A 55,813-nucleotide genomic window follows, 5' to 3' on the forward strand; every position below is an offset into this window, starting at 1 on the left:
TCAAGTAAAAACCCGGCAACCCCCCGGCACCGGCTTTTCGGGCCCCCTGTTCTCCTCAAAACGGCCGCCCCCCCGCCCCAACCCCCACACCCCGCCCCGCGCCCGGCTCGGCGCGGCGCGGCCCGCGGCAATGATTGCCGCGCTCGATACTGCCGCTAACCCGTCATCGGTCCATGCGGAAGGTCGTGCCGCACGGCGGCTGATCGAGAATGCAAGGCGCGATGTGGCGGCCCTGGTCAACGCCAGCGCCCAGCATGTTGTGTTCACCTCTGGTGCGACGGAAGCCGCCTCGACGCTGCTCACGCCGGATTGGCAGATGGGGCGCGGCACTGTCCGCATGAGCCGGCTCTATGTCTGCGAAGCCGATCATACTTGTTTGTTGAATGGCGGGCGTTTTCCGGCAGCCCAGGTGACGCACTTCGGCATCGACGCCGACGGCGTCGTCAGGCTGGACGCGTTGGCGGCGGCACTCGCCGCCCATGACAAGGCAGACGGCCTGCCGCTGGTGGCGATCCATGCCGCCAACAACGAGACCGGCGTCATCCAGCCGGTTGGGCGCGTCGCCGAAATCGTCAAAGCGGTGGGCGGCATCCTGGTCGTCGACGCCGTGCAGGCAGCCGGTCGCATTCCGCTCGATATGTCAGCGGGTTATGCCGATTACTTGATTCTGTCTTCGCACAAGATCGGCGGTCCCAAGGGCGTTGGCGCCATTATCGCCGCCTCGGACCTGATGATGCCCAGGCCCTTGATCGCCGGCGGTGGCCAGGAAAAGGGTCATCGTGGCGGCACCGAAAATCTGGCCGCGATCGCCGGTTTTGGCGCGGCGGCCCGGGAGGCCCTGATCGGATTGAAGAGTATCGATGCGATCGGTAGCCGCCGCGACGAGATCGAGGCCATCGTGAAAACGCTGGTGCCGGATGCGGAAATCTTCGGAACCGGGGCGCCGAGGCTTGCCAATACGACATTCTTCGCTATTGCGGGCATCAAGGCCGTGACGGCGCAGATCGCCTTCGATCTGGCGGGCGTAGCGCTGTCGGCCGGTTCCGCCTGTTCATCAGGTAAGGTCGGCCCGAGCCATGTGCTGAAAGCCATGGGTTACAATGACAGCCTTGGCGCTTTGCGCGTGTCCATCGGCCACGCAACGAGCGCCGAGGACATCGAACTGTTCCGCACTGCGCTGGCGGGTATTGCCTCACGCCGCGCCGGCAGGGAAGAAGCCGCCTGAGCGCGGCAAACAAACGCAGGCCTTCTGGCCTGGTAGAGCCGTGCGTTTCATGGTGGCCGGGTGAATTTCCGGCAGGGACGCACTATATGGAACTTACGCCGCCTAGGTTGCCTCACGGGCACTCGTTTCGCGGTGCCATAGTTTGAAAACTGCCGGGCCTTGACCCCGGCGTGGATGGAGAACGCTAATGCCTGCTGTGCAGGACACGATCGATCGGGTTCGAAAGATCGACGTCGACCAATACAAATACGGATTCCAGACCGAAATCGCGATGGACAAGGCCCCAAAGGGCCTGAGCGAAGACATTATCCGCTTCATTTCAGCGAAGAAGGACGAGCCGTCCTGGATGCTGGAATGGCGTCTGGAAGCCTATCGACGCTGGGTGACGCTGGAGGAGCCGAAGTGGGCGCGCGTCCATTATCCGAAGATCGATTTCCAGGACCTCTACTATTACGCGGCGCCCAAGAGCACGCCGGGACCGACATCGCTGAGCGACGTCGATCCCGAACTGTTGAGGGTCTACGAAAAGCTCGGTATCCCGCTGAGGGAACAGGAAATCCTCGCCGGCGTGCAGAAGACCGATGCGTCGGAACTCGAGGAACCCAGCGACAATGTCTATAAGTCGGGCCGCGTCGCCGTCGACGCGGTGTTCGATTCCGTGTCCGTCGTCACCACCTTCAAGAAGGAGCTGGCGCAGGCCGGCGTCATCTTCTGCTCGATCTCGGAAGCCATCCGCGAGCATCCGGAACTGGTGAAGAAATATCTCGGTTCGGTCGTGCCGACCTCCGACAATTTTTACGCCACCCTGAATTCCGCGGTGTTCACCGACGGTTCCTTCGTCTTTGTGCCCAAGGGCGTGCGCTGCCCGATGGAACTGTCGACCTATTTCCGCATGAACGAGAAGAACACCGGCCAGTTCGAGCGCACGCTGATCATCGCCGAGGAAGGGGCTTACGTCTCCTATCTCGAAGGCTGCACGGCGCCGCAGCGCGACGAGAACCAGCTTCACGCCGCGGTGGTCGAGCTGATCGCGCTCGACGATGCCGAGATCAAATACTCGACGGTGCAGAACTGGTACCCCGGCGACGCCGAGGGCAAAGGCGGTATCTACAATTTCGTCACCAAGCGCGGCGACTGCCGCGGCGACCGCTCGAAGATTTCGTGGACGCAGGTCGAGACCGGTTCGGCGATCACCTGGAAATATCCGAGCTGCATCCTGCGCGGCGATGATTCCAGCGGCGAGTTCTATTCGATCGCCGTGTCGAACGGCTATCAGCAGGTCGATAGCGGTACCAAGATGATCCATCTCGGCAAGAACACGTCGAGCCGCATCATCTCCAAGGGTATTGCCGCCGGCTTCTCGCAGAACACCTATCGCGGCCAGGTCTCGGCGCACCGCAAGGCAACCAACGCCCGCAACTTCACCAACTGTGACTCGCTGCTGATTGGCGACCAGTGCGGCGCGCACACCGTGCCCTACATGGAAGCCAAGAACGCAACGGCACAGTTCGAGCACGAGGCGACGACGTCGAAAATCTCCGAGGACCAGAAATTCTACGTTATGCAGCGCGGCATTCCGGAAGAAGAGGCGATCGCGCTGATCGTCAACGGCTTCGTCAAGGACGTCATCCAGCAGTTGCCGATGGAATTCGCGGTCGAGGCGCAGAAGCTGATCGGTATTTCGCTGGAAGGCTCGGTGGGCTGATTAGATGGAACGGCGCTCCTGGAAATTCTTCGAGCGAATCGAGAGCTTGATATTCATCGTTCTGATGCTCTTGCTGACGCTGGCTGTTGGAGGTGCCGCGATGGCTCTGATAGGCGCAATGCTTGGCCTGAGTTCGGTAAAGACTATTGGTGGTTCGATTGCGGGCCTAGGCGCGGTTGGGTTTTTTGGCTGGATGTTGGTTACTGGCGATCTTGCGGGCGCGCTTTTAGGGCATCCCGTCAAGGTCCGAGCGTCGAGAACACTAAGAACACGAAAGTAGAAAATGATGCTTGAGATTAAGAACCTGCATGCCCGTATCGTCGATGACGGCACCGAAATCATCCGTGGCCTGAACCTGACGGTGAAAGCCGGCGAGGTCGCGGCCATCATGGGTCCGAATGGCTCGGGCAAGTCGACGCTGTCCTATATCCTCGCCGGGCGCGAGGATTATGAGGTGACCGAGGGCGATATCCTCTACAACGGCCAGTCGATCCTCGAAATGGATCCGGCCGAGCGTGCCACCGCAGGCATCTTCCTCGCCTTCCAGTATCCGATGGAAATACCGGGCGTGGCGACGATGGAATTCCTGAAGGTGGCGATGAACGAGCAGCGCAAGGCGCGCGGCGAGGAGCCGCTGAAGATCCCGGAATTTCTGAAGCGCGTTAAGGAGGCGGCGGCCTCGCTCAACATGGACATGGCGATGCTGAAGCGGCCACTCAATGTCGGCTTTTCCGGTGGCGAGAAAAAGCGCGCCGAGATCCTGCAGATGAAGCTTCTGGAGCCAAAGCTCTGCGTCCTTGACGAGACCGATTCAGGGCTCGACATCGACGCGTTGAAGATTGTCTCGGACGGCGTCAACGCGCTGCGCTCGCCGGACCGCGCCATCGTTATCATCACCCACTACCAGCGCCTGCTCCAACACATCGAGCCTGATAGCGTGCACGTGCTGTACAGAGGCCAGGTGATCAAATCGGGCGACAAGTCGCTGGCGCTCGACCTCGAAGCCAATGGCTATGCCGGCGTGATCGGCCAAGCCGCGTGACATGCCAGAAGGCCCAGAAGGCAAGCCAAGCAAGGCGAGACTGATGAATATACACACGACACCCCAGCGAACGCCGGCCGAAACGGCGCTGATCGACGCCTTCAGCGACCGGCTGTCGCTGTTGCCCGGCGACGGCACAGTGATGCTGAAGCGCGACGACGCCATCGAGGCGATCAAGAGCGGCCTGCCGACGCGGCGCATCGAATCCTGGCACTACACAGACCTGCGCCGCCTGCTGACTTCGGTTCCGGATTTCGATCCCGCAGCCGTCGCGAAAGCCATTGCGCCTGTTGTCGAAGGGTCAGCCGTTCTGCCGGTGCTGAACGGCGTGTCGAGCGCGAAAATGCCCGATATCGAAGGCGTTGCCGTGCAGCGCCTGTCGGAGAAACTGACTGACGGCAGCATCGCGCCGGGCCTCGATCCCTATGGCGCCGACGATGCTATCGGCGCGCTGAACACCGCTTTCGTTGCCGACGGCTATTTTGTCGACATCGTCGACGGCACCGAACTGGACAAGCCGATCGAACTGCAGAACCTCCAATCCGGCGGCCAGACGCATGTGCGCCTGGCCGTCCGCGTCGGCGCCGGCGCCAAGGCTGTTATCGTCGAGCGCCAGGCGGGCGAGGGCGCCGCACTCGTCAGCTCGGTCAGCCAGCTTCTGCTCGACGAGGGCGCCGACGTGACGTGGCTGATCGTGCAGGAGCAGCCGGATACGGCGACGCATCTTGCCCAGTTCAAGGCGCATCTCGGCAAGGATTCCAAACTGACGCTGTTCGTCATGAATGCCGGCGGCAAGCTGGTGCGCCAGGAGGTCGTGGTCAGAACGACAGGCGAGGGCGCCGATTTCACGCTGCGTGGCATCAACCTGCTTGCCGGCGACACCCATACGGACGTGACCATGGTGCTCGACCATGCCGTGCCGCACACGGCCTCGACCGAGGTGATCCGCAACGTGGTGACGGGAAGAGCGCGCGGCGTCTTCCAGGGGCGCATCAACGTCCACCAATATGCGCAGAAGACCAACGCCAAGATGGCCTGTAACACGCTGCTTCTGTCGGATGACGGCGAGTTCTCGACCAAGCCTGAGCTCGAAATCTTCGCCGACGACGTCGTCTGCGGCCATGGCGCGACCGTCACCGAGATCGACCACAGCCATCTGTTCTACCTGATGGCGCGCGGCATCGACGAGAAAACCGCGCGCGGGCTGTTGGTCAAGGCGTTCGTCGCCGAGGTGATCGAGGAACTGGACGACGAGGCGATCGTCGAGGCGCTGGAAACGAGGCTCGACGGCTGGTTCCTCGCACACGGGTGACGCGCCCAACCTTCTCCTCTTGTGGGAGAAGGTGGCCGAGCGAAGCTCGGTCGGATGAGGGGTGTTGGACGGAATGAGGCGATGCCTCGAGAGAGCTTATGATGGACCAGAAAGTCGAAAACATCCCCTACGACGTCGAGGCGATCCGCCGCGACTTTCCGATCCTGTCGCGGGAAGTCTACGGCAAACCGCTGGTCTATCTCGACAACGGCGCCTCGGCTCAGAAGCCGCAGGCCGTGCTCGACGCCATCCAGCACGCTTATTCCCAGGAATACGCCAATGTCCATCGCGGGCTGCATTTCCTGTCTAACGCCGCGACCGACGCCTATGAGAAGGCGCGCGAGACGGTTCGCCGTTTCCTCAACGCGCCAAGCACCGACAACATCGTCTTCACCTCGAACACGACCGCGGCGATCAACACCGTCGCCTATGGCTTCGGCATGCCCAATATCGGCGAGGGCGATGAAATAGTCCTGTCGATCATGGAGCACCATTCCAACATCGTGCCGTGGCATTTCATCCGCGAGCGGCAGGGCGCGAAACTGGTCTGGGTGCCGGTCGACGATCTCGGCGTCTTTTACATCCAGGAGTTCGAGAAACGGCTGACCGACCGCACAAAGCTGGTTGCCATCACGCACATGTCGAACGCGCTGGGCACGGTGACGCCGATCAAGGAGATCGTCCGCATCGCGCATGCGCGCGGCATTCCGGTGCTGGTCGACGGCAGCCAGAGCGCCGTGCATATGCCCATCGACGTGCAGGACCTCGACTGCGATTTCTTCGTTTTCACCGGCCATAAGGTCTACGGTCCCTCGGGCATCGGCGTGCTCTACGGCAAGAAGGACATGCTGGAGCGCATGCGCCCGTTCATGGGCGGCGGCGAAATGATCGAGGAGGTGACGCAAGACATCGTCACCTACAACGACCCGCCGCACCGCTTCGAGGCCGGCACACCGCCGATCGTCCAGGCGATCGGGCTCGGCGCTGCGCTCGAATACATGGAAAAGATCGGCCGCGAGCGCATCGCCGCCCACGAGGCCGATCTGAAGGACTATGCGCATCAGCGGCTGCGGGCCATCAATTCGCTGCGCATCTTCGGCGACGCGCCTGGTAAGGGCGCCATCATCTCCTTCGAACTGCAGGGCATTCATGCTCATGACGTGTCGATGGTGATCGATAGGCAAGGCGTTGCTGTCCGCGCCGGTACCCATTGCGCCCAGCCGCTGTTGAAACGCTTCGGCGTAACCTCCACATGCAGGGCATCGTTCGGTATGTATAATACCAGGGCCGAAGTCGATGCTTTGGCCGAGGCGCTCGAAAAAGCGCGAAAGTTCTTCGGATGACGATCATGGATGATGCCAGCCACACCGCTGAGACCACTTCGGAAACGACTGCCAACGGTCTGGTTTCCGCCTCGGCTATTCCCGCCGACGAACTGGCGCGGCTGACCGACGACATCGTCTCGGCGCTGAAGACGGTTTACGACCCGGAAATCCCGGCCGACATCTACGAGCTTGGCCTGATCTACAAGATCGACATCGAGGACGACCGTTCGGTCAAGATCGACATGACGCTGACCGCGCCGGGCTGCCCGGTGGCCGGCGAAATGCCGGGCTGGGTGGAAAATGCCGTCGGCGCCGTCGAAGGCGTGTCCGGCGTCGAGGTCAACATGACCTTCGATCCGCCCTGGTCGCCCGACCGCATGTCGGAAGAGGCGCAGGTGGCTGTGGGCTGGTACTAGCACCGGATATGACAAAGATTGGCGCACTTGCGCCAAGCAGAAAATTTCACCATTTTAGGTGAGGAATCATTCGGCAGGCCTTGAACCTGCACGCAATGGAGAAAGAAAAGATGGGACGCTTTGCCGTCATCACGATGACCGAAAAGGCTGCCGACCGGGTTCGCGAAATCGTTGCGACTCGTGAGAATGCGCATGGCATTCGCCTTGGCATCAAGAAGGGCGGCTGCGCCGGCATGGAATATACGGTCGATCTGGTGACCGAACCCAACACCAAGGATGATCATATCGAGCGCGACGGCGCCCATGTCTATGTCGCGCCTGAGGCAGCGCTTTTCCTGTTCGGCACCGAGATGGATTTTGAGCAGACGACGCTGCGCACCGGTTTCACCTTCCGCAACCCGAACCAGAGCTCGGCCTGCGGCTGCGGCGAATCGGTTGAGCTCAAGCCGGCCGATCTGAAGGCCCTGGCCGAGGCGCGCGCATCGGCCTGATCTTCCCTTCTCCCCGTTTACGGGGAGAAGGTGGCCCGAACGGCCGGATGAGGGGCAGAGCCGGCCTCTGTGATTTTTGCGCCGCCCTCATCTGCCTGCCGGCATCTTCTCCCCGTAAACGGAGAGAAGGACCTAATCCACCCACATTCCCGTCCGCTTGTGCCAGTCTGCGATCGATTCCTCAGGATAGACGTCGAAGGTCTTGTCGCCCTTGCCGATCTCGGGCTCGACCCAGTTCGCCTTGTATTTCAGCATGAGGTGCACCTTTTCAGGCGGTTTCGGCAGGTCTGTGTCGATCGCCGAGGCGAAGGGATGGACCAGCTCCGGCCAGGTCGGATCGTAAAGCCACAGTGCCGATCCGCATTTCCTGCAGAAATTCCGCTCGCCTGACGAGATTTCGCATTGCGGATGCTCGTCGTCCTCGATCTCGGCTTGGTAGACGCCAAGATTGCGCTTGCCCTCGATTTTCAGCGTCTCGAAATCGGCGCCGAGATTGATGGCGAAGCCGCCGCCGCCCTGCTGCTTGCGACAGATCGAGCAGTAGCAGAGCATGAACGGCACCGGCGTGTGGCTTTCCACCTCGAAGCGGACGGCATTGCACCGGCAGTTCCCTTTGAGCAGAAGCGGCATGATGAGGACTCCGAAGAATTTGGCTCTCAACTTGTTAGCATGGTTTTGGTTGCGGCGATGACAAGGGGAAGTCCGGGTGACATGATCGCGGCATGGACAATGAACGCATCGCCGAACTTTTCGAAGGGCTCGGCCCGGTCAGCATTCGCAAGATGTTCGGCGGCAAGGGCATCTACTTCGACGGCGTCATCATCGCCATCGTTATCCGTGGCGAATTGATGCTGAAGGCCGACGCGGAAAGCGCGCCGGAATTCGAAGCTGCCGGCTGCCGGCAATGGACCTACACCGGCTCACGGCACGGCAAGCTGGTGTCCATGCCGTACTGGAGCGTTCCCGACAGTGCTTTCGACGATCCGGATGAGATGGCGGTCTGGGCACGCCGGGCCTATGAAGCGGGACTGCGCGCATAGCTGCTGGTCATTACCTCATGCCAATTTCCTGCGCCTCGGGCACAAGGGCCAGCGCCTCGGCAAGGGTCGCCGCCGTAAAAGCCGGCACAAGTTCGGCACCTTCGATCGCAAGCATTGCCGCGGCAACGCCTTCGCGCAGCGCCGCGCGCAACGTCAGGCCGCGCAGCAGAGCGGCGACCGTTGCGCCCGCCAGCGCATCGGCGGCGCCGTCCGCGACCTTTCGTGGCGGCAGGATCGAGAAGGCGCCGGCCGCGTTGAAACCCAGCACCGGACCGTCATCCGCCGTCACCACGCCGCCTTTAAGGCCCGCTCGCCTCAGGCCGTCGGCGATATCTTGCTCCCCAGCATCGATACCGACATCGGCGAGTGCGATGGCCTCGCATCGGTTCATGAAGACCAGCGCCAGACTGCCGAGCACCGGCGCGAGCCGCACCGCCTTGGCCGGTGAGGCGGCGAGGGCGAAGACCGGCTTGCCGGCGGCAAGCGCCACCAGCCGCTCCAGCGCCGTCGACGGCAGGTTGGCGTCGCAAAGGACCGCATCGGCATTGCTGATCGCCTCGCGCACCTTGGCACGACGGATTTGCTTGGGAAGCGCCAGATCATAGAGCGCCATGTCGGCAAGGCTGACGATCAGCCCGCCGTCGCCGTCGAATATCGTGGTGTTGCTCGGCGTCGTGCGATCGAGGAACACCACGGACAGATCGGTAATGCCGGCCGCAGCGATGGCGCGCGAGACCGTATCGGCCAGAACATCGCCGCCGCGCACCGAAAGCAGCGAACCGGAGACGCCGCACCGCACGGCGCTGCGCAGCGCATTGAAGACGGCACCGCCGACAGCCTCGCGCATCGTGCCGGGATTTGACGCCGCTGGCACGAAGGCGCCCGAAACCTGGCCGCGCCGATCTATATAGGCGCCGCCAACGGCCAGAATTGTCGGCGACTTCATCATGCCGGCGAGACGACCTTTGCTGTTGCCGGGTGGAGACTAGGTTGTCCCGCGGAACCCGGCAACCGGAGGCGCGATTCGGAAGATGCCAGCACGATCCTGCGGAGGAAGCCGGATACATCCTGGGGTGAAAGCGCGAAACAAAAAAAGAACAAATCCGGATATTGTTTGTTTTTCAATCCTTTGTCTCCCCTTGCCAGACGAGAACAAAAAAGGTACAAATTAACAAGGATTACGGATTGTCCGGCCTTCATTGACGACCAAGGGGTGATGTATCATGGCTCAGAATTCTTTGCGGCTTGTAGAGGACAAAGCAGTGGATAAATCAAAGGCTCTGGACGCGGCGCTGTCGCAAATCGAGCGTGCCTTCGGCAAGGGCTCGATCATGCGGCTCGGCGCAAACGAGCAGGTCGTCGAGATCGAAACGGTGCCGACCGGTTCGCTTGGCCTCGACATCGCGCTTGGCGTCGGCGGCCTGCCGCGCGGCCGCATCGTCGAGATCTACGGGCCGGAAAGCTCGGGCAAGACGACGCTGGCGCTGCACACGGTGGCCGAGGCCCAGAAGAAGGGCGGCATCTGCGCCTTCGTCGATGCTGAGCACGCGCTCGACCCGGTCTATGCCCGCAAGCTCGGCGTCGATCTCGAAAACCTGCTGATTTCGCAGCCCGACACCGGCGAGCAGGCGCTGGAGATCTGCGACACGCTGGTACGTTCGGGCGCCATTGACGTGCTGGTGGTCGATTCGGTCGCGGCGCTGACACCGCGGGCCGAAATCGAGGGCGAAATGGGCGATTCGCTGCCCGGCCTGCAGGCCCGCCTGATGAGCCAGGCGCTGCGCAAGCTGACCGCCTCGATCTCGCGCTCCAACACCATGGTCATCTTCATCAACCAGATCCGCATGAAGATCGGGGTCATGTTCGGTTCGCCCGAGACCACGACCGGCGGCAACGCGCTGAAATTCTACGCTTCGGTGCGCCTCGACATTCGCCGCATCGGCTCGGTCAAGGACCGCGACGAGGTCGTCGGCAACCAGACCCGCGTCAAGGTGGTCAAGAACAAGCTGGCACCGCCCTTCAAGGTGGTCGAATTCGACATCATGTATGGCGAGGGCGTGTCCAAGACCGGCGAGTTGGTCGACTTGGGTGTCAAGGCCGGCGTGGTCGAAAAGTCGGGCGCCTGGTTCTCCTACAATTCGCAGCGCCTCGGCCAGGGCCGCGAGAACGCAAAACTGTTCCTGCGCGATAATCCCGACACTGCGCGCGAGATCGAGCTGGCGCTGAGGCAGAATGCCGGGCTGATCGCCGAGAAATTCCTCGAAAATGGTGGTTCCGAAGGCGGAAACGATGGTTTCGAGGACGAAGCGGGCGCCATGTAGACTTTGGCTGTAATCGAGTTCTGTATTGTTGCGTTTCGAACCGCCGGCCTACGCCGGCGGTTTGCGTTTCGGCGGGGGCGCCGAGATGACCCGGCAAGCCCCGCAAATTGGCCCAATTCCGTGTTTCTGGACAGGGTGCAACGCGGCGGCTAAAAGGCCATGTCCATTTGCCGTCGGCCGGGCCGACGGCTCTCTCTAAAAGCTAAAAGGCAGTATTATTCATGAGTGGCGTGAACGAGATCCGGTCGACATTCCTCGACTATTTCCGCAAGGAAGGTCACGAGGTCGTCGCGTCGAGCCCGCTGGTGCCGCGCAACGACCCGACGCTGATGTTCACCAACGCCGGCATGGTGCAGTTCAAGAACGTCTTCACCGGCCTGGAAAAGCGGCCCTATTCGCGTGCCACGACCGCTCAGAAGAGTGTCCGCGCCGGCGGCAAGCACAACGACCTCGACAATGTCGGCTACACCGCGCGCCACCTGACCTTCTTCGAGATGCTCGGCAATTTCTCGTTCGGCGACTATTTCAAGGAGCGCGCTATCGAACTTGCCTGGAACCTGATCACCAAGGAGTTTGGGCTGAAGAAGGACAAGCTGCTGGTCACCGTCTATCACACCGACCACGAGGCGGCCGGCTACTGGAAGAAGATCGCCGGCTTTTCCGACGATCGCATCATCCGCATTCCGACCTCGGACAATTTCTGGGCAATGGGCGACACCGGACCTTGCGGGCCGTGCTCGGAGATATTCATCGACCGTGGTGAGCACATCTGGGGCGGCCCTCCCGGCAGCCCCGAGGAAGATGGCGACCGTTTCCTCGAATTCTGGAACCTGGTGTTCATGCAGTACGAACAGGTGACGAAGGACGAGCGTATCGACCTGCCGCGCCCGTCGATCGATACTGGCATGGGCCTGGAGCGCATGGCCTCCATTCTGCAAGGGGTGGAGAGCGTCTTCGAGACCGACCTGTTCCGTCACCTGGTCGACGTTGCGTCATCCGCGCTCGGCCGCGGTCCGGATGGGGGCACCGTCGCATCGTTCCGCGTCATCGCCGACCATTTGCGTTCGTCCTGCTTTTTGGTGGCCGACGGCGTGCTGCCGTCCAACGAAGGCCGCGGCTACGTGCTGCGTCGCATCATGCGCCGCGCCATGCGTCATGCGCAGCTTTTGGGCGCCCGTGATCCACTGATGTGGCGGCTGGTGCCGGCGCTGGTGCGCGAGATGGGCCAGGCCTACCCCGAACTGGTGCGCGGCGAACAGATGATCACCGAGACGCTGAAGCTTGAGGAAACCCGTTTCCGCAAGACCCTGGTGCGCGGCTTGGGCCTGCTTTCGGAGGCGACGGAAAAGCTGGGCGCCGGCGACATGCTGGATGGCGAGACAGCCTTCAAGCTCTACGACACCTATGGCTTTCCGCTCGATCTGACGCAGGACGCACTGCGCCAGCGCAGCATCTCGGTTGATCTTGCCGGCTTCACCAATGCGATGGAGCAGCAGAAGGCCGAGGCGCGCAAGACCTGGGCTGGTTCCGGCGAGCCCGCGACCGAAACGGTGTGGTTCCCGGTGCGCGAGAAGAACGGCGCCACCGAATTCCTCGGCTACGAGACCGAGCAGGCGGAAGGCCTCATCCAGGCGCTGGTCAGGGACGGCAAGATCGTCGACAGCGCCGCCAAGGGCGACGCCGTTGCCGTGGTCGTCAACCAGACGCCGTTCTATGGCGAGTCCGGCGGCCAGATGGGCGATACCGGCGTCATTTCGGGCGAAGGGTTCTCGATCGAGATCTCCGACACGCAGAAGAAGGCCGATGGGCTATTCGTGCACCTCGGCAAGGTGGTCAACGGCACGGTCAACACGGGCGCGACTGTCGAGCTGAAGGTCGACCATGCGCGCCGCTCCAGGCTGCGCGCGAACCATTCCGCGACGCATCTGATCCACGAAGCGCTGCGCGAGGTGCTGGGCATCCATGTCGCGCAGAAGGGCTCCCTAGTCGCGCCCGAGCGTCTGCGCTTCGACATTTCGCACAACAAGCCGATCTCGCCCGACGAGCTCGAAGAGGTCGAGCGGATGGCGAACGAGATCGTCGTCCAGAACAGCCCGGTCACCACGCGGCTGATGTCGGTTGACGATGCCATTGCCGAAGGCGCCATGGCGCTGTTTGGCGAGAAGTATGGCGATGAAGTGCGCGTCGTTTCGATGGGCACGGGCTTGCATGGCGCCAAGGCCAACCGGCCCTATTCGGTCGAGCTCTGCGGCGGCACGCATGTCAGGGCGACCGGCGATATCGGTCTGGTGCGCGTGGTGTCGGACAGTGCGGTGGCCGCTGGGGTGCGCCGCATCGAGGCGCTGACCGGAGAGGCGGCCAGAAAGCATCTCGACGAGCAGGACAAGCGGCTGAAGGCGGTCGCGGCCGCGCTGAAGATTTCGCCAGCCGACGTGCCGGCCCGCGTCGAGGCGCTGCTCGACGAGCGCAAGAAGCTAGAGAAGGAGCTGACCGAAGCGCGCAAGAAGCTGGCGCTGGGCGACCGCTCGCCAGCCGGCGTGCCTGCCGAGAACGAGATTATTGCCGGTGTCGGCTTCCTCGGCAAGGCGGTATCGGGCGTCTCGCCAAAGGATTTGAAACCGTTGGCCGATGCCGGCAAGAAGTCGCTCGGCTCCGGCGTCGTCGTCTTCGTTGGCGCCGGCGAGGACAACAAGGCCAGCGTCGTGGTCGGCGTCACCGACGACCTGACCAGCCGCTTCAGCGCGGTCGATCTGGTCCGCGTGGCGTCCGCGGCATTGGGTGGGCAGGGCGGCGGCGGTCGGCCTGACATGGCCCAGGCCGGCGGCCCGGATGCCTCGAAAGCCGAGAATGCAATCGCTGCGGTGAAGGCGGCACTGGAGGCCGCATAGCCCCCGTCAGGCATGCTTTGCTGCCTTAAGGGCGCGCGTCGTTCGGGTGGAATCCCCCCCGGTGGACAGCCAGATCAGGCAGTCGGTGGTGGCGGAGATCGCTGCGTGCAGGAGGTTCAGCAACGGTCCGGGCGATTTCAGCTGCTCTTCGGCGTGTCGGAGATGGGCTAGCTCTTCTTCGCGGATGGACAGGATGATGCCGTGCAACTCGCGATCGCGTCCGGAAAGAAAGAATAGCTGATCGTCGAGATGGCGGTGCACCGCCGCTTCGACCGCTGCGGTGCAGGCCCAGATGCCTTGCGGGCCGAGCAGGGCAGTGAGGAAACCCAGCAGCCAACCGCCCCAGCTCCAGAATTGCATCACGCGGCACGGACGCGAATGTCGCGACGGCATGGCTGCACGGAAAGCAGCGCAATGACTGCGCTCATGCCCAAGCATCTCTGACAAAGACGGCACGCAACGCGGCCAGAAACGCTTCGAGACAAGAATCTGCGCCGAATAGATTCTGATCGCGCCGAACTCGCCAGCGTGGTTGACCCTGACTATTCTGGCCACCGTTAGCGCGTCCTGGTGAGAGTGTTCAACCATGGAGGCCCCCGGGTGCTAGGTCAGATTGTTGGCAACGCTCGCACGCCCTGGATGCGCGTCCACCAATCCTGAATGTCGGCAAACTCCGCCAGCAGGTTTTGCCCCTCAATGACCTTGACGAAATAGCTGACGATTGGTGCTGCATGAAGGTCGGCCAGCGTCAGTTCCGCTCCCAACAGCCATGGCCCTTCGGCTTTCAGCGATGAGAGCGCCTGTAGTGTCGTTCTCGCCTGCCGAAGCCCGCTGCCGATCAATGCCTCGTCGGGCGGCTCTTTCTCCAACCGCTCGACGGCGACATCCCACACCATCGCCCGATAGGCATAGGCGTCGAGCACGCCGATGATCTGGTTCATGGTTGCCCGGGATCGAGCATCAGCCGGTTGCATCGCCGGCCCGTCGAAAGCCTCGTCGACATAGCGGGTGATCGCACTCGCCTCGTAGAGGCGAAAGCCGTCGTGCTCGAAGGCAGGAATCCGGCCGAACGGGTGATGGTCGAGATACCAGCCTGGAATGCCATCCGCCGCAAAGATGTCGACCGGCACCAGATCGTAGTCGATGCCTTTTTCCTCGAGCACGAGGCGGACGATGCGCACATAGACGCTGTAGTCCGCCCCATAGACGATGGGTTTGCTCATGACGTTCGTCTGGTCAGGCCATCGCCTTCTGCAGATTCTCGTCGATCTTGTCGAGGAAGCCGGTGGTCGAAAGCCATGGCTGGTCGGGACCGATCAGCAGCGACAGATCCTTGGTCATGAAGCCGGCCTCGACGGTCTGGATGCAGACTTTTTCCAACGTCTCGGCAAAGCGCTTCAGTTCGGCATTGTCATCGAGCTTGGCGCGATGGGTGAGGCCGCGCGTCCAGGCGAAGATCGAGGCGATCGAATTGGTCGAGGTTTCCTCGCCCTTCTGGTGCTGCCGATAATGGCGGGTGACGGTGCCATGTGCTGCCTCCGCCTCCACCGTCTTGCCGTCCGGCGTCATCAGCACCGAGGTCATCAGGCCGAGCGACCCAAAACCTTGCGCTACCGTATCGGACTGCACATCGCCATCATAGTTCTTGCAGGCCCAGATATAGCCGCCCGACCATTTCAGGCTGGAGGCGACCATGTCGTCGATCAGCCGGTGCTCGTACCAGAGCTTTTTCGCTTTGAATTCGGCTTCGAACTCAGCCTCGTAGACCTCCTGGAAAATGTCCTTGAAGCGGCCGTCATAGGCCTTGAGGATGGTGTTCTTGGTCGAGAGGTAGACCGGGTAATTGCGCAGCAGGCCGTAATTCAGCGAGGCGCGGGCGAATTCCCGGATCGAGTCGTCGAGATTGTACATTGCCATGGCGACGCCGGCGGCCGGCGCATCGAACACCTCATGCTCGATCACCTTGCCGTCCTCGCCGACGAACTTGATCGTCAGCTTGCCCTTGCCGGGAAAGCGGAAGTCGGTGGCGCGGTACTGATCGCCGAAAGCGTGACGGCCGACGATGATCGGCTTGGTCCAGCCGGGAACCAGCCGCGGCACGTTCTTCATGATGATCGGCTCGCGAAAGATGGTGCCGCCGAGAATGTTGCGGATGGTGCCGTTCGGCGACTTCCACATCTTCTTCAGCCCGAATTCCTCGACGCGCTGCTCGTCGGGCGTGATCGTCGCGCATTTCACGCCGACACCATGTTTCTTGATGGCATTGGCCGAATCGATGGTCACCTGGTCGTTGGTGGCATCGCGGTGCTCGACGCTGAGGTCGTAATATTCAAGCTTGAGGTCAAGATAGGGGTGGATCAGCTTGTCCTTGATGAACTGCCAGATGATGCGGGTCATCTCGTCGCCGTCGAGTTCGACGACCGGGTTCGCCACCTTGATCTTCGCCATGGAAAGAATGCCTCATTGTTGGGATCGTAACGGCCTTGCCCGCATGGCTTTGGCCGGGGATACGGCCCGTATATCAAAGCATTTTTGGCCGCGCAAACGGCGATCGGCGCTAGCGGGCTCGACCATCGCCATCGGACACTCTCCGCGAAAGCTTCATTTTCGCGGCTGGATGTGGCACGGGACGCTGAAATGCCGCAAACAGCAGTTCATTGACATCATGCAAGCCAGCAACGACATCCCTCCTGCCGCAGGCCCGGCGATCATCCTGGTTGAGCCTCAGCTCGGCGAGAACATCGGCATGGTCGCGCGCGCCATGGCGAATTTCGGTCTGTCCGAACTGCGCCTCGTCAATCCGCGCGACGGCTGGCCGAGCGAAAAAGCGCGCGCTGCCGCGAGCCGCGCCGACCATGTCATCGCTGCCGTCACGCTCTTTGACGATCTGGCCTCGGCGGTTGCCGACCTGAATTTCGTCTTCGCCACCACGGCGCGCGCGCGCGATAATTTCAAGCCGGTGCGCGGGCCGGTCGAGGCGGGCAGGGCGCTGAGGGCGCGCCAGCGATCCGGACAGCGCACCGGCATCCTGTTCGGCCGCGAGCGGTTCGGGCTCTACAATGACGAGGTCGGCCTGGCCGACGAGATCGTCACTTTCCCGGTCGATCCCGCCTTCTCTTCGCTCAACATCGCCCAGGCCGCCCTGCTGATGTCCTATGAATGGATGAAGTCGGGCTTGGAAGATGAGACGGATACCAATTTTTCCAGCCCCGACATGATGCCGGCGAGCAAGGAACAATTGCACGGCCTGTTCGCGTATCTGGAAGGCGCGCTCGAAGCGCGCGGCTATTTCCGCCCGGCGCCGAAGAAGCCGAAGATGGTCGACAATCTGCGCGCGGTGCTGACGCGCGCCGGCTTTGCCGAGCCGGAACTCAAGGTGCTGCGCGGCATAATATCATCGCTGGACCGGTTTTCGCCGGCCATGCCACGCGGCGACGGATCGCCGGGCGATGATCCAAGGCGGCTTCCGGCGGCTGCGGCACGGGCCCGCAAGGCGAAAGGCAAAGACTAGGACCGATCGTCGTGAGAACGGCTGCGTCACCAGTAACTGAATGTTATTTGGTGTGATCCATTGTCTTGAAAACGATGGATCCTTGGACGCTTACCTCAAATATCGGTCGTCTTCGCTTCTTCTTCTATTCCGCGGCCATGCTGGTGGCGGAAGTCGTGGCAATTGTGTTGTCCATCGCATGGACCATCGGCTTCGAGGGGTTGGCCAATTCGAAACCTGGTCCTTCCAGGGAAGGGCTGGCGGCGGCCGTTCTCGTCGCTTCGCTAGTGATCGTGCTGTTCCGCGCGAATTTCGCCTGGCGTCGAAGCCGCGACGCGCAAGGATCCAAATGGATCCTTTGGTCGTACATTGTGTTCTCGACCCTGTTTGCGATTCTGCAGGCCGGCACCCTTCTTGTCGTGAAATTGGACGGCGAAGATTCGCATTCCGGCCTTAACCTGCTGGGACTCGCTCTCGTCGGCCTCTGGGCGGCCATCTTGACCGCCAAGCCGGCGGGTGGCAGCTCTGCGGATATGGCGTCTTCCCTGAGTTTCGATGATATCGACCCTCCCAGGCCGTTGCGCGGCGGCCGGGCGCCCCATTCAGAGTCGGCCGCCCGCGTGACGGCCCAGGCCCCGGCCTACGCCATGCGCGCCGCACCGGCGCCGTCGAACCGCCCTACATCTCAACCTGTGTCTCTGCCAAACGGCCGGCCGCGGCCCGGCGGCTTCGGTAAGCGGGGCCTTGTGTGATCATCTCGCCGCATCAAGGCCATGATGGTTGCAGATAGAACCGTACGAGATAAACACATCATTGGCCTAAGCACGGGCCAGCCGTCTCTCCCCAGCTCTCTTTCATAACCGATGACAATGACCGATCCCTCAAGCGCCCGCCCGATCCTGATGTTCGATTCCGGCATCGGCGGCCTGACGGTGCTGCGCGAAGCGCGCGTGCTGATGCCCGACCGCCGCTTTGTCTATGTCGCCGATGACGCGGCTTTCCCTTACGGCGCTTGGGAGGAACCGGCACTGAGGGCGCACATACTGGAGCTGTTCGGCAAGCTGCTCGACCGTTTTTCGCCGGCCATTTCGGTCATCGCCTGCAATACCGCTTCGACGCTTGTTATCGATGCGTTGCGTGAAAGATTTCCCGGCCATCCTTTCGTCGGCACGGTGCCGGCGATCAAGCCGGCGGCGGAACGCACGCGCTCCGGGCTGGTTTCGGTGCTGGCGACGCCCGGCACCGTCAAGCGCCAGTATACGCGCGACCTGATCGGCAAATGGGCGCAGAAATGCCATGTCCGTCTGGTTGGCAGCGACAATCTGGCGGGACTGGCCGAGGTCTATATGCGCGAAGGCTTTGTCGATGAAGAGGCTGTGCGTGCCGAGATCGCGCCGTGCTTCGTCGAACATGATGAGCTGCGGACCGACATCGTCGTGCTTGCCTGCACCCATTATCCCTTTCTGGCCAACCGCATGCGCAAGACGGCACCTTGGCCGGTCGATTGGCTGGATCCCGCCGAGGCGATCGCACGGCGGGCGATCTCGCTGCTCGCGGACACCGAGGCCAGGAATGGCGGCGAGGCGTTGCCGGAAGGCGCCGATCTTGCTGTCTTCACCTCAAAGCGGGTTGATTTCCCGACTCGCCGCCTGATGCAGGGGTTTGGGCTGGCGATTTCCTGATATCTGGGAACATCACCCGGACCGGTGCGTTTTTCCCTCATTGCAAGACGGGAGAAACGATCATGCCAGCCACTTCAAAAGCCCAGCAAAAAGCCGCAGGAGCGGCACTGTCCGCCAAGCGCGGCGAGACCAAGAAGAGCGAACTCAAAGGCGCTTCAAAGGGAATGTACAAATCGATGAGCGAAAAGCAGCTAGAGGAGTTCGCTGAGACCAAGCGTAAGGGCCTGCCCGAGAAAAAATCGAAGCACTAGCCGCGCGTCCGACTGGAAGCACCCGCAGGGCGGTCGCCTGCGGATCCAGTTGACCAACCAACGGTCAAGCTACCAGGCCCAGTGGCGGCGCCGTACCTTGTAGCGGATGACCTTGCGATGACCAGGATGCAGCATTCAACGTCGAGGACCGCCTGCCTCACCAACGCCAGCCCGCAAGCTTGACACCGGTTAAATCTCCGTTTAATCAGCCCACCAACACCGGGCCGCAACGTCCGGTGGTTTCTTTATGTGCGCAAGACGTTTGGGAAGCGCTCTAATCTTCCTCAGCTCTTGTCTAGAATGACGTGTCCCGTGGGTTTTCCGCCGCGTTGCGTGGGAAAACCCTGTCAGGTCTCGAAAACGGGGGCCAGAGGAGGGCGCGTTTCCTTCACCCGGACCATGAGGTTCCGGGTGTATTGTTTTGAAAGGGAATGCGATGAGCAAGCGCGAATCCGCGAAATACAAGATCGACCGCCGTCTCGGCGAAAACATCTGGGGCCGCCCGAAATCCCCGGTCAACAAGCGCGAATACGGTCCCGGCCAGCACGGCCAGCGCCGCAAGGGCAAGCTTTCCGATTTCGGCCTGCAGCTTCGTGCCAAGCAGAAGCTCAAGGGTCACTACGGCGACGTTTCGGAAAAGCAGTTCCGCAAGGTCTATGAAGAGGCGGATCGCCGCAAGGGCGACACTTCGGAGAACCTGATCGGCCTGCTCGAGTCGCGTCTCGACGCGGTCGTCTACCGCGCCAAGTTCGTGCCAACCATTTTTGCAGCTCGCCAGTTCGTCAATCACGGCCACATCAATGTCAACGGCAAGCGCGTCAACATCGGCTCATACCGCTGCAAGCCGGGCGACGTCATCGAAGTGCGCGAAAAGTCGAAGCAGCTGGTGATCGTCCTGGAATCAGTGGGCTTGGCCGAGCGCGATGTGCCTGACTACATCGAGGTCGACCACAATAAGATGACCGCGACTTTCGGGCGCATCCCCGGTCTGTCGGATGTTCCCTTCGCCGTGCAGATGGAACCGAACCTGGTCGTCGAATTCTATTCGCGCTGATCGAACGCGCCGTCTGCGACAGCATCGAAGGCCGCCCATCGAGGCGGCCTTTTCTTTGTCTGCCGTGCTCTGGTTCTTATTTGCGCATCGTGGTTTTCGAAAATCGATTTCGATTTTCGGGCCGATGCGCTACTCCGGGCAGCAACAAGGACCTTTGGGGCCGACGCGCCATGAACATGCTGCCAGACGCCAAGACACTCGAACCGATCGCCGATGCCGCAGGCGGCTTTCATCCGCTGTTTGCCGATGTGCCGTCCTCGGTCGAATTCAACAAGCTGCGCAAGCGGCTGCTGCGTCTCGCCCGTCAGGCGATCGACGATTTTTCGATGGTGAGGCCTGGCGATCGCTGGCTCGTTGCCTTATCGGGCGGCAAGGATTCCTACGGCCTGCTCGCTCTGCTGCTCGATCTCAAATGGCGCGGGCTGCTGCCGATCGACCTGTTGGCCTGCAATCTCGACCAGGGCCAGCCGAACTTTCCAAAACACATTCTGCCCGATTATCTCAACACATACGCCATTCCGTACCGCATTGAATATCAGGACACCTATTCGGTGGTGACCGACAAGCTTCCCGAGGGCAGCACCTACTGTTCGCTGTGCTCGCGGCTCAGGCGCGGGCATCTCTACCGCATCGCGCGGGAGGAGGGCTGCTCGGCTTTGGTGCTCGGCCACCACCGCGAAGACATTCTCGAAACCTTTTTCATGAACCTGTTCCATGGCGGGCGCCTTGCCGCCATGCCGCCCAAGCTTCTCAACGACGACGGCGACGTCATGGTGCTGCGGCCGCTCGCCTATTGCGCCGAGGCCGACCTCGAAAAATTCGCCAGCGCCATGAAGTTCCCGATCATCCCGTGCGATCTGTGCGGCAGCCAGGACGGCTTGCAGCGCAATGCGATGAAGGCGATGCTCGACGACTTGGAAAAGCGCATGCCCGGCCGCAAGGACACGATGATCCACGCCATGACCAATGTGCGGCCCTCGCATCTGCTCGACAGAAAGCTATTCGATTTCGCCGCCCTCAACGGGACCCTCACCACAAGGCAAGACGTTCCCGATGACATTTGACGATACCGCGATCGACTGGCTCGCCAAGATTCTGTCCGACGCCGCCGTTGCCGAGATCATGCCGCGCTTTCGCCGGCTGGATGAGGGCGAGGTCCGCCAGAAGACCTCGGCAGCCGACCTGGTGACGGAGGCCGACGTTAATGCCGAGCGGCTCATCACCGTCAGGCTGCGTGAGCGTTACCCTCAGGCGATGATCGTCGGCGAGGAAGCCTGTTCCGACGATCCGGCGCTGCTCCAGGGCCTCGGCGAAGCCGATGTCGCCTTCGTCATCGATCCGGTTGACGGCACCTTCAACTTCGCCTCCGGCGTGCCGCTGTTCGGCGTCATGCTCGGCGTCGTCGTGAGGGGCGAGACCGTCGCCGGCATCGTTCACGATCCCGTTGGCAAGGACTGGCTGATCGGCGCCAAAGGTGCTGGCAGCCACATACGGCATGCGCATGGCACTCTGGAGAAGGTGCATGTCGCCGAGCCTGCACCGATCTCGCAAATGACCGGCGCGGTTTCCTGGCAATACATGCCCGAGCCGGAACGGTCGCGGCTGGCGCGCAACCAGACGAAATCCCTGTCGCAATTCGGCTATCGCTGCGCGGCCCACGAATACCGCCTGCTGGCGAGCGGCCACGCCCACTTCGTGGTCTACAACAAGCTGATGCCGTGGGATCACCTGGCCGGTGTGCTGATCCATGCCGAGGCAGGTGGTTACGCGGCGCGTTTCGACGGCAGCGCCTATCTGCCTTCACATGTCGGAGGTGGCCTTCTTGTCGCACCGAACAAGGAAAGCTGGCGCGAACTGCGCCGCGAACTCTGGGCGGAATAGGCTGGTCGGGGGGTCATGGGCTAGGCGGAGCTGACGCCCAGGTTTCCGCGATGGCGACTATAGCGGCATTGATCGGTCCGCTCGGGATCGTCGGCATCACCGACGCGTCGACGATGAAGACGTTGTCGAAGCCGTTCAGGCGCAAATCCGGGTCGACAACTGCGTCGGCATCCCCGCCCATCCTGCACGTGCCGGCAGGATGATGGTGTGTGGAAGCGGCGCTCGCGATGAAAGCGTCAAGATCGGCGTCCGACCGCACCGGCAATCCCGGCAGGACTTCCACGTCGCGCCACTCGTCGAGCGCTGCATGATGACCAACCACGCGCGCCGTCTTCAGGGCCGTCCGGAAAACCGCCCGGTCGTGTTCGGTTTCGAGATAATGCGGATCGATGATGGGTACATCGTTTCGGCCCGGTCCGCTCGGTGCGATGTGTCCACGGCTGGTCGGATGGGTGACGCCGCATAGAATCGTGAAAGCCGAGCCATAGGGCGGGGCACTCAGGCCCTCTGCGGCTGATGGAGCAACGACGCAGGCGAGCGCAATATCGGGGCTTCCCGTCGAACGGGTCGGATCAATACCGTGCAGGTACATCAACGATTCCGAGTGCTGCAGGCGCGACGGCGGCAGCGGTTTTTTCGTGCTGTAGACATTTCCAAGGGCCAGCAGATGGTCCTGCAAATTGCGGCCGACAGCGCGTCGGTCGGCAAGGCAGCGTATCCCCGCCTGCTTTAGCGTATCGGCATCGCCGATGCCCGACCGCATGACGATGAGCGGCGACGACACCGCGCCGGCACAAAGAACGATCCTGTCGGCGGAAACCGTCGTGGTCTCTCCGTCGCGCACGACAGCCACACCCGTGGCCCGCTGGCCCTCCAGCACGAGGTGCTCGACCTCGTGGGCGGTCAGCAGAGCGAGGTTCGGTCGCGCCATGACCTCCGGCGGCAGATAGGCGTCTGCGACGCTCAGGCGCTTGCCGGCGCGGATGTTTAGCGAATTGGGGCTCGTGCCGGCGAGCTCGCCGCTGTTGTGGTCGGTCAGGATGGGGACCCCCATGGCCTGTCCAGCGGCCATATAAGCGCGGACGACGGGGCTGACCTCCGCATCCGGCAGATAGACATCCAGCGGTCCGCTGCGGCCGCGCGACGGCGCGTCAAAGGCGGTGAAAGCTTCGCTGCGGACGAAGCCCGGCAACAAGCCCGAATACGACCAGCGTTCGCCGCCGGCCACTGCCCAGGGTTGGAAATCGTCGGGATGACCACGCACATGGGCCATGGCATGCAGGCAGCTCGAACCGCCGACTATCTTTCCGCGCGGCCATTCATGGACGCGGTTTGCGGTAAAGGGTTGCGGCACCGTCCGATAGGCCCAGTCATAGGCGCGGCCTTGCAACATCGTCCACTTCAGCGGGTCGGCGATATCGGGATCGAACGGCATGGTCCCGGCTTCGATCAGGCCGACCTGGCACGAGCTGTCCTCGCTTAGCCGACTAGCTATAACCGAGCCAGCACATCCCGCGCCGACGACCAGCACGTCGAAATGACGCATCAATTTGAAACTCGCCGCGAGCAGGCTGGCTGGCTAGAACGCAAGACGCTCATGCCGCAAAGGCGCCGGCATTCGACCGTTCCGTGATTCGTCTTTGCACGGATAGCAAATGCGCGCGCATCGCCGCTTCGGCTGCTTCCGGGTCGCGTTTCGAGATCGCATCGGCAATCAGACGATGTTCGCCGTCGCGCTCGGCGATCCGCTTAGGGCAGGTGGGTGCTGCGGTACGTGCGATCTTCACCCGCGCATCGACCCCGACCTGGCGCAGCATCTTATAGAATTCGGCGGCCAGATGGTTGCGTGCGGCAGCGACGATGGCGGAATGAAAAGCGAAATCGACCGCGCCCGACGAGGCATTCTCCGGCGTGGTTGCCGCATCGATGATCCGGGCCGTCTCGAACGAGGAGGCGCGCAGCGATGCCAGCCGGGCGAGGCCCGGCTCCATGAGCAGGCGCAACTCCAGAACCTCGATGGGGTTGGTTACCCGGACAAGTTCTTCGCCATATCGGGGCAGGGCGGTTGGCGCACGCCTGGCGCGCGCCGGTTTCAAATCACCTGATTGGCGCAGCAACTCGAGCGCCTTGCGGAGCTGATGGCGCTTCACGTTCAGATGTTCGGCAAGGTCACGCTCGGAAGGAAGCTTACCGCCACCCTGCTGCAACTGGCGGACCGCTGCGATGATGTCGTCGAGATCCGATGATACGATCTGCGGCTCGAATGCGTTCAAAACCAAATCTCCTGTCTGATCGGCAGCGATCGACTCAACGTCCTGATATCATATTGCGACACGGAATCGATGAACACGGCGCTCAACCAACTCAACCAATCTACATCTGTGCCCAGTGGTTGACAACATCAGTTGCGCGATGGTTGAGTGCAGCAGTTGTTTCTTTGACGGCTCACATCTTGAGGGGCCGTCCTTCTCCCGAGGACCGTGCATGCCGTTTGGGGAAACATTCGACTATGTCATTGTCGGAGCCGGGTCGGCCGGCTGCGTGCTTGCAAACCGCCTGAGTGAAGATCCGGCGGTTTCCGTGCTGCTCCTGGAAGCCGGGGACTGGGATCGAGATCCAATGATCCACATCCCGCTCGGCTGGGGCAAGATCCTGACCGAGCGCCGTCACGACTGGATGTATTTCTGCGAGCCCGAGGCCAATGTCGGCGGCCGCAAGGTCGAATGTGCGCGCGGCAAGGTCATCGGCGGCTCCTCCTCCACCAACGCCATGGCCTATGTGCGCGGCAATCGTGGCGACTATGATCGCTGGGCAGCCGGCGGCCTCACCGATTGGTCGTTCGACAAGGTGCTGCCCTATTTCAAGAAGCAGGAGCGCTGGGAAAAGGGCGAGAGCGACTATCGCGGCGGCAGCGGTCCGCTGAACACCCAGTTCTGCCGCTACAAGGACGAGCTGATCGATGCCTTCGCCACGGCCAGCCGGGATGCCGGATATCCCCAGACTGACGACTATAATGGCGCCGTGCAGGAAGGTTTTGGTCGCCTGCAGATGACGATCGCAAACGGTCGCCGCTGCTCGACCGCGTCCGCCTATCTGCGTCCCGCCATGCGCCGCAGCAATGTCAAGGTGCTGACCGGCGCGATGGCGACGAGGATCCTGCTGAAGGACGGGCGCGCGACCGGCATCGCCTACACCAGAGGCGGCGCGACCCACCAGGTTCTGGCGCGGCGTGAGGTCGTGCTTGCCGGCGGCGTCATCAATACGCCTCAGCTGCTAATGCTGTCGGGGATCGGCGATGGCGGCGAACTCGCCGCGCATGGCATCGAGACAAAAGTCGACCGTCCGCAGGTCGGCAAGAACCTGCAGGACCACGTTTCGGTCATTTTGATGTATCGGCGCAAGCAGCCGGGACCATTCCTCAAGATGATGCGGGCCGATCGTATCGGGCTGGATTTCGTCAGGACCTATCTCACCGGCAAGGGCTTTTCGGGAGATGTGCCTGGCGGGGTCGTGGCGTTTCTGAAAAGCGACGCAAGCCGGTCGCTGCCGGACGTTCAGCTGCTTTTCACGGCTGCACCGCTTGCCGCATGGCCTTATATGTCGCCGTTCAAGGCGCCCTTCGCCGATGGCTTTGCGACCCGCATCGTCGCCGTCCAACCGGAAAGCAGGGGGAGCGTCAAGCTGGCGTCGAATGACCCATTGGCGGCGCCGCTGATCCACCAGAATTTCCTGTCTTCGCGACGTGACTGGCAGTCGCTTCGCGCGGGCTTCCGCGTCGCACGCAACGTCGCTGCGCAACCGTCGATGACGCCGTTCATCTCATCGGAATTCTTTCCGGGCTCACAATGCCAAAGCGACGACGAGATCGATGAGCACATTCGCAAGACGTCGATCACCGTACATCATCCGGCCGGCACCTGCCGCATGGGTGTCAACGCCGACTCGGTGGTCGATCCCGAACTGCGGGTGCGCGGCGTCGCCGGGCTCCGCGCAGTGGATGCTTCCGTGATGCCGGACCTCATTTGCGGCAACATCAATGCGGCGGTCATCATGATCGCCGAAAAGGCTTCGGACCTGATCCGCAGCCGTGCTGAACAAAGCATGGCCGCCTGATCGGCGTCGTCCGGCGTTCAACCAAAATCCTTTGGTTGAACAAAAATTCGAGCTGGTTGGGCTTCCGTGGGGAAGATCGCGGCCGTCATGGCTCGATCCGCATCTACCGGTTCAGGCTGTGTTTTTTGCGTATTTCTGACTTTTTCATCGCCTTTCGCGGTATTTGCCTTTCAACAATATTTCTCAACCAAAAACTTAAAGGAATTCTCATTTTTGGGATTGTCGAGCAAAACCAATACGAATACGGTTGAGTTGGTTAAACGCGTTTTCTTCGTGAAGAGAGGTGTCAGTCATGTCCTTGGCGCAACCAGCAGACCTCGCCGTCACCAACAAAAAGGCAGCGCTGAAGGGCCTCTATGACGCCCTCTATGAAAAGAACATGTTTCCGTTCTGGGCGACATCGGAAGGCGTCGATCACGACGAGATCAAGCAGCTGATGGCGACGTCGAAGGCGATCCCCTTCGTCTGGTCCTATGCCGACATCGAGCCGCTGCTGCAGCGGGCCGCCGAACTGGTGACCATGGACGACAGCGAGCGCCGGTCGCTGATCCTGGTCAATCCGGGTCTTGCGCCCAAGCGCGCATCGGTCAGCACCATGTACACCGCCTACCGCCTGAATGATCCGGACGAGATCATGCCGCCGCACAAGCATTCGCCGAGCGCCATACGTTTTGGCCTGACCGGCAAGGGCAACTTCACCGGCGTCGAGGGCGAGGACGTGGTTTTCGGCCCCGGCGATATGGTGCTGACGCCGAACGACGCCTGGCACAATCACGGCACGGTTGGCGGCGAACAGGCGGTCAACCTTTCGGTTCTCGACCTGCCGCTGGTCGAGACGCTGCACGCCGTGCATTTCGACCACAAATACACCGAGATGGTCGACGGCAAGGAAGTCGAGAAGAAGGTGCAGACCGCCCGTTTCCCGAGCGATTATTCGCAACGAATCTACGGCGAGGGCGGCCTGATGCCGCGCTTCGTGGACCACAAGCGCGGCGGTGGCCTGTCGTCGCCGATGTATGTTTATCGCTGGGAAAAGATGGAAGCGATCCTCGACGCCCACAAGGATTGGGACGGCGATCCGCACGAAGGCATCGTCATCGACTATGTCGACCCCACAACTGGCGGCCCGGTCTTCCACACGATCAATTTCTACGTCCAGATGTTGCGGCCGGGCGAGAAGACGCTGCCGCAGCGCGAGACCGCCAGCCTGCTGTTGGCGCCATTCCGCGGCAATGGCCATTCAATCATCGACGGCAAGCGCTACGACTGGAACCAGTTCGATACGATCGCCATACCGGGTGGTTCCTGGGTCGAGCACGTCAACTGCTCCTCGACCGAGCCGGTCATCTTCTTCGGCGCCACCGATGCGCCGACACAGAAGGCGCTGCTCCTCTACAAGCGCTGGGGCCGCAACCAGGCCGGCGATCTGCTCCGCATCGTTTAGTTTTTGCAGCGGAAACTGTCCGCGCCACCACAGTGGCGCGGACGCCGAAAAAGACGTTTCAGCAGCAAGGGCGTATGCATTTGGTTTCGGCGTTCAACACAAAGCAGATCGGCCATGTCGACTGTCCAGGCGGTGGTCAGGTCTGGGTCGACGGCAACATTCTCTATATCGGCCACATGCGACCGCCGAGCGGCACGACGCTGGTCGATATTTCCGATCCGCGCAATCCGAAGAAGATCGCGACAATCGACGTTCCGCCGGGCTGGCACTCGCATAAGGTGCGCGCCCAGGACGGTCTGATGATCATCAACCACGAGCGCTTCGGCGATGCGGGCCCGGCCGATTTCGGTGGTGGCCTGGCGCTTTACGACACGACCCGTCCGACAGAGCCGAAGCTGATCTCGAAGTGGATAACTGGTGGTCATGGCGTTCATCGCTACGACTATGACGGCCGCTATGCCTATATCTCGCCGACCGCCGACGGCTATGTCGGCAACATCGTGATGATCCTCGACCTGATCGATCCGGTGAACCCGGTCGAGGTCGGGCGCTGGTGGATACCGGGCCAGTGGACCGGCGGCGGTGAAGAGTACCCGTGGCACGACTACGTCACGCCGCGCTGCCATCATCCGCTGCGGATGGGCGACCGGCTCTATGTCAGCTACTGGCATCACGGCCTGTTCATCCTCGACATTTCCGACCTTTCGAAGCCGAAGCTTGTCTCGCATATCAATTCGAGCCCGAGCTTCCCGCATCCCACGCATACGTGCCTGCCGATCCCGCAGCCGCTCAAGGGCCGTAACATCATGGTGGTGGCGGACGAGGATGTTGCCAAGCTCCGACCTTCGCCGCCGGCCTTCACCTGGATCTACGACATCACCGACGAGACGAACCCGCTGCCGATCTCGACCTTCCAGGTGCCAGGCCTCGACCCGGACGGCGCACCGCAACCGCCGATGACCGGCTGCCATCAGCCTTCCGAACGGTTCAAGGGCACCATCATTCCGTTTGCATGGTTCGCGCAGGGGCTGCGGCTGGTCGACCTCGCCGACCCGTTCGCACCCAAGGAAGTCGGCCATTTCATGCCCGATGCGCCTGAAGGCGCCGAGCGTTCCTCTTCCAATGACGTCACCATCGACGACCGCGGCATCGTCTACCTGATCGACCGCATCCGTGGCGTCGACATCATCGAAACCAGCGTTCTCTAGGGGGACAGATTGAGCGACAGCACGCGAAAATCCGCCAGCCACTACGCCGTCGGCAAGAAGAATCCGAACCTGCCGTTTCATCCGGCTGTGCGTGCCGGTGATTTCATTTTCGTCTCCGGCCAGGTGCCGAAGGACGAGAACAACAACATGATCAGCGGCACGATCGAGGAAGAGACGCTGGCGACGCTGAAGACCATCGCGCGCGTCATTGCCGATGAGGGCGCAACGCTTTCCGATGTCGTGCGGATAACCACCTATCTTGAGGATACGCGCGACTTTGGCCGCTACAACAAGGCGTTCCTCGAAGGGATCGGTGACGCGGTGCTGGCACGCACGACCGTCGAGGCAAAGGCGGTCATCAACACCAAGATCGAAATGGACGCCATCGTCTACAAGCCGCTGCCGGCCGGCAAGTAGGCCACGACACAATCGAGGAGACCACATGTACAAGCTCTTGGGACGCCAGACATCGGGCAACGTTCAAAAGGTGCTCTTCATGCTCGAAGAGCTTGGTGCGCCATACAAGCGCGAGGATTACGGCCGCCAATTCGAAAACACCAAGACTGCCGAATACAAGGCACTCAACCCGACGTCGAAAGTCCCAACGCTGGTCGACAGTGACACCGTGATCTGGGAGTCCAACACCATCCTGCGCTATCTCGCTGCATCCCGCGGCGAACAGCTGAACGGCGCCACCCCTGCCGAAAAGACCGAGGTCGAGCGCTGGATGGATTTTCTGCTGGCGGCGGTCAATCCCGGCTATCTGGCTGCCTTCAAAGGCGCGAAGCTGACGCCCGAAGAGCAGACCGCCGAATACAAGGAACAGGTGAAGGACCTTGTGGCGCAGCTCAAGATCGTCGACGGGCATCTGGCCGGCAAGGATTTCCTGGCGCTGGGCAAGCTGACGATCGCCGATATTGCCTGCGCGCCGATCCTGAAACGCTGCATCGACTTCAAGATCGACCGGCCGTCGCTGCCGAATCTGGAGCGCTGGGTGGCCGCAATCGCCGCTCGTCCGGCCTTCAAAGCGGCGACCACCGCCGCCGCCGCAAAGGCTGCATGATGATCAAGCGCGCCACCCTCATCGGATTGGGAACGATGGGTCCGGGCATCGCCGCGCGGCTTTCGCGCGGCGGGCTCGACGTGGCGGCGTACGATGTTTCCGATGTCGCGGTCGAACGCGCCCGCGGCATGCTCGACCTGGCCGGCGGGGTTCTGGACCGTCTCGACATCAAGGCGCCGACAACGGGCGCGGGCACGGTGCGGCTTGTCCGCACCCTCGCCGAGGCTGTCGATGGTGCGGAACTGGTCATCGAGAATGTGCCTGAGAATATCGACATCAAGGCCGAAACCTATCGCGCCATCGACCCGCTGATCGGCTCTTCGGTGATCGTCGCCTCGGACACGTCAGGTATTCCGATCACCAAGCTGCAGGCCCATATCTCCCATCCCGAGAGGTTGGTCGGCATGCATTGGTCGAACCCGCCGCATATCATTCCGATGATCGAGGTGATTGGCGGCGAGAAAACCGCGCCTGAAACCGTGGCGACCATACGCGAGTTGATCCGCTCGATCGGCCTGTTGCCGGTGGTCGTGAAAAAGGACGTTCCCGGCTTCGTCGAAAATCGCGTGCTTTACGCGCTGCTGCGCGAGGCTGTCGACCTAGTCGAGCGCGGTGTCATCGAACCGGAGGATCTCGATACCTGCGTTTCATGGGGCATCGGCTCCAAGATCGCCGTCATCGGGCCGATGGCGCTGCTCGATATGGCGGGGCTCGACATCTACAAATCCGTCTCGTCGTTCCTGAACGCCGATCTTTCCAATCGGGATGATGTCGCGCCGATGGTTCTGGAGAAGACCGGTGCATCGAAATTCGGCATCAAGTCGGGCGAGGGCATGTTCTCCTACACACGCGAGCAGATAAAGGCGCTGCAAGGCGAACGGGCGCGCAAGCTCGTCGCGGTGCGCCGCATCCTCGAGGGCCGGGAGTAGGCGATGGCACAAGTTATGCGCAGCCGGGTTGGGGAGTTCTGCCGGTTGGTCACTTGTGCGCACGGGGCTGGGATCACCGCCGTGAAGGCGGGTGTTCAAGCAACGAACGTGCATGGGACGACAAGCCATGCAGGTTGAAACCATTCGACCAGCCGGTGGCAGACCGACCCACATCCGCCATGACGACCTCATTTCCACCACGGGCGTTTCGGTGGTCATGGGCACGGATCAGAACCGACAGCTGATCCTTAGGGATATCGACCTTTCGGTTCCGAAAGGCTCGTTCGTTTCCCTGATCGGCCCCTCGGGTTGCGGCAAGAGTACGTTGCTCAAAGTGCTGGCCGGGCTGATCAGTCCGAGCAGCGGCAGCGTTTCGATTGCGGGGGTGTCGCCAGGCGAGGCGGCGCGCAAGCGGATGATCGGTCTCGTCTTTCAGGATGCCAATCTGCTGCCGTGGAAAAACGCCGTCGACAATGCCTCGATGCTGCTCGGCATCGCCGACAAGTCGATGTCGCGCTCGGCGCTGCGAGCGCGTGGGCAGGAGATGCTGGAACTGGTCGGGCTTGGCGATGCCGCCCACAAGCGCCCAAACGAGCTGTCTGGCGGCATGCGTCAGCGGGTGGCCATCGCCCGGGCTTTGGCGCTCGATCCGGCGGTCTTACTGATGGACGAGCCGTTTGGCGCCCTTGACGCGATTACCCGCGACTCGATGGGCCAGTCGCTGCTGGAGATCTGGCAGAGGACCGGCAAGACGATTGTCTTCGTGACGCATTCGATCGATGAAGCCATCCAGTTGTCCCGCCAGGTTCATGTGCTGGGGATCAACCCTGGACGCATTACCCAGAGCCTCGACATTCCGCTGCCTTATCCGCGCGACACTTCCGTGACCGAAGTCCCCGAATTTGTCAGGCTGGTGCTTCAGCTTCGGACCATGCTGCGCTCCAGCCATCAGCCGGGAGGCGCGTCTTGAGCAAGCAACCCGTCGTCGATATCTCCCCGCCTGTTTCCGGCTGGAACGCGGCGACAAGCAGTTGGCTTCCGGCGGTCATCCTTCTGCTGGTGACGATCGTGTTGTGGGAAGCCGCGGTGCGGATATTCTCGATTTCTTCCTTTATCGTTCCTGCCCCTACCGAGATTGTGAAATCGCTGGTCGCGCAATGGGACACTCTCGCGCGGGCGACGGTGGTCACGGCAGGCGAAATCCTGTTTGGCTTTCTTGTCTCGGTCATAGTTGGCATCGCGCTTGCTCTCGTCATCGTGCGTTTCGACTGGCTGGGCCGTGCGCTCTACCCGCTCGTCGTGTTGTTCCAAAACGTGCCGAAGGTTGCGCTGGCGCCGATCTTCATCCTCTGGTTCGGCTATGGGCTCACCCCCAAGATCGGTCTGATCCTGGTCATTGCCTTCTTCCCGGTGACGCTGTCGATGCTGGCCGGCATGCAATCGGTCGACCGTTCGCTTCTGTCGCTGATGAATTCGGTCGGCGCCAGCCCGACCCAGATCCTGTTCAGGATCCGCGTTCCCCACTCGCTGCCCAGCCTATTGGCAGGGACTAAAATTGCCGCGACCCTGAGCGTCATCGGCGCCATCGTCGGCGAATTTGCCGGTGCGTCGGACGGGCTCGGCTACGTCATCCAGTTCGCGTCGACCCAGCTCGACACGCCCCTTGTCTTTGCGGCGCTGCTGCTGGTTTCCGTGCTCGGCATCGCCTTCTACTACGCAGCCGAATTTCTCGAACGCATCGTGGTGCCTTGGGCGCCGAAATTCAGCCAGGCCTAGGCTTCTCGAACAACCAAGATCAAAGAAGGGAACAAACATGCTGAGACGCTCTCTTATCAAAGCAGCCATCTTTGCGGCGGTAGTCGGCGCGCTTGGTTTCTCGAACGCTGCGCTGGCGGCTGACACGGTCAACGTGCAGCTCGACTGGGTGGTGCGCGGCAATCACGCCATGTTCTTTGTTGGCAAGGAAAAGGGATTTTTCGCCAAGAACGAGATCAATCTGGCCGAGGTCCGCAAGGGGTCCGGCTCGCCGGACGCCATGAGGCTAGTGGGCAACGGCAACGCTGAATTCGGCTTCGGCGATCTTCCCACGCTTGCCGTGGCAAGATCGCAGAATGTTCCGGTCGTGGCGCTGGCGGCGGTCAACCAGCAGTCGCCGCTGGGCATCATCTCGCTCGCCAAGACGCTCAAGCTGACCAAGCCTTCCGACCTCAAGGGCCTGACCATCGGCATCCACCCGGCAGGATCCACCTACATCTTCTTCAGGGGCTTCCTGGCTGCCAACGGCATGAGCGAGAAGGACATGACGCTCAACAGCGTCTCGCCGCCTTACGAAAGCTACCTACTGCTCGGGCGTGTGCAGACAGTGGTCGGCTATCTCGACGCTGAAGTGCCCGAACTTGAAGCCAAGGCCGGCGGCCCGGGGTCGCTGAGCATCATGCTCGGTGCCGACCACGGCTGGAAAGCCTATGGCTCGGGGTTGTTCACCTCTGAAGCGATGATCAAGGACAAGCCTGATGTCGTGCGCCGTTTCGTGAAGGCCTACAGGGAAGCTTTCGACTATGTCTCGGCCCATCCGGAAGAAGCCGCCGAGATCACAGCCAAGGCCGTTCCTGGCTATGCCGAAAAGAAGGACGTGCTGCTGGCCCAGCTCAAGGCCGACATCGCCTCGACGTTCAACAGCCCGGCGACGAAGGAACACGGTCTCGGCTGGATGACGAAGGCCCAGTGGGAAGAGACCTTGAAGACGCTGACGGATCAGGGCGTGCTCAAGACGGCGCTGTCGGCAGACGACGTCTTCACCGACAAGTTCCTGGCGGCAGAGTAAAGGTTCAGGGCGATGTCCAAAGTGGCAACAGTCAGCGTCTACCGGCAGGCCAACCTGCCGTCCGCGCTGCCGCACGTCACGGCCACTTGCCCCTTTGCGGCGCTGGCCCGGTCGAGCGCGATCTGCACCCGCGTAGCGTATGCCTGGGCCGCCAGGCCGCACCACAGCCGCTCGACGGGCAGGTTTTCGCGCTTGTCGTTGAGAATCGCAAACGTCCCGGTTTTTGGATCGAACCACAGCTCGACACGTGCGCTCTTGCCAGGCGCCGCGGTGGCGATCGTGGCCGAATACCAGTGCGCGAAGTCGGCGTTGCAGGAAAGCGCCTCGCGCCCCGCATTCGAAATCGTCAGTGGCGCGGGATCGAGCCCGTCGGTGCCGGTTCGCACAGTAATTTGCCGCAATTCAACCGCGTTGGCGAACGACGTGAACGCCAGCGTTATTGGAAGGATGTACCGCACAACCACCTTGCTTGAACTCATGATACAATTGTTCAGGCAGTCTACCTCGCTTTTGCGCAATAACAATAAGAATATCTTGGGTCAACCAAACAGAGAGGGTAACATGTCTAAGTTTCTGAAGAACAGCGTAAGCGCTGTTATATTGAGCGGCCTCTTCCTTGGCAATGCACTTGCCGCCGAGGTCAAGTCCATCGCCATCCTGACGCCGGAAGAAGGTACCGATTATGGCTGGAACCAGCAAGGTATCGACGCTGCCAAGGCGGCGGCGAAAGCTGCCGGTGTCGAGATAGTCGTGGCGCAGGGGCTCGGCTATGGCGACGTGCGGCCGACATTGCGGGAGCTAGCGGTTGACGGCGCCAGCCTGCTGATCGCTCATGCCAGCGGCTACAACACCTCGGCTCCCGAAATCGCCAAGGAAACCAAGGTGCCGGTGGCAATCGTCGATACGCCGACCGGTCTGGAGAAGGGCCTCGTCGCCGACTACACACTGAGCGGTCACGAAGGCGCGTATCTCGCCGGCCGTCTCGCCGCCAAGATGTCGCGTTCCAAATCGGTCGGCATCGTCGTGTCCGGCGAGCCTCCGTCGTGGAACTCGCAGTCGGCGGCGTTCGCGCAAGGGGTGAAGGCCGAGAACCCTGACGTCAAGGTTACCTATGCGGTGATCGGACCCGCCGCTTACAGCGATGCGGCCGGCGGCAAGCGCGTCACCGAAAGCGTGATCGCGTCGGGCGCCGACATCATTTTCGGCCAGGGCAACGGCTCGAGCTTCGGCATGCTGCAGGCGGTCGAGACGACCAAGGCCGGGGATGGCGGCAAGGTCTATTTCATCGACGTCATCGGCGACAAGACGCCTATCGACAAAGGCTTCCTGCTGTCGTCGGTGGTCTGGAACATCGAGCCGGTCTATGCGGCGATGATCGCCGACCTGAAGGCCGACACGTTCGGCACCAAGAGCTACTCGATCGGCCTCAAGGACGATTCGGTCAAGCTTCTGAAAACCGCTGCGATCCCCGACGATGTCTGGGCGCAGATCCAGGCGCAGCGCGAAGACATCATTTCCGGCAAGACCAAGGTCGATCCGGTCTATGATGCGGCCGCCGTGAGGGCGCTGATGACCAGCGTCGCCCAGTAAGGCGATCAAAAGCAGGCTTCTGGAGGGGTGACCAGTTCACCCCTCCGGATCGATTTCATTTCAAGGCTTGGCTTTCATGAGCAGTGCTTCCTCATTGTCAGTCGGCAAGCGCGACATCGTCGCGCTTGAAGGCGTGACCAAGCGGTTCCCCGGTGTGGTCGCCAACGACAGCGTCGATCTGGCAATCCGTCCAGGTGAAGTGCATGTGCTGCTCGGCGAAAACGGCGCCGGAAAATCCACCTTGATCGGCATGCTGTCCGGCCTGCAGCAGCCGGACGAGGGGCGCATCCTGGTCGACGGCGAGCCTACCGCGATCACCTCGCCCCGCAAGGCACTGGCGCTCGGCATCGGAACCGTATTCCAGCACATGATGCTGGTGCCGACGCTGACGGTGGCGGAAAACCTGTTGCTGGGCGGGCCGTGGTGGCAGCGCCCCAAAACCGAAGAGCTGGAAGCGCGCGTCGCCAAGATTACCAGAACGCTCGACATCACGGTAAAGCTGCATGCCAAGGTGTCCGAGCTTTCGCTCGGCGAACAGCAGCAGGTCGAGATCCTGCGCGCGATGGTGCGCAACAGCCGGCTTCTGATCCTCGATGAGTCGACCTCGATGCTGACGCCGAAGGGCATCGACGAGTTGGGCACGCTGATGCGCCGCTTGGTCGAGCAGGGATTGGCGATCGTCTTCATCACCCACAAGCTCAAGGAGGCGGCGGCTTTCGGCGATCGCATCTCAGTGCTGAAACTCGGCCGCAAGGTCGGCGAAATTCCTCCCGAGCGGTTTCGTGCGCTGGGCGAGCAGACAGTCATTTCGGAGATCGTGGGATTGATGTTCGGCAAGCAGAAGGACGACCCAGAAGCGGCCGAGCGTCCTGTTCGTACCATCCGTGCCGAAGCGGCTCCCTTGCTTGAAGTGCGTGATCTTGCGGTTGCGCCGACAGACGACGCGCCGGGCCTGTCGTCGATTTCGTTCGACATCCGTCCAGGCGAGCTGCTGGGCATCGCTGGTATGGACGGCAATGGCCAGAAGCAACTGGCGGAGGCGCTGGCCGGCCAGCGTACGGCGGTGGGCGGTTCGGTGCGGCTGCTGGGAGAGCCCATCGAGGCGCTGAGCGTCGGCGAACGCCGCCAGAGAGGCTTTCGTTACCTGACCGACGACCGGCTCGGTGAGGGGACGGTAGGCACCTTCCCGGTCTCGATCAATTTCTTCCTCAAGCAGGTCGGCGCGGCGCCCTTCTGGCGCAAAGGCGTCGAGCAGCGCGCCGAAATCGACAAGCGCGCCGCCCAACTCGTCCGCGAATTTGACGTGCGCACGCCAAGCCTGAAAACGCCGGTTGCCCGGCTCTCCGGCGGCAATATCCAGAAGGTGCTCCTGGCGCGCGAACTCGCCGAAGGCGCAAAAGTGGTGATCTTCAACAAGCCAACCTATGGGCTCGATCTCGCCAACACATTGGCTTCGCGCCAGCGAATCCGCGATACGGCGGCTCGCGGCCTTGCCGTGCTGCTCATCTCCACCGATCTCGAAGAGTTGCTCAGCATGTGCGACCGCATCGCCGTCATCTCGAACGGGTCGCTCGTCGGCACCGTCGAGAATGCCGACGACGCCCGCACCAGGGTCGGTCGCTTGATGATCGGACTTGCCGCATGAGCATCGACACCGCCCCGGCATCCAGCGCAACCGCACTCGATGCCACGGCTGCGATGGCTACGCGCCGCGATATCCAGCATCGGCTGCTGATGACCCTCGGCCCTATACTGGCCGCGCTGATCATCGCCGGCTGCATCCTGCTTGCCGTCGGCGTCGATCCGCTTGCCTATTATAGCTTTGTGCTCGAGAGAGGGCTTTTGTCGCCGCTCGGCATCCAGCAGACGCTGACGCGCATGGCGCCGCTGCTGTTTCTTGCCGCCGGCCTGATCGTGGCCTTTCGCGCCGGCATGTGGAATCTCGGCGGCGATGGCCAGTTCCTGCTCGGCGCGATAACGGCGGCCGCCAGCGCGCCGGTCTTCGTGCAAATCATGCCGTCCTGGCTGGCGCTGATCTGTTCGTTCGTCATTGCCATGGTCGTTGCGGTGATCTGGTCGCTGGTGCCGGCCCTTTTGCGGGCCTATCAGGGCGTCAACGAGATCATCACGACGCTGATGATGACGTTCCTAGGCACCTCGCTCGCCAATGTGCTGGTCAAGCTGGTGTTTCGCGATCCGGGCACAACTGTGCCGCAAACCCGCACCTTGCCGGTCGAGGACCGACTGCCGCGCCTGTTCGACACGACCATCACTAGCGGATTGCTTCTGGGGCTGGCGGCGATCATCACCGTCCATCTGATGATGACGCGCACGGCCTTCGGCCTGAAGCTGAGGATCGTCGGGGCCAATCCGCGCGCAGCCATCCACGCGGGGCTCGGAGTGCCGAAGCTCACCATTGCCGTCTTCGCCATGTCGGCCGGGCTGGCCGGCCTTGCCGGCGCCGTCGATATCCTCGGCGTTCAGGGTAACGTCCGCGCCGACTGGAACCCCGCCTACGGGCTGGCTGTCATCCCCGTGGTGTTCCTCGCCCGCATGAACGGCTTTGCCGCCATCGGTTTTGTGTTCCTGCTTTCGGTGCTGTCGATCGGCGGCGAGAGCGCTGCGCGGCGGCTCGGCGTGCCCAATCATTTCACGCTGGTGCTGGTCTCGATCGTGCTGATCGTGCTCGCGCTGGCCGAATATATCGATCACCGCTACAACCAGTCGCGGAGGGCTTGAAGCGATGACCGGGCTGTTCAGCGAAGTCTTTCTCAGCGCGCTTTTGTTTGGCGCGGTCACCGCGGCGATCCCGCTGCTGCTGGCCGGCCTCGGCGAACAGATGTCCGAGAAGGCCGGGGTGCTCAACATCGGCATCGAGGGCATGATGCTGGCCGGCGCCTATCTCGGCTTCGTCGGCGCCTTCTATTCCGGATCGCTGTGGCTGGGCTTTCTCACCGGCGCCGGCGGTGGTATCGCGGTGGCGCTGGTCATGGCGCTGCTTTGCGTGCGCATCGGGCTGAACCAGATCGTGATCGGCATTGCGCTGACCTTGGGACTCGAAGGTCTGACGGCGCTGCTCCACCATTTCCAGTTTTCGCGCAGCTATCCCCGCCTGCCGGCGGTGGATGTGACCGTCATTCCGTTGCTGTCGAACATCCCCGTCATCGGGCCGGCGTTGTTCAGGCAGCATCTGATCGTCTATCTCGCGGTCGCGTTGGTTTTCGCCATCGGCTACATCTATCGGCGCACGCAGCTCGGCCTCAACCTGCAAGCGGCGGGCGATAAGCCGGCCGCCCTTGACGTTGCAGGCATTGACGTCGTGCGAACCCGCACGGTCGCCGTGCTGGCGACCGGAGCGCTGGCGGGGCTCGGCGGTGCGTATCTTGCCAATGTCGGCGCCGGCCTGTTCATTCCGTTCATCACCAATGGCGCGGGCTTTCTCGGCATCGTGCTGGCGATGCTGGCGCGTGGTCGCCCGGTCTGGGTGCTGTTCGGCGCGCTTTTGTTCGGCGTCTGCCTCTCGCTGACGACGGCCATGCAGGTGGCCGGCATCAACATACCAACCGATGTCATCCAGATGCTGCCGTTCCTGGCGGTGATGATCATGCTGGTGCTGTTCGGCCGACGGGCCAGTCTGCCGGCGGCGCTCGGCATTCCATACGAGCGCGGCGCGCGCTGATCACAGGTCATGCGCGGACGGGACCCGCGCCACAAGAGGAGACAAAAATGTCGGATACCAAGGTCTACCTGCTCGACGGCGGCTCGCTCGTGCTCGACGGCTATCACGTATTCTGGAATCGCGGTCCCGGTGGCGAAGTCCGCTTTCCCGTCTATTCGATCCTGATCGAGCACGCCGAGGGCCGGTTTCTCATCGACACCGGCTACGACTACGATCACGTCATGAAGGTGCTGCCCTTCGAAAAGCCGATCCAGGAAAAGCACCAGACCATTCCTGGCGCGCTGGCTCTGCTCGGCCTTGAGCCGAAGGACATTGACGTTGTCGTCAACTCGCATTTCCACTTCGACCATTGCGGCGGCAACAAGTATTTTCCGAATGCCAAGAAAATCTGCCATCGGACCGAGGTGCCGCAGGCCTGCAATCCCCAGCCTTTCGAGCATCTCGGCTATTCCGATCTGAGCTTTTCGGCCGAGGCCGCCGAAGCGCGTGGCGCGACCGCGCAATTGCTGGAGGGCACGACGCGGGCCAACTCGACCTTCGAAGGCATCGACGGCGACGTCGAGCTTGCCAGGGGCGTCAAGCTGATCTCGACGCCCGGTCATTCGATCGGCCATTACAGCCTGCTGGTCGAGTTTCCCAAGCGCAAGCCGATCATGTTCACCATCGACGCGGCCTACACGCAGAAGAGCCTTGAAACGCTCTGCCAGGCAGCCTTCCACATCGACCCGGTGGCGGGCGTCAACTCGATGCGCAAGGTGAAGAAGCTCGCCGAAGACTATGGCGCCGAGCTGATGTACTCGCACGACATGGAAAACTTCAAAACCTACAAAACCGGCACGCAATTCTACGGCTGATCGCCACCGACCGGAGACAAGACCATGCGCTATTTCGAACACGCCGAACCGGTCATCACGCTCACCGCGGGGCCGGTGAACGCCTATCCCGACGTGCTGCGCGGCCTCGGCCGCACGGTGCTCTACGATTACGACCCGGCGTTCCAGCTCTTTTACGAGAGGGTGGTCGACAAGGCGCAGAAGGCGATGCGGCTGTCGAACAAGCCGGTCATTCTTCATGGCGAGCCGGTGCTTGGCCTGGAGGCGGCCGCAGCCTCCCTGATCACGCCGGACGACGTCGTGCTCAACCTTGCTTCCGGTGTCTACGGCAAGGGATTTGGCTATTGGGCGAAGCGCTATTCGCCGCATCTGCTCGAAATCGAGGTGCCCTACAACGAGGCGATCGACCCGCAGGCGGTTGCGGCAATGCTGGAAGCGCATCCGGAAATCACCATTGTTTCCGTCTGCCACCACGATACGCCGTCGGGCACCATCAACCCGATCGACGCCATCGGCGCGCTGGTTTCGGCGCACGGCGCCTATCTGATCGTCGATGCCGTTTCGTCCTTCGGCGGTATGAAAACGCATCCTGAGGACTGCAAGGCCGATATCTATGTCACCGGCCCGAACAAATGCCTGGGCGCGCCTCCCGGCCTCACGATGATGGGCGTCAGCGAGCGCGCCTGGGCCAAGATGAAGGCAAATCCACTGGCGCCACGCGCATCGATCCTCAGCATCGTCGATTGGGAGCATGCGTGGTCGAAGGACCAGCCGTTTCCGTTCACGCCGTCCGTCGCGGAGATGAACGGGCTCGACGTCGCGCTCGACCTCTACCTCAACGAGGGACCGGCGGCGGTGTGGGCGCGCCACGCGCTCACCGCCAAAGCCATGCGCGCGGGCGTCGCCGCCATGGGTCTGTCGATCTGGGCCGCCAGCGACAATATCGCGTCGCCGACCACGACCGCCGTCAGGACGCCCGAAGGCATCGACGAGAAGGCGCTTCGCCAGGCCGCGCGCGCCCGCTACGGCGTGGCGTTTTCGTCTGGCCGCGGCGAAACATTGGGCAAGCTGACACGCATCGGCCATATGGGCCCGACCGCCCAGCCGATCTATGCGATCGCGGCGCTGACGGCACTTGGCGGTGCGATGAATTCCTTGGGCCAGGAACTCGCGGTCGGCAAAGGCATCGACGCGGCGCTCGCCGTTATCGACGCCGACGCGTGAACCAGAAAATCACCAGATCACAATTGAGGGAGCGTTTTCATGACTGAACGGCTTGCGGGAAAGACGGCCCTGGTTACCGGGGCCGCACAAGGCATCGGCAAGGCGATCGCCGCGCGCTTGGCCGCCGATGGCGCGACCGTCATCGTCAGCGACATCAACGCGGAAGGCGCCGAAACGGCGGCTGCGTCGATCGGCGGAAAAGCGAAGGCGATCGCCGCGGACATTTCCGATCCTGCATCCGTCAAGGCGCTCTTCGCCGAGATCAAGGCCCTGACCGGGGGCATCGACATTCTGGTCAACAACGCCAGCATAGTGCCTTTCGTCGCCTGGGACGATGTCGACCTCGATCATTGGCGCAAGATCATCGACGTCAATTTGACCGGCACCTTCATCGTCAGCCGCGCGGGAACGGACCAGATGCGTGCCGCCGGCAAGGCCGGACGGGTGATCAGCATCGGCTCCAACACCTTCTTTGCCGGCACGCCGAACATGGCGGCCTATGTCGCGGCCAAGGGCGGCGTCATCGGCTTCACCCGGGCAATGGCCACAGAACTCGGCAAATACAACATCACCGCCAACGCGGTGACGCCGGGCCTGATCGAGAGCGATGGCGTCAAGGCGAGCCCGCACAACGAGGCGTTCGGCTTCGTCGAGATGCTGCAGGCGATAAAGGGGAAGGGCCAGCCGGAATATATCGCCGACGTGGTGTCGTTCCTGGCCTCGGATGACGCACGCTGGATCACCGGCCAGACGCTGAATGTCGACGCTGGCATGGTGCGCCACTAAAAGCGCGTCGCGTCTGAAAGGATTCATGCGACGCGCTGATGTCGATGGAGGCTTTCGTCGAAAAATTCCCCTACATTACATTTGCCCGCGCGAAACCGGAGACCCGAGATGAAACCTCGGTCCGCAATTGTCGCCCTTACCCTTGCCTTGGTTGCCGGTCCGAACGCGGCAACATCGCAGGAACGCGCATGTCGCAGTCCCGATCCCGTCGACACAATAAACGAGATGTTCTCCGCGATCGTCGCCTGTTGGGAGCCACCGCCCGGAACCGCGGGCATGACCCTGACGCTGCAGTTCTCAATTCGCCGAAACGGCACACTTATCGGCAAGCCTCGCGCCACTTACTCCCGTCTAGGGAATGATGCCACCCTCAACCGGGCTTTCGTGGCTTCCGTTCTCGAGGCTCTAGACAAGGCTCTGCCACTGCCCGTTTCGGAGAGCATGGGTGGAGCGATCGCAGGGCGTATGCTGTTCCCTCGCTTCACAGCAGCGAGTGGGCGTGCATCCTAAACCACGTCCGGCAATGGTGCATTAGGACATCGGCGCAGAGCCCCCTGATCACTTCGTTTCTTGAGCCGAGGCAGAAGGGCGGGAACGCCGCAATCCCAGGAGGCCTATTGTGAATAGGGCTTGACCAACTCCGCCGGGTCATCGTACTTTGGATCCATGGATCCAAAGTCGATCTTTAGCGAACTCAAAGACGAGATTGAGTCAGGTGAATTGGCACCGGGCTCTGTTCTCAAGCAGGAATCGATCGCGGAGCGTTTCGGGGTCAGCCGTCAGCCCGTCCGGCAGGCCTTAGACCGGTTACTCGGGAGTGGCTTGGCCGTGCGGCGTCCCGACCGAAGCCTGGCGGTAGCGATCCTCTCAGTACGGGAGGCGACTGAACTTTGCGAGGTTCGGGCTATTCTGGAGGTCGCTGCCTTGGAGCAGTCGGTGCCGGGGCTTCAGCCTTCCGCCTTGCGTAAGGCTGAGAGGCTCAACGACGACCTGTTCGCGGAGTACGATCCGTCGCGGATTCTGGAGCTCGACCAACAGTTTCACCTCGCCCTGTACAGCGGTTGCACGAATACTCGATTGCTTAAGACCGTCGGAGATCTTCGACGAGAATCCCGGCGGGCAACCCTTCACCAAGAGCGTGGCGCCCAGGAGCGAATTGATTTCTTCGAGGAACACGCGGCGATCATTGCCGCTTGTGCGAGGCGCGATTTCGACGCTGCGGCGCAGCATCTTCGCTGCCATCTGACCCAGACGACTGCAAGACTTCTTTCCGTTCCAACAAAGGATCAATCATGAAAATGACCGTCGAAGTGCACTGGGAGCGAGAAGGAGCGGTATTCACCGACAAGCGCTACAGCCGCGCGCACATCTGGCGCTTCGACGGAGGCCAAGTGGTGCCGGCATCCGCTTCGCCGCATATCGTTCCGCTTCCTTATTCAGTGGAAGCCAACGTCGATCCGGAGGAGGCTTACATCGCGGCGATTTCCAGTTGCCACATGTTGACCTTTCTCTCGATCGCGGCGCCCCACGGGATCGTCGTGGAGAGCTATACCGACAAGGCGGTCGGCATGATGGAGAAGGTGGACGGACGATTGTTAGTCAGCCGCGTTGACCTCAATCCGACCATTGTCTACGCCGGGGAAACGCCAACCGCCGCAATAGAAGCGGAACTGCACCACTCGGCGCACGAACAGTGCTTTATTGCCAATTCCGTGAAGACGGAAATCCAGGTAGCCACTTGAGATAATCCATTCTACCGTCGCGATTGACAACCACAATTGGGTTTCGAGCCTAAACCGGCGGGTTCTGTGGCTGGAAGAATTTGCCGCGCTCGGCGATCAGCACCATCACCAATGCGCCAAGCGAAACGCTGCAGAATCCGGCGGCCAAGGGCGTCACCGTGCCGTTGAAGGCTTGGCCGATCAGAGTGCCGAGCAGGCCACCGAGGAAGGTTTGCATGAAACCCAGAATGGACGATGCCGTGCCGGCCAGCTGGCCGAGCGGCTCCATGGCGAGCGCGTTGAAATTCGCGCCGAGTGCGCCAAACGGGACCATCGCACAGGCAAAGAAGGTGATGAAAAGCCAGAGCGGCATCTTCATTTGGATGGAAACGATCAGCCAAGCGAGGCTGATGGCCAGAAACAGGAGCAGCGCGCTCTGCGACAGGCGGCGCATGCCGATGCGGCCGACAAGGCGCGAATTCAGATAGTTCGAAAAGGCGAGCACGCCGGCGATCCCTGCGAAAATCACCGGGAACATCTCGCCGACGCCGAAGACGCCGACATAGATCTGCTGCGCCGAGTTGATGAAGCCGAACATTGCGCCGAAGGCAAAAGTGCTGGCGAAGGCGTAGCAAAGTGCCATGCGATTGGTCAGCACGATGCGGAAGCCGCCAATGATGGATGAGACCGTCAGCGGCCTGCGGTGTTCCGGATGCAGCGTTTCGGGCAGGCGCAGCAGTGCCCACGCCGACACGATCAGGGCGCCTGCCGCCATGGTGATGAAGATCACGTGCCAGGTCGCGAACAGCATGATGAACTGGCCGATGCCGGGCGCCACCACCGGAATTGCCATGAACACCATGAAGATCAGCGACATGACTTCAGCCATGCGCCGGCCGTCGAATGTGTCGCGCACGATCGAGACGGCGATGACGCGTGTCGCTGCGGCGCCGATGCCTTGCACTACCCTGCACAGGATAAGGATGGCGAATGTCGGGGCAATTGCCGCCGCAGCCGCTGCCGCGACATAGATCACCAGCCCGACAACGAGCGGAGCACGGCGTCCGAAGCGGTCCGAGATCGGTCCGAAGAAGAGCTGCCCGCCGCCAAAGCCCAAAATATAGGCGGCAATCACGTACTGACGGTGGTTTTCATTTTCCACGCCCAGCGAGGCGCCGATCTGCTGCAGCGCCGGCAGCATGATGTCGATGGCCAGCGAGTTGAGCGCCATCAACGCCGCGCACAGCGCGATGAATTCCCAGCGCGGAATAGGCAAGGTGCTTGCCTCCGGCGCTTGTGCATGCTGATCCACGGCAAAGTCCGATCTTCAACGAAAAAGCGCCGGCGCACCGGCGCATTCATTCGTCTTGTACCCCGATACCGGGGAGGTAATCAGCTTGGCGAAGTGCCCGACGTATTCGTTAGGCGGCGCCTTTGACGCTCACGCCCTTTTCGACGAGGAACGTCTGAAGTTCGCCTGCCTGGAACATCTCGCGGATGATATCGCAGCCGCCAACGAATTCACCCTTGACGTAGAGCTGAGGGATCGTCGGCCAGTTTGAGTATTCCTTGATACCTTGCCGTAGCTCGGCCGAGGTCAGCACGTCCACGCCCTTGTAGTCGGCCCCGATGTAGTCGAGGATCTGCACGACCTGACCGGAAAATCCGCATTGCGGGAAACCGGGCGTGCCCTTCATGAAGAGAACGACGTCGTTGCCCTTCACTTCGCTGTCGATGTAGTCGTTGATACCGCTCATTGAGAATCCTTTCATGCCCGCGGGAGCCAGGCTCGAAACATGTCCTTCAAATAAACCCATAGGTTGCCTGAAACAAGACGTTTGCAGCATCGTCACGCAAATGGCGCAAAGGATAGCCTGATATTGGGCCAAGCGCATCGGCCAGCTATTTTCCCAAGGAAGCGATAAAAAGGCGAGATGGCGCGGCAATCCTGATTGGTATTGTGCTCGTTACGCTGGCCTTGATCCGGTGGCTCAGGCAATCGCGATCTGGTGCTCGCAAGTCAGTCTCGGCAGCTTTGCACGCCTGTTCCGCGATGCGCTGCACTGTCCCAACGCGCTTTTCTTCGACGGACGGTCTCGGCACTGTCGAATGGCGAGAGATCGATCGTCGGCGAAAAATATCCGGCAGGGCCGATCATTGCCGTCTCGACGAAAAAGTAACGAGGGGTTGGACGCCGAAGCTCAGTCCGGCACGCTGGTCTGCAGGGCGAGCGCGTGCAGCACGCCGCCCATATTGCCCTTCAGCGCGTCATAGACCATTTGATGCTGCTGGACACGGCTTTTGCCGCGAAAGCTTTCGGCTACCACCTCGGCTGCATAATGGTCGCCGTCGCCGGCCAAGTCGCGAATCGTCACCTTGGCGTCCGGAATGCCTTCCTTGATCAGCCGTTCGATGTCGTGCGCGTCCATTGCCATACGAGGATTCCTTGTTCAGGTCGTTACCATAGATATGATCGAAATGGCGGATGAACCACACCCAAACGACCCCACTCGATTATGTCACGGGTCCACGACCTCATTTCCCATGAAGCGAGGAAACCAGGATTCGTGGGCAGCGGTCAATTCTCTGACCGGGATCGCCCGTGCCTCGCCGAGTTTCAGGTCACTACCGCCGGTCGAGCCAATCCATGGCGCGAAGATACCGAGTTTGCTCTGCTCTTCGCGAATGGCATCCCATTCGTCGCTCTGCGGATCGATCGACAGCGTCAAGAGATAGCGGCCCTGATCCTCGCCGAACCAGACCGGGATCGGATCGGTCCCGACCAGGCCGGGGACGGTCGCGCCGATGCCGGACGCCATCGCCATCTCGGCCAGCGCGACAGCAATGCCGCCATCGGAAATGTCATGCGCAGCGGTAACGACGCCGGAGGCGATCAGGGTGCGTACATGATCGCCGACGCGTTTTTCATGGTCGAGATCGACCGGCGGCGGCGGGCCGTCGGTGCGGCCATGGATGTCGCGCATATAGGCCGACTGGGCGAGATGCGTTCCCCACATGGACGGCGCGCCGACCAGCAGGATCATCTGGCTCTCGGCGGCAAAGCCGATCCGCGTCATCTTGGACCAGTCGGCGATCAGCCCGACGCCGCCGATGGTGGGGGTCGGCAAGATGCCTTGCCCGTTGGTTTCGTTGTAGAGCGAGACGTTGCCGGAGACGATCGGAAAGCCAAGGGCGCGGCAGGCGTCGCCGATGCCTTTCACGGCGCCGACCAGCTGGCCCATGATCTCCGGGCGTTCCGGGTTGCCGAAATTGAGATTGTCGGTGGCCGCGAGCGGCAGGGCGCCGGTGGCGGTAAGGTTGCGCCAGCATTCGGCCACCGCCTGCTTGCCGCCCTCGTAAGGGTCGGCCTCGCAGTAGCGCGGCGTCACGTCGGAGGAAAAAGCGAGCGCCTTGGTCGGATGACCTTCGACGCGCACCACGCCGGCATCGCCGCCCGGAAGCTGCAGCGAATTGCCCTGGATCAGCGTGTCGTACTGTTCCCATACCCAGCGGCGCGAGGACAGGTCGGGTCCGCCAAGCAGTTTCAGCAGCGCCTCGGCAACATCCGCTTGCGGTGCATCGCTGGCCGCCAGGGGCGCCGGCTTCTTCGGCTCGGTCCAGGGACGGTCATATTCCGGCGCCTGGTCGCCAAGATCCTTGATCGGCAGGTTGGCGACCTCGTCGCCCTGGTGCAGCACGCGAAAGCGCAGATCGTCGGTGGTCTTGCCGACGATGGCGAAGTCGAGGCCCCATTTGTGAAAGATCGCCTCGGCTTCCTTTTCCTTTTCGGGCCGCAGCACCATCAGCATGCGCTCCTGGCTCTCCGACAGCATCATCTCGTAGGCGCTCATGCGCTCCTCGCGCACCGGCACCTTGTCGAGGTCGAGCTCGATGCCGAGATCGCCCTTGGCGCCCATCTCGACCGCCGAGCAGGTGAGGCCGGCTGCCCCCATGTCCTGAATGGCGATGACGGCGCCGGACGCCATCAGTTCGAGGCAGGCTTCGAGCAGGCATTTTTCGGTGAACGGGTCGCCGACCTGAACGGTGGGCCGCTTCTCGTCGATCTTGTCGTCGAATTCGGCCGAGGCCATGGTGGCGCCGCCGACGCCGTCGCGGCCGGTCTTGGCGCCGAGATAGACGACCGGCAGGCCGACGCCCTTGGCTTCCGACAGAAAGATCGCATCGGTCTTGGCAAGCCCCGCGGCGAAGGCGTTGACCAGGATGTTGCCGTTGTAGCGCGCGTCGAAATTGACCTCACCGCCGACCGTCGGCACACCGAAGGAATTGCCGTAGCCGCCAACGCCGGCAACGACGCCGGCGACGAGGTGTTTGGTCTTGAGATGGTCCGGCGCACCGAAACGCAGCGCGTTCATCGCCGCTATCGGCCGGGCGCCCATGGTAAAGACATCGCGCAGGATGCCGCCGACGCCGGTCGCAGCCCCCTGATAGGGCTCGATGTAGGAGGGGTGGTTATGGCTCTCCATCTTGAAGACGACGCAGTCGCCGTCGCCGATATCGACCACGCCGGCATTCTCGCCCGGCCCCTGGATGACCTGCGGCCCGGTGGTCGGCAGCGTGCGCAGCCACCTCTTCGAGGATTTATACGAGCAGTGCTCGTTCCACATCGCCGAAAAGATGCCGAGCTCGGTAAAGCTCGGCTCGCGCCCGACCAGGTCGAGGATGCGCTGATATTCGTCGGGCTTCAGCCCGTGCGCGGCAATGAGTTCCGGAGTGATTGGCACGGAATTGGAAATGGTCATGGGCGGCAATTTTTATATCCTTGGGATCGAGCCCCGTCTTATCGCAAGCTTTGCAGCCGATACACCCATCAAGCGATGAAAAACGATGGAAAGCGATAGGGCGCAGCAAGTAGCGAAAGATCGCCACTCGACCCGCAGGTTTCAAGCCGGTTCAGGAGAAACTGTCGTAGCCGGCGCGGCCCTCGTCCAGAAGCCGCCGGATCACGCCGACACCGCCCGCGATGTCCTCTCGACGACTCGGCTGTGAAACGCCAAAACGCACGCCGTGAAAAACCTGCTCGGAGCGGCCGGCCTTGAACTCGTCCTCATCATCGATGAGCACGCCATATTCGAGACAGGCATTCTTGAAGGTGCCGGAAAGCCATGGATCAGGCAGGGTGAGCCAGACAAAGGGCACATTGTCCACGGCCTTGAAGTCGAACCCGGCCAGCGTCTCGCGCACGATCGCCATGCGCGCGTTGATCTCGACGATGCTGCGCTTGCGCATCTCGCTGGCCTGGCCGGACAGAACCAGCCGGCTACACACTTCCGCCAGCAGGAAGGGGAGGCCACCCGTCAGCATCTTGTGAGCGACCCGGATCCGGTGACGATAAGCCGGCGGACAGGCGAGCCAGCCGCCCCGAACACCAGCCGCGACGGATTTCGAGAGGCCGCCGGCAACGATGGTCCGTTCGGGAGCATATTCGGCCAATAGCGGGGTCGGGTCGTCGGTCAGATCGCCATAGAGATCGTCCTCGATCAGGACGACATTGTATTCGCGCGCGACTCGCGCGATGGCCTCGCGGCGTGTTGCCGACAGCGTCACCAGTGTTGGGTTCTTGGCCGTCGGCATCAGGAACATCATTTTCGGGTGTTTTTGCGCGCAGACGCGCTCGAAATCCTCTGGATCGAATCCTTCCTCGTCCGACGTCACCAGGGCGGTCCGGCGTCCGATCAGGCCGGCGCTGCGTGAAATCTGCGAATAGGTGAGGTGCTCGAAGACGATATAGTCGCCAGGCGTGGTGAGCGCGGCAATCGCCGCCATAACCGCGGCATGGGTGCCTAGCGTCGGAACGATGCCATCAGGGCTCGGGCGAAACGAATTTCGCGAGAGCCAGCTGCAGCCGGCCTCAAACCAGCGGTCGGGAAAATCCCGGGTATAGCTTGAAATCTCATACGGATGGTCCTGCGCGGTGCGCGAGAGCACATCGGCGACAATGGCGCCCTGGCCAATATCCGGCGCAGCCGTGCTGTCGAAGCGCAACTTGCCGCGAGGCGCATCGATGTAGCGCGTGCCTTCCACATGTGGGTCGGATGCCAGCAGATCGGTCTTGGTCTCATGCCGGCCCAGAACATAGGTTCCGCGCCCGACTTCGCCGCTCACCAGCCCCCGTTCGCGCAACAATTGGTAGGCCCGACCGACCGTGCCGACGGTCGTGCCGATGTCGTAAGCCAGATCTCGCTGCGGCGGCAGTTTTGCCCCGGCAGCGATCACGCCATGATCGATGTCCGTCTCGATGGAATTTGCAAGCCGTTGATAGAGGGGCCCGGAACTGGACGTAAGATCGGGAAGCCAATTTGTCATGGTGACAATTTTCTATATTGCGCCGAATTGAGAGTCAATACATATGGATTGCGTGACAAAAGGGTACAATCTCGAAATCCCGGTAGCAAAAAAATGGCTGCAATAGATACAATCCGTTACGCGAGAGCTGAATTGCTCGGAGCCCGCCCGTCAGGCCGGCAAGGCTATGTCCGTCGCCTTGTGCGTATGATCAGGTCACTCGCAAACCGGATCGGCAGCTTGCTTGATCGCCGGCGCAGCCGGCTAGTCTTGCTGGAGATGACCGACGATCAGCTCAAGGATATCGGCATCTCGCGCGCCGACGCCCATCGTGAGGGTTTGAGGCCATTCTGGGACTAAGGTGCTACTGAGGCTGTGTGCGTCTTCAAGAAGACACGATCTCAGGACGCCTTTGTCGTGCCTTGATGGACGCCGGGACTTCGGATCCGTGAGATGCCGTGGTCTGCAAGCACCGCAACGATGCAGAGCAATAGAAAAAGTCCGGTGATGCCCAGCGCGGAGACGGCGACGCCGGCAGCGCCGTTCTTGGCGACATCAAGGAACGGGTAGGGCACTTCGCCTGCTATCGGCGCCCGCGCCAGTGCATAGGCCAAATAAGCGACCGGATAGATCATCCACCACGAGATGTCGCGCCACCGCGTCGAGCCATCGGCGCCTGCCACAAGCCACCACAGCACGAACAGTACCGGCGCTATATAGTGCATAGCATGTCGCAGAGCAGGAACAGGCCCTGCGGCTGCCAAAGCTGCGCCAGGACCGTCGCATAGACGATGAAGAGGAAGCGGCTCACAGCCCTACGCAGCCGCACCGCAGGCCGGATTGCCAGCCTGCCAGCGGGCGATGTCCGAGCCGATGCGTGCACCGAGCGGCTCGTTCATCAGCGGACCGTACACGTCCACCCGGCGTGAATTGCCCTGTGCCTGCACGACCAGCAACGGCTTTCCGCCATAATACTTGGCCGGGACCAGCAGGAAGCGCGGCGTGCCGGTGAACGAATTCAGCTCGTTGGCCATCTGATAGGGCTTGAAGGCGGGATCCTTGCTGGCGATCCAGCACTTGTGGGCGGCGATTGCCACCTGTTCCATGGCAAGCAGCGCCGCACTCTTGCCCGAAGGCGCCGGTGCGCTCTTCGGCTTCGATTGGCAGGAGGCGAGCACAAGGCCGGCGGTGGCGACGAGAGCGAGGCGGGCAATCGTCTGTCTCATGGTCAGGCGGCGCCTATTTCGAGTTCGGAAAAGGATGAGCGCTGAAGATATCAAGCGGCGATGCCGAGGGCACTTTCGAACAGCGCCCGGCCGTCGTTGCCGCCATGCGCCGCTTCGATCAGGTTCTCGGGATGCGGCATCAGGCCGAGCACATTACCCTGGCTGTTGATGATACCGGCAATGTCGTTGATCGAGCCGTTGGGATTGGTGCCTTCGGCATAGCGGAACACGACCTGGCCTTCGCCTTCGAGCCTGCGAAGCGTCTCGGCGTCGGCAAAGTAATTGCCGTCGTGATGCGCCACCGGCGAGTGGATGATCTGGCCCGGCTGATAGCGGCGGGTGAACATCGTGTTGGCGTTGGCGATCTCCAGCTTGACTTGCCGGCAGACGAATTTCAGCGACGTGTTGCGCATCAAGGCGCCTGGCAGCAGGCCGGCCTCGACTAAGATCTGGAAGCCGTTGCAGACGCCGATGACCATGACGCCCTTGGCCGCCTTTTCGGCGACCGCCCGCATCACCGGCATGCGCGCGGCAATGGCGCCGCAGCGCAGATAGTCGCCGAAGGAAAAGCCGCCCGGAATGGTGATCAGGTCGACATCGGGGATTTCGGTGTCGGTCTGCCAGACGGTGACCGGCGGCGTTCCAGAAATCTTGGTCAGCGCCGCGATCATGTCGCGGTCACGGTTGAGGCCCGGCAGAAGAACGACGGCTGATTTCATTTCGGTTCGTAAGGCCCCCGGGCTTCGGCAAGTTCGCGCAATTCAAGACGGCGATCTATACGTTCGAGACGATCGTCTTGACGGCCAAGAATGCCGTAGATGTTATGGATGTCGCTTTGGGTTGCGACCATGTGACCCCGAACGACGTTCAACTCCCGTTTCACTTCGGAAACATCTTGTCCGAAGTTCAGCAACTTCGTGGTGCACACGCTTCAGGAGCTCGTACATCAACTCGTTCGTGGCTTCAGTCATATACCCTCCGGCACAACCTTAGGTAATGGCCACACTATAGTTCTCAATCACCGTATTCGCCAGAAGCTTGTCGCACATGGCTTTGAGATCGGCTTCGGCCTTGGCCTTGTCGCTCTGAGCAAGCTCGACATCGAAAACCTTGCCCTGCCGCACCTGGCCGACGCCGTCAAAGCCCATCCCGGACAATGCGTGTTCGATCGCCTTGCCTTGCGGGTCGAGCACCCCATTCTTGAGAGTGACGGTAATGCGGGCCTTGATCACGCTGGACATGCTCCTGTTCGAAGTGCTGAGCGATAGAATCTCAGTGCGGCTTGCCTTTGACGCCGTCGGTCGAGGCGACGAGCACCGGCCCGGCGGGACGCGGAGGCTCGTTCTCGTTCATGATGCCGAGGCGGCGGGCGACTTCCTGATAGGCTTCGACCAATCCGCCCATGTCGCGGCGGAAACGATCCTTGTCGAGCTTGTCCTGCGTCGCCACGTCCCACAGACGGCAGGAGTCCGGCGAGATCTCGTCGGCAACGACGATGCGCATCATGTCGCCTTCGAACAGCCGGCCGCATTCGATCTTGAAGTCGACGAGCTGGATGCCGACGCCCATGAACAGGCCGGAAAGGAAGTCGTTGACGCGGATGGCAAGCGCCATGACGTCGTCGATTTCCTGCGGGCTCGCCCAGCCGAAAGCGGTGATGTGTTCTTCAGACACCATCGGGTCGTCGAGCGCGTCGGCCTTGTAATAGAATTCGATGATCGAGCGCGGCAGCACGGTGCCTTCCTCGATGCCGAGACGCTTGGCCAGCGAACCGGCGGCGACATTGCGCACCACCACCTCGAGCGGAATGATCTCGACTTCCTTGATCAGCTGCTCGCGCATGTTGAGCCGGCGGATGAAGTGGGTCGGAATGCCCATCCGGTTGAGATGGTTGAAGATGTGCTCGGAAATGCGGTTGTTGAGCACTCCCTTGCCATCGACGATTTCGTGCTTCTTCTTGTTGAAAGCGGTCGCGTCGTCCTTGAAGAACTGGATCAGTGTTCCCGGCTCAGGTCCCTCATAGAGGATCTTGGCCTTGCCTTCATAAATGCGGCGGCGATTTTTCATCTGATCTTTTCTCTGGATTTCCGGGCAGGCGGCAAGCGACCAGTTCCTGTCCGTCCGCCTAAATTAGTGCGGCAACGGTAGGGGTTCAATGCCGGTGTCTATCCCAATCGCACTGTTTGCTCAATCGGCAAATCCTTTCAATCACCGCTTTCCGGAATGAAATGCCGCAGCGCAGCAAGTGACGTACCATATTGACCGGCCCGTGGCCTTTTGGTTTGTGCTGCGGCAATACACATATTTCAACTGCCAACGAATCGGATTTGACCGGAGGGTGCCATGAGCAGCATGAAAGATCGCGAGGAGGGCTTCGAGCGCAAGTTCGTAATCGACGAGGAGCTCCGGTTCAAGGCCTCGGCCCGCCGCAACAAGGCGCTCGGCCTGTGGGCCGCCGAAAAGCTCGGCAAGGCCGGGGCCGACGCCGAAGCCTATGCCAAGCAGGTAGTCCTCGCCGACATCGAGGAAGCCGGCGATCACGACGTTTTCCGCAAGATACGCGAGGATTTCGACGAAGCCGGGGTCGCCCAATCGGACCATCAGATTCGCCGCACTATGGACGATCTGATGGCGCAGGCCATCGAGCAGATCAAGAACACCTGATCCTTGCTTTAAGCCAATCGACACGCTGGACCAATCGACCGCCCAGTCCCTCCGGGCGGTTTTTCTTTGCGTTTGCAGCTGTTTCCGGCTGAACTGCATTAGAGCGACATGCATCCATTCGGACGCACAAGTACGCTCTCAAACTTTGACTCCTCGCATCGGGATTTCCGATTTTGGGCCGATGCGAGAGCGATTAAGGAAGGCGCCCATGTCCCTCAAGTCACGCCTTGCGGCCGATGAAACGTTGTGCACCGCATGGTCCGGCGTGCCTGATGCCCTGACGGTCGAGATTCTGGCCAGACAGGGTTTCGATGCCGTCACGCTAGACATGCAGCATGGCGGACATCACGAGGACAGCGTGTTGCGCGGCCTTGGGCCGGTGCTGGCCGCCAACAAACCGGCGCTGGTGCGCATTCCGGTCGGCCGCTTCGACATGGCCAGCCGCGCGCTCGATTTCGGCGCCGAAGCGGTGATTGCGCCGATGGTGAATTCGGTGACGGACGCGCGGCTGTTTGCTGCTGCCATGAAGTACCCGCCGCTCGGCGAGCGCTCCTGGGGTCCGACTTATGCCTTTCCGCGTCATGGCAAGGGCGACTACGCCGACTGGCTGCGTGACAGCAACGAGCGCACCATGGCATTCGCCATGGTCGAAACGCGCGCTGCCCTCGATGCGCTCGACGGCATCCTCGATACGCCGGGTATCGACGGCATCTTCCTCGGCCCGTCGGACTTCTCGATTGCCTGGTCGAACGGCGCCGGCGTCAACTCGACGTTGGAAAGCATGATGGAAACTGTCGCCTCCATCGCCGAGCGGACACGCAAGGCCGGCAAGCATGCGGCGATCTACGTCGTCGAACCGGCCATCGCCGGCCGTGTGGTGTCGATGGGCTACCGGCTGCTGGCGATGGGCTCCGAGCACGCTCTGATCGGCCTGGGGGCAAAGACCCTGCTGAAGAGCGTCAAGGACTCGATCGGCTCCTAAAGGTCGGTCAGGAACTTCGCAAAAGTCATCGAACCTTCGGGCCATGGGCCGAAGCCGGAATCGGCATTGAGATGGCCGGCATCGCCGGCATCGATGAACAGCGAGCCCCAGGCGCCGGCAATGTCCTCGGCGACGTCGAATGTGCAGAACGGGTCGTTGCGGCTGGCGATCACCACCGAGGGAAATGCCAGCGGCTCGCGCGGATAGGGGCCGAAGGTCATCAGGTGCCTGGGTTTTATCTTAGGATTGGCGACGTCGGGCGGCGCCACGAAGAAGGCTCCGGCGACCGGGCGCTGGAATTGCGGCATTGCCTGGATCACGGCGGCGACGCCGAGTGAGTGCGCGACGATAACGACCGGCCGCTCGGCCTCGTTGACCGCCTTCGCCACGCTCGCCGTCCAGTCTTCGCGCACCGGCTTCGACCATTCCGCCTGCTCGACACGGCGCGCCGTCGACAATTTCGATTGCCAGCGGCTCTGCCAATGGTCGGGGCCGGAATTGGTGTAGCCCGGCACGATGAGAATGTCTGCATCCCTGACTTTCATGGCGGGCATGTAGCGAGGGACACGGTTTCGTGCAACTGCGCATGATCCCAAAAAGTGTGAAGCGGTTTTTGCATAAGATCATGCGCAACTGGGTCTGACCATCGGTGCGATTACTCACGAATAGTGAACACCATGTTCGCATCTTGGCGTCTTGTGTGAACGATCGCGATCGACGATCTGTCATCGGAAGAGAAACAGCCGTGTAAATGAGAACCAGGATTTTGGAACTGACACGACGTACAATGGTAGGTGGCGCCGGGCTCCGAAGGCCGCCCAAACGGAGACTTTGATGAGCGAACTGCCTTTTGCCGCCACGACCCCGGTAAGCGTTGCCCGCGTCGGGCTGCGCGCACGGAATGCCGAAAGCCTGGCCGCTTACTATCGCAACCTCGTCGGTCTGCGGGAACTAAGCCGCGCCGGCGGTACGATCACGCTGGGCGCCGCCAATCGCCCCTTGCTCGACATTGAGGCGGATGCAGCGGCGAAACCCGACGATCCGCGCAGCGCCGGCCTCTTCCACACCGCCTTCCTGCTGCCCAGCCGGGCCGATCTCGGG

61 protein-coding genes (1 of these 61 cut by a window edge) are annotated in these 55,813 nt (G+C 61.9%); 41 read left to right on the plus strand and 20 right to left on the minus strand.

What is annotated here, in order from left to right:
• Positions 1-46 precede the first annotated feature (46 nt).
• The 8 genes from NKH36_RS17415 (at position 47) to sufA (ending at position 7,516) form a co-directional block, all read left to right on the plus strand.
• The gene (locus tag NKH36_RS17415) at positions 47-1,225 is read left to right on the plus strand and encodes a cysteine desulfurase family protein (protein WP_352963732.1); all 1,179 of its coding nucleotides are present in this window, start codon (positions 47-49) and stop codon (positions 1,223-1,225) included.
• 187 nt (positions 1,226-1,412) lie between these two features.
• Positions 1,413-2,930, plus strand: a complete 1,518-nt coding sequence (sufB, locus tag NKH36_RS17420) for a Fe-S cluster assembly protein SufB (RefSeq protein WP_352963531.1) — start codon at positions 1,413-1,415, stop codon at positions 2,928-2,930.
• A gap of 4 nt (positions 2,931-2,934) precedes the next feature.
• On the plus strand, positions 2,935-3,210 hold the full coding sequence (locus tag NKH36_RS17425) for a hypothetical protein (RefSeq protein ID WP_352963534.1): 276 nt from the start codon (positions 2,935-2,937) through the stop codon (positions 3,208-3,210).
• Positions 3,211-3,216: 6 nt separating this feature from the next.
• Entirely contained in the window at positions 3,217-3,972 is a 756-nt protein-coding gene (sufC, locus tag NKH36_RS17430) for a Fe-S cluster assembly ATPase SufC (RefSeq protein ID WP_352963734.1), read from the plus strand.
• Positions 3,973-4,015: 43 nt separating this feature from the next.
• The gene (sufD, locus tag NKH36_RS17435; RefSeq protein ID WP_352963536.1) at positions 4,016-5,284 is read left to right on the plus strand and encodes a Fe-S cluster assembly protein SufD; all 1,269 of its coding nucleotides are present in this window, start codon (positions 4,016-4,018) and stop codon (positions 5,282-5,284) included.
• A gap of 101 nt (positions 5,285-5,385) precedes the next feature.
• Entirely contained in the window at positions 5,386-6,627 is a 1,242-nt protein-coding gene (locus NKH36_RS17440; RefSeq protein ID WP_352963736.1) for a cysteine desulfurase, read from the plus strand.
• A gap of 5 nt (positions 6,628-6,632) precedes the next feature.
• A complete protein-coding gene (locus NKH36_RS17445) occupies positions 6,633-7,025 on the plus strand; it encodes an SUF system Fe-S cluster assembly protein (RefSeq protein ID WP_292393203.1) in 393 nt (130 codons plus the stop codon).
• 110 nt (positions 7,026-7,135) lie between these two features.
• The gene (gene sufA, locus NKH36_RS17450; protein ID WP_006206001.1) at positions 7,136-7,516 is read left to right on the plus strand and encodes a Fe-S cluster assembly scaffold SufA; all 381 of its coding nucleotides are present in this window, start codon (positions 7,136-7,138) and stop codon (positions 7,514-7,516) included.
• Positions 7,517-7,648: 132 nt separating this feature from the next.
• Here the strand turns inward: sufA and NKH36_RS17455 are convergent, their stop codons facing one another.
• Complete coding sequence (locus NKH36_RS17455; protein ID WP_352963539.1) at positions 7,649-8,146, minus strand: GFA family protein; 498 nt, start codon at positions 8,144-8,146, stop codon at positions 7,649-7,651.
• Between the two features lie 92 nt (positions 8,147-8,238).
• Between NKH36_RS17455 and NKH36_RS17460 the strand changes: the two genes are divergently transcribed.
• Positions 8,239-8,556 (plus strand): TfoX/Sxy family protein, encoded by a 318-nt coding sequence (locus NKH36_RS17460; protein ID WP_352963542.1) that lies wholly within the window; start codon positions 8,239-8,241, stop codon positions 8,554-8,556.
• A gap of 10 nt (positions 8,557-8,566) precedes the next feature.
• Here the strand turns inward: NKH36_RS17460 and NKH36_RS17465 are convergent, their stop codons facing one another.
• Positions 8,567-9,505 carry a carbohydrate kinase family protein gene (locus tag NKH36_RS17465; RefSeq protein ID WP_352963545.1) on the minus strand — a complete coding sequence of 313 codons (939 nt, stop codon included), beginning with the start codon at positions 9,503-9,505 and terminating at the stop codon, positions 8,567-8,569.
• Between the two features lie 274 nt (positions 9,506-9,779).
• On the opposite strand from NKH36_RS17465, the gene recA reads away from it, so the two are divergent.
• Positions 9,780-10,877, plus strand: coding sequence for a recombinase RecA (gene recA, locus NKH36_RS17470; protein WP_352963548.1), 1,098 nt, complete (start codon positions 9,780-9,782; stop codon positions 10,875-10,877).
• 221 nt (positions 10,878-11,098) lie between these two features.
• Positions 11,099-13,765: an alanine--tRNA ligase gene (gene alaS / locus NKH36_RS17475; RefSeq protein ID WP_352963551.1), complete on the plus strand. Its 2,667-nt coding sequence runs from the start codon at positions 11,099-11,101 to the stop codon at positions 13,763-13,765.
• 6 nt (positions 13,766-13,771) lie between these two features.
• On the opposite strand, the gene NKH36_RS17480 is transcribed toward alaS, so the two are convergent.
• From NKH36_RS17480 to NKH36_RS17490, 3 genes are read right to left on the minus strand one after another with little or no spacing between them, the layout of a single operon-like run.
• Positions 13,772-14,353 carry a demethoxyubiquinone hydroxylase family protein gene (locus NKH36_RS17480; RefSeq protein WP_352963554.1) on the minus strand — a complete coding sequence of 194 codons (582 nt, stop codon included), beginning with the start codon at positions 14,351-14,353 and terminating at the stop codon, positions 13,772-13,774.
• Between the two features lie 20 nt (positions 14,354-14,373).
• Positions 14,374-14,988 (minus strand): glutathione S-transferase family protein, encoded by a 615-nt coding sequence (locus NKH36_RS17485; protein WP_352963557.1) that lies wholly within the window; start codon positions 14,986-14,988, stop codon positions 14,374-14,376.
• Between the two features lie 13 nt (positions 14,989-15,001).
• Positions 15,002-16,213 (minus strand): NADP-dependent isocitrate dehydrogenase, encoded by a 1,212-nt coding sequence (locus tag NKH36_RS17490; RefSeq protein ID WP_352963560.1) that lies wholly within the window; start codon positions 16,211-16,213, stop codon positions 15,002-15,004.
• Positions 16,214-16,430: 217 nt separating this feature from the next.
• Here NKH36_RS17490 and NKH36_RS17495 point away from each other — a divergent pair, with 217 nt between their 5' ends.
• The 7 genes from NKH36_RS17495 (at position 16,431) to NKH36_RS17525 (ending at position 22,123) form a co-directional block, all read left to right on the plus strand.
• Positions 16,431-17,276, plus strand: a complete 846-nt coding sequence (locus NKH36_RS17495) for an RNA methyltransferase (RefSeq protein ID WP_352963563.1) — start codon at positions 16,431-16,433, stop codon at positions 17,274-17,276.
• Between the two features lie 65 nt (positions 17,277-17,341).
• Positions 17,342-18,007: a hypothetical protein gene (locus tag NKH36_RS17500; protein ID WP_352963566.1), complete on the plus strand. Its 666-nt coding sequence runs from the start codon at positions 17,342-17,344 to the stop codon at positions 18,005-18,007.
• 117 nt (positions 18,008-18,124) lie between these two features.
• Positions 18,125-18,937: a glutamate racemase gene (murI, locus tag NKH36_RS17505; protein ID WP_352963568.1), complete on the plus strand. Its 813-nt coding sequence runs from the start codon at positions 18,125-18,127 to the stop codon at positions 18,935-18,937.
• 62 nt (positions 18,938-18,999) lie between these two features.
• Positions 19,000-19,188 carry a DUF3008 family protein gene (locus NKH36_RS17510; protein ID WP_023717374.1) on the plus strand — a complete coding sequence of 63 codons (189 nt, stop codon included), beginning with the start codon at positions 19,000-19,002 and terminating at the stop codon, positions 19,186-19,188.
• Positions 19,189-19,624: 436 nt separating this feature from the next.
• On the plus strand, positions 19,625-20,242 hold the full coding sequence (rpsD, locus tag NKH36_RS17515) for a 30S ribosomal protein S4 (protein ID WP_029353615.1): 618 nt from the start codon (positions 19,625-19,627) through the stop codon (positions 20,240-20,242).
• 170 nt (positions 20,243-20,412) lie between these two features.
• The gene (gene ttcA / locus NKH36_RS17520) at positions 20,413-21,306 is read left to right on the plus strand and encodes a tRNA 2-thiocytidine(32) synthetase TtcA (protein WP_352963570.1); all 894 of its coding nucleotides are present in this window, start codon (positions 20,413-20,415) and stop codon (positions 21,304-21,306) included.
• On the plus strand, positions 21,296-22,123 hold the full coding sequence (locus NKH36_RS17525) for an inositol monophosphatase family protein (protein ID WP_352963572.1): 828 nt from the start codon (positions 21,296-21,298) through the stop codon (positions 22,121-22,123). The genes ttcA and NKH36_RS17525 overlap by 11 nt, the downstream gene beginning before the upstream one ends.
• 13 nt (positions 22,124-22,136) lie before the next feature.
• Here NKH36_RS17525 and NKH36_RS17530 read toward each other — a convergent pair whose 3' ends face one another.
• Positions 22,137-23,672, minus strand: a complete 1,536-nt coding sequence (locus NKH36_RS17530; protein ID WP_502912057.1) for a GMC family oxidoreductase — start codon at positions 23,670-23,672, stop codon at positions 22,137-22,139.
• Between the two features lie 46 nt (positions 23,673-23,718).
• Positions 23,719-24,396 (minus strand): FadR/GntR family transcriptional regulator, encoded by a 678-nt coding sequence (locus tag NKH36_RS17535; protein ID WP_352963573.1) that lies wholly within the window; start codon positions 24,394-24,396, stop codon positions 23,719-23,721.
• 211 nt (positions 24,397-24,607) lie between these two features.
• On the opposite strand from NKH36_RS17535, the gene NKH36_RS17540 reads away from it, so the two are divergent.
• The 9 genes from NKH36_RS17540 to NKH36_RS17580 all read left to right on the plus strand — a co-directional run bounded on the left by NKH36_RS17540 (position 24,608) and on the right by NKH36_RS17580 (position 33,704).
• A complete protein-coding gene (locus NKH36_RS17540) occupies positions 24,608-26,236 on the plus strand; it encodes a GMC family oxidoreductase (RefSeq protein WP_352963575.1) in 1,629 nt (542 codons plus the stop codon).
• A 292-nt stretch (positions 26,237-26,528) separates the two neighbouring features.
• Positions 26,529-27,680: a cupin domain-containing protein gene (locus NKH36_RS17545; RefSeq protein WP_352963577.1), complete on the plus strand. Its 1,152-nt coding sequence runs from the start codon at positions 26,529-26,531 to the stop codon at positions 27,678-27,680.
• Positions 27,681-27,754: 74 nt separating this feature from the next.
• Positions 27,755-28,888 (plus strand): LVIVD repeat-containing protein, encoded by a 1,134-nt coding sequence (locus NKH36_RS17550; protein WP_352963579.1) that lies wholly within the window; start codon positions 27,755-27,757, stop codon positions 28,886-28,888.
• A gap of 9 nt (positions 28,889-28,897) precedes the next feature.
• The gene (locus NKH36_RS17555; RefSeq protein ID WP_292393238.1) at positions 28,898-29,305 is read left to right on the plus strand and encodes a RidA family protein; all 408 of its coding nucleotides are present in this window, start codon (positions 28,898-28,900) and stop codon (positions 29,303-29,305) included.
• 25 nt (positions 29,306-29,330) lie between these two features.
• Positions 29,331-29,951, plus strand: a complete 621-nt coding sequence (locus NKH36_RS17560; protein ID WP_352963581.1) for a glutathione S-transferase family protein — start codon at positions 29,331-29,333, stop codon at positions 29,949-29,951.
• The gene (gene fhmpcd1, locus NKH36_RS17565; RefSeq protein WP_352963739.1) at positions 29,951-30,880 is read left to right on the plus strand and encodes a 5-formyl-3-hydroxy-2-methylpyridine 4-carboxylate 5-dehydrogenase; all 930 of its coding nucleotides are present in this window, start codon (positions 29,951-29,953) and stop codon (positions 30,878-30,880) included. The genes NKH36_RS17560 and fhmpcd1 overlap by 1 nt, the downstream gene beginning before the upstream one ends.
• Before the next feature lie 127 nt (positions 30,881-31,007).
• A complete protein-coding gene (locus NKH36_RS17570; RefSeq protein ID WP_352963582.1) occupies positions 31,008-31,850 on the plus strand; it encodes an ABC transporter ATP-binding protein in 843 nt (280 codons plus the stop codon).
• Entirely contained in the window at positions 31,847-32,656 is an 810-nt protein-coding gene (locus NKH36_RS17575; protein ID WP_352963583.1) for an ABC transporter permease, read from the plus strand. The genes NKH36_RS17570 and NKH36_RS17575 overlap by 4 nt, the downstream gene beginning before the upstream one ends.
• Before the next feature lie 37 nt (positions 32,657-32,693).
• Positions 32,694-33,704, plus strand: a complete 1,011-nt coding sequence (locus NKH36_RS17580; protein ID WP_352963585.1) for an ABC transporter substrate-binding protein — start codon at positions 32,694-32,696, stop codon at positions 33,702-33,704.
• A 38-nt stretch (positions 33,705-33,742) separates the two neighbouring features.
• On the opposite strand, the gene NKH36_RS17585 is transcribed toward NKH36_RS17580, so the two are convergent.
• On the minus strand, positions 33,743-34,222 hold the full coding sequence (locus tag NKH36_RS17585) for a hypothetical protein (protein ID WP_352963588.1): 480 nt from the start codon (positions 34,220-34,222) through the stop codon (positions 33,743-33,745).
• A gap of 43 nt (positions 34,223-34,265) precedes the next feature.
• Here NKH36_RS17585 and NKH36_RS17590 point away from each other — a divergent pair, with 43 nt between their 5' ends.
• From NKH36_RS17590 to NKH36_RS17630, 10 genes are all read left to right on the plus strand, one after another.
• Complete coding sequence (locus NKH36_RS17590; protein ID WP_352963590.1) at positions 34,266-35,294, plus strand: putative B6 ABC transporter substrate-binding protein; 1,029 nt, start codon at positions 34,266-34,268, stop codon at positions 35,292-35,294.
• 76 nt (positions 35,295-35,370) lie between these two features.
• Positions 35,371-36,939 carry a putative B6 ABC transporter ATP-binding protein gene (locus tag NKH36_RS17595; protein ID WP_352963591.1) on the plus strand — a complete coding sequence of 523 codons (1,569 nt, stop codon included), beginning with the start codon at positions 35,371-35,373 and terminating at the stop codon, positions 36,937-36,939.
• On the plus strand, positions 36,936-38,033 hold the full coding sequence (locus tag NKH36_RS17600) for a putative B6 ABC transporter permease subunit 2 (RefSeq protein ID WP_352963593.1): 1,098 nt from the start codon (positions 36,936-36,938) through the stop codon (positions 38,031-38,033). Before NKH36_RS17595 ends, NKH36_RS17600 begins: the two co-directional genes overlap by 4 nt.
• A 4-nt stretch (positions 38,034-38,037) precedes the next feature.
• The gene (locus NKH36_RS17605; RefSeq protein WP_352963595.1) at positions 38,038-38,973 is read left to right on the plus strand and encodes a putative B6 ABC transporter permease subunit 1; all 936 of its coding nucleotides are present in this window, start codon (positions 38,038-38,040) and stop codon (positions 38,971-38,973) included.
• A gap of 47 nt (positions 38,974-39,020) precedes the next feature.
• Positions 39,021-39,827 carry a 4-pyridoxolactonase gene (gene pldA, locus NKH36_RS17610; protein WP_352963597.1) on the plus strand — a complete coding sequence of 269 codons (807 nt, stop codon included), beginning with the start codon at positions 39,021-39,023 and terminating at the stop codon, positions 39,825-39,827.
• Between the two features lie 24 nt (positions 39,828-39,851).
• A complete protein-coding gene (ppaT, locus tag NKH36_RS17615) occupies positions 39,852-41,030 on the plus strand; it encodes a pyridoxamine--pyruvate transaminase (RefSeq protein ID WP_352963600.1) in 1,179 nt (392 codons plus the stop codon).
• A 39-nt stretch (positions 41,031-41,069) separates the two neighbouring features.
• Positions 41,070-41,816, plus strand: a complete 747-nt coding sequence (gene pldH, locus NKH36_RS17620; RefSeq protein ID WP_352963602.1) for a pyridoxal 4-dehydrogenase, SDR-type — start codon at positions 41,070-41,072, stop codon at positions 41,814-41,816.
• A gap of 108 nt (positions 41,817-41,924) precedes the next feature.
• A complete protein-coding gene (locus NKH36_RS34845; RefSeq protein ID WP_502912060.1) occupies positions 41,925-42,326 on the plus strand; it encodes a UCP034077 family protein in 402 nt (133 codons plus the stop codon).
• Positions 42,327-42,446: 120 nt separating this feature from the next.
• Entirely contained in the window at positions 42,447-43,112 is a 666-nt protein-coding gene (locus tag NKH36_RS17625) for a GntR family transcriptional regulator (protein ID WP_352963604.1), read from the plus strand.
• Positions 43,109-43,558, plus strand: a complete 450-nt coding sequence (locus NKH36_RS17630; RefSeq protein WP_352963606.1) for an OsmC family protein — start codon at positions 43,109-43,111, stop codon at positions 43,556-43,558. The genes NKH36_RS17625 and NKH36_RS17630 overlap by 4 nt, the downstream gene beginning before the upstream one ends.
• A gap of 49 nt (positions 43,559-43,607) precedes the next feature.
• Here the strand turns inward: NKH36_RS17630 and NKH36_RS17635 are convergent, their stop codons facing one another.
• The 5 genes from NKH36_RS17635 to NKH36_RS17655 all read right to left on the minus strand — a co-directional run bounded on the left by NKH36_RS17635 (position 43,608) and on the right by NKH36_RS17655 (position 49,861).
• Positions 43,608-44,849: a multidrug effflux MFS transporter gene (locus tag NKH36_RS17635; protein WP_352963608.1), complete on the minus strand. Its 1,242-nt coding sequence runs from the start codon at positions 44,847-44,849 to the stop codon at positions 43,608-43,610.
• 109 nt (positions 44,850-44,958) lie between these two features.
• A complete protein-coding gene (gene grxD / locus NKH36_RS17640) occupies positions 44,959-45,294 on the minus strand; it encodes a Grx4 family monothiol glutaredoxin (RefSeq protein ID WP_029353656.1) in 336 nt (111 codons plus the stop codon).
• A 444-nt stretch (positions 45,295-45,738) separates the two neighbouring features.
• Positions 45,739-45,972, minus strand: coding sequence for a BolA/IbaG family iron-sulfur metabolism protein (locus NKH36_RS17645; RefSeq protein ID WP_023674714.1), 234 nt, complete (start codon positions 45,970-45,972; stop codon positions 45,739-45,741).
• Positions 45,973-46,056: 84 nt separating this feature from the next.
• Positions 46,057-48,297 carry a phosphoribosylformylglycinamidine synthase subunit PurL gene (gene purL, locus NKH36_RS17650; protein WP_352963741.1) on the minus strand — a complete coding sequence of 747 codons (2,241 nt, stop codon included), beginning with the start codon at positions 48,295-48,297 and terminating at the stop codon, positions 46,057-46,059.
• A gap of 151 nt (positions 48,298-48,448) precedes the next feature.
• The gene (locus tag NKH36_RS17655) at positions 48,449-49,861 is read right to left on the minus strand and encodes an aminotransferase-like domain-containing protein (RefSeq protein ID WP_352963609.1); all 1,413 of its coding nucleotides are present in this window, start codon (positions 49,859-49,861) and stop codon (positions 48,449-48,451) included.
• Positions 49,862-50,047: 186 nt separating this feature from the next.
• Here NKH36_RS17655 and NKH36_RS34850 point away from each other — a divergent pair, with 186 nt between their 5' ends.
• On the plus strand, positions 50,048-50,200 hold the full coding sequence (locus NKH36_RS34850) for a DUF1127 domain-containing protein (protein WP_502912062.1): 153 nt from the start codon (positions 50,048-50,050) through the stop codon (positions 50,198-50,200).
• A 41-nt stretch (positions 50,201-50,241) separates the two neighbouring features.
• Here the strand turns inward: NKH36_RS34850 and NKH36_RS17665 are convergent, their stop codons facing one another.
• The 6 genes from NKH36_RS17665 to purC form a co-directional block, all read right to left on the minus strand.
• Positions 50,242-50,565, minus strand: a complete 324-nt coding sequence (locus NKH36_RS17665; RefSeq protein WP_352963613.1) for a Pr6Pr family membrane protein — start codon at positions 50,563-50,565, stop codon at positions 50,242-50,244.
• Positions 50,566-50,655: 90 nt separating this feature from the next.
• Entirely contained in the window at positions 50,656-51,066 is a 411-nt protein-coding gene (locus tag NKH36_RS17670; protein ID WP_352963614.1) for a hypothetical protein, read from the minus strand.
• 50 nt (positions 51,067-51,116) lie between these two features.
• Positions 51,117-51,785: a phosphoribosylformylglycinamidine synthase subunit PurQ gene (gene purQ / locus NKH36_RS17675; RefSeq protein ID WP_352963616.1), complete on the minus strand. Its 669-nt coding sequence runs from the start codon at positions 51,783-51,785 to the stop codon at positions 51,117-51,119.
• Entirely contained in the window at positions 51,782-51,994 is a 213-nt protein-coding gene (locus NKH36_RS17680) for a hypothetical protein (protein WP_352963618.1), read from the minus strand. The genes purQ and NKH36_RS17680 overlap by 4 nt, the downstream gene beginning before the upstream one ends.
• A 61-nt stretch (positions 51,995-52,055) precedes the next feature.
• Positions 52,056-52,298, minus strand: coding sequence for a phosphoribosylformylglycinamidine synthase subunit PurS (purS, locus tag NKH36_RS17685; RefSeq protein WP_352963620.1), 243 nt, complete (start codon positions 52,296-52,298; stop codon positions 52,056-52,058).
• 40 nt (positions 52,299-52,338) lie between these two features.
• Positions 52,339-53,133, minus strand: coding sequence for a phosphoribosylaminoimidazolesuccinocarboxamide synthase (gene purC / locus NKH36_RS17690; protein WP_023674725.1), 795 nt, complete (start codon positions 53,131-53,133; stop codon positions 52,339-52,341).
• A 276-nt stretch (positions 53,134-53,409) separates the two neighbouring features.
• On the opposite strand from purC, the gene NKH36_RS17695 reads away from it, so the two are divergent.
• Both NKH36_RS17695 and NKH36_RS17700 read left to right on the plus strand, forming a co-directional pair.
• A complete protein-coding gene (locus NKH36_RS17695) occupies positions 53,410-53,730 on the plus strand; it encodes a DUF1476 domain-containing protein (RefSeq protein ID WP_352954653.1) in 321 nt (106 codons plus the stop codon).
• Positions 53,731-53,938: 208 nt separating this feature from the next.
• Positions 53,939-54,712: an HpcH/HpaI aldolase family protein gene (locus NKH36_RS17700; protein WP_352963622.1), complete on the plus strand. Its 774-nt coding sequence runs from the start codon at positions 53,939-53,941 to the stop codon at positions 54,710-54,712.
• Here the strand turns inward: NKH36_RS17700 and NKH36_RS17705 are convergent.
• Entirely contained in the window at positions 54,709-55,257 is a 549-nt protein-coding gene (locus tag NKH36_RS17705; protein WP_352963624.1) for an RBBP9/YdeN family alpha/beta hydrolase, read from the minus strand. The genes NKH36_RS17700 and NKH36_RS17705 overlap by 4 nt on opposite strands.
• Before the next feature lie 289 nt (positions 55,258-55,546).
• Here NKH36_RS17705 and NKH36_RS17710 point away from each other — a divergent pair, with 289 nt between their 5' ends.
• Positions 55,547-55,813 carry the 5' portion of a VOC family protein gene (locus tag NKH36_RS17710; RefSeq protein WP_352963626.1) on the plus strand. Its footprint extends 546 nt past the window's final position, so 267 of the gene's 813 nt are visible here — the first part of the coding sequence; it begins with the start codon at positions 55,547-55,549; its stop codon lies off the right edge, out of view.

This window comes from Mesorhizobium sp. M1312 (assembly GCF_040318115.1).
In the GTDB taxonomy this organism is placed as follows: domain Bacteria; phylum Pseudomonadota; class Alphaproteobacteria; order Rhizobiales; family Rhizobiaceae; genus Mesorhizobium.

Coding starts and splice junctions, on each gene's coding strand:
- NKH36_RS17590 (WP_352963590.1), top strand. CDS start 34,266: ATGTCTAAGTTTCTGAAGAACAGCGTAAGCGCTGTTATATTGAGCGGC.
- recA (WP_352963548.1), top strand. CDS start 9,780: ATGGCTCAGAATTCTTTGCGGCTTGTAGAGGACAAAGCAGTGGATAAA.
- NKH36_RS17600 (WP_352963593.1), top strand. CDS start 36,936: ATGAGCATCGACACCGCCCCGGCATCCAGCGCAACCGCACTCGATGCC.
- NKH36_RS17645 (WP_023674714.1), bottom strand. CDS start 45,972: ATGGCAATGGACGCGCACGACATCGAACGGCTGATCAAGGAAGGCATT.
- NKH36_RS17460 (WP_352963542.1), top strand. CDS start 8,239: ATGGACAATGAACGCATCGCCGAACTTTTCGAAGGGCTCGGCCCGGTC.
- ppaT (WP_352963600.1), top strand. CDS start 39,852: ATGCGCTATTTCGAACACGCCGAACCGGTCATCACGCTCACCGCGGGG.
- grxD (WP_029353656.1), bottom strand. CDS start 45,294: ATGAGCGGTATCAACGACTACATCGACAGCGAAGTGAAGGGCAACGAC.
- purC (WP_023674725.1), bottom strand. CDS start 53,133: ATGAAAAATCGCCGCCGCATTTATGAAGGCAAGGCCAAGATCCTCTAT.
- NKH36_RS17495 (WP_352963563.1), top strand. CDS start 16,431: ATGCAAGCCAGCAACGACATCCCTCCTGCCGCAGGCCCGGCGATCATC.
- NKH36_RS17540 (WP_352963575.1), top strand. CDS start 24,608: ATGCCGTTTGGGGAAACATTCGACTATGTCATTGTCGGAGCCGGGTCG.
- NKH36_RS17425 (WP_352963534.1), top strand. CDS start 2,935: ATGGAACGGCGCTCCTGGAAATTCTTCGAGCGAATCGAGAGCTTGATA.
- NKH36_RS17510 (WP_023717374.1), top strand. CDS start 19,000: ATGCCAGCCACTTCAAAAGCCCAGCAAAAAGCCGCAGGAGCGGCACTG.
- NKH36_RS17655 (WP_352963609.1), bottom strand. CDS start 49,861: ATGACAAATTGGCTTCCCGATCTTACGTCCAGTTCCGGGCCCCTCTAT.
- sufB (WP_352963531.1), top strand. CDS start 1,413: ATGCCTGCTGTGCAGGACACGATCGATCGGGTTCGAAAGATCGACGTC.
- NKH36_RS17550 (WP_352963579.1), top strand. CDS start 27,755: ATGCATTTGGTTTCGGCGTTCAACACAAAGCAGATCGGCCATGTCGAC.
- NKH36_RS17445 (WP_292393203.1), top strand. CDS start 6,633: ATGGATGATGCCAGCCACACCGCTGAGACCACTTCGGAAACGACTGCC.
- NKH36_RS17525 (WP_352963572.1), top strand. CDS start 21,296: ATGACATTTGACGATACCGCGATCGACTGGCTCGCCAAGATTCTGTCC.
- NKH36_RS34850 (WP_502912062.1), top strand. CDS start 50,048: ATGATCAGGTCACTCGCAAACCGGATCGGCAGCTTGCTTGATCGCCGG.
- NKH36_RS17670 (WP_352963614.1), bottom strand. CDS start 51,066: ATGAGACAGACGATTGCCCGCCTCGCTCTCGTCGCCACCGCCGGCCTT.
- NKH36_RS17570 (WP_352963582.1), top strand. CDS start 31,008: ATGCAGGTTGAAACCATTCGACCAGCCGGTGGCAGACCGACCCACATC.
- NKH36_RS17605 (WP_352963595.1), top strand. CDS start 38,038: ATGACCGGGCTGTTCAGCGAAGTCTTTCTCAGCGCGCTTTTGTTTGGC.
- rpsD (WP_029353615.1), top strand. CDS start 19,625: ATGAGCAAGCGCGAATCCGCGAAATACAAGATCGACCGCCGTCTCGGC.
- NKH36_RS17665 (WP_352963613.1), bottom strand. CDS start 50,565: ATGCACTATATAGCGCCGGTACTGTTCGTGCTGTGGTGGCTTGTGGCA.
- NKH36_RS17455 (WP_352963539.1), bottom strand. CDS start 8,146: ATGCCGCTTCTGCTCAAAGGGAACTGCCGGTGCAATGCCGTCCGCTTC.
- NKH36_RS17700 (WP_352963622.1), top strand. CDS start 53,939: ATGTCCCTCAAGTCACGCCTTGCGGCCGATGAAACGTTGTGCACCGCA.
- pldA (WP_352963597.1), top strand. CDS start 39,021: ATGTCGGATACCAAGGTCTACCTGCTCGACGGCGGCTCGCTCGTGCTC.
- NKH36_RS17465 (WP_352963545.1), bottom strand. CDS start 9,505: ATGATGAAGTCGCCGACAATTCTGGCCGTTGGCGGCGCCTATATAGAT.
- purL (WP_352963741.1), bottom strand. CDS start 48,297: ATGACCATTTCCAATTCCGTGCCAATCACTCCGGAACTCATTGCCGCG.
- NKH36_RS17695 (WP_352954653.1), top strand. CDS start 53,410: ATGAGCAGCATGAAAGATCGCGAGGAGGGCTTCGAGCGCAAGTTCGTA.
- purQ (WP_352963616.1), bottom strand. CDS start 51,785: ATGAAATCAGCCGTCGTTCTTCTGCCGGGCCTCAACCGTGACCGCGAC.
- sufA (WP_006206001.1), top strand. CDS start 7,136: ATGGGACGCTTTGCCGTCATCACGATGACCGAAAAGGCTGCCGACCGG.
- NKH36_RS17440 (WP_352963736.1), top strand. CDS start 5,386: ATGGACCAGAAAGTCGAAAACATCCCCTACGACGTCGAGGCGATCCGC.
- sufD (WP_352963536.1), top strand. CDS start 4,016: ATGAATATACACACGACACCCCAGCGAACGCCGGCCGAAACGGCGCTG.
- NKH36_RS17480 (WP_352963554.1), bottom strand. CDS start 14,353: ATGGTTGAACACTCTCACCAGGACGCGCTAACGGTGGCCAGAATAGTC.
- sufC (WP_352963734.1), top strand. CDS start 3,217: ATGCTTGAGATTAAGAACCTGCATGCCCGTATCGTCGATGACGGCACC.
- NKH36_RS17545 (WP_352963577.1), top strand. CDS start 26,529: ATGTCCTTGGCGCAACCAGCAGACCTCGCCGTCACCAACAAAAAGGCA.
- NKH36_RS17580 (WP_352963585.1), top strand. CDS start 32,694: ATGCTGAGACGCTCTCTTATCAAAGCAGCCATCTTTGCGGCGGTAGTC.
- NKH36_RS17630 (WP_352963606.1), top strand. CDS start 43,109: ATGAAAATGACCGTCGAAGTGCACTGGGAGCGAGAAGGAGCGGTATTC.
- pldH (WP_352963602.1), top strand. CDS start 41,070: ATGACTGAACGGCTTGCGGGAAAGACGGCCCTGGTTACCGGGGCCGCA.
- alaS (WP_352963551.1), top strand. CDS start 11,099: ATGAGTGGCGTGAACGAGATCCGGTCGACATTCCTCGACTATTTCCGC.
- NKH36_RS17490 (WP_352963560.1), bottom strand. CDS start 16,213: ATGGCGAAGATCAAGGTGGCGAACCCGGTCGTCGAACTCGACGGCGAC.
- NKH36_RS17595 (WP_352963591.1), top strand. CDS start 35,371: ATGAGCAGTGCTTCCTCATTGTCAGTCGGCAAGCGCGACATCGTCGCG.
- NKH36_RS17485 (WP_352963557.1), bottom strand. CDS start 14,988: ATGAGCAAACCCATCGTCTATGGGGCGGACTACAGCGTCTATGTGCGC.
- murI (WP_352963568.1), top strand. CDS start 18,125: ATGACCGATCCCTCAAGCGCCCGCCCGATCCTGATGTTCGATTCCGGC.
- ttcA (WP_352963570.1), top strand. CDS start 20,413: ATGAACATGCTGCCAGACGCCAAGACACTCGAACCGATCGCCGATGCC.
- fhmpcd1 (WP_352963739.1), top strand. CDS start 29,951: ATGATCAAGCGCGCCACCCTCATCGGATTGGGAACGATGGGTCCGGGC.
- NKH36_RS17705 (WP_352963624.1), bottom strand. CDS start 55,257: ATGAAAGTCAGGGATGCAGACATTCTCATCGTGCCGGGCTACACCAAT.
- NKH36_RS34845 (WP_502912060.1), top strand. CDS start 41,925: ATGAAACCTCGGTCCGCAATTGTCGCCCTTACCCTTGCCTTGGTTGCC.
- NKH36_RS17560 (WP_352963581.1), top strand. CDS start 29,331: ATGTACAAGCTCTTGGGACGCCAGACATCGGGCAACGTTCAAAAGGTG.